The organism is Sporosarcina sp. NCCP-2222, assembly GCF_023168145.1.
Classification (GTDB): domain Bacteria; phylum Bacillota; class Bacilli; order Bacillales_A; family Planococcaceae; genus Sporosarcina.
Genome location: NZ_BQYK01000002.1, coordinates 1 through 45,044 on the forward strand (window position 1 = coordinate 1; position 45,044 = coordinate 45,044).

At 46.0% G+C, this 45,044-nt stretch carries 46 protein-coding genes and 6 tRNA genes; 9 read left to right on the top strand and 43 right to left on the bottom strand.

The window, feature by feature from the left end; all coding sequences use genetic code 11:
- Positions 1-266 precede the first annotated feature (266 nt).
- The 21 genes from NCCP2222_RS03810 to acpS form a co-directional block, all read right to left on the bottom strand.
- Positions 267-340 (bottom strand) — tRNA-Gly (locus NCCP2222_RS03810).
- A gap of 15 nt (positions 341-355) precedes the next feature.
- Positions 356-432: transfer RNA gene (locus NCCP2222_RS03815), tRNA-Arg, on the bottom strand.
- A gap of 20 nt (positions 433-452) precedes the next feature.
- Positions 453-539: transfer RNA gene (locus tag NCCP2222_RS03820), tRNA-Leu, on the bottom strand.
- A 71-nt stretch (positions 540-610) separates the two neighbouring features.
- Positions 611-686 (bottom strand) — tRNA-Lys (locus NCCP2222_RS03825).
- 180 nt (positions 687-866) lie between these two features.
- Positions 867-941: transfer RNA gene (locus NCCP2222_RS03830), tRNA-Gln, on the bottom strand.
- 106 nt (positions 942-1,047) lie between these two features.
- Positions 1,048-1,119 (bottom strand) — tRNA-Glu (locus NCCP2222_RS03835).
- A gap of 261 nt (positions 1,120-1,380) precedes the next feature.
- Positions 1,381-1,842 carry a SprT family protein gene (locus NCCP2222_RS03840; RefSeq protein ID WP_248509806.1) on the bottom strand — a complete coding sequence of 154 codons (462 nt, stop codon included), beginning with the start codon at positions 1,840-1,842 and terminating at the stop codon, positions 1,381-1,383.
- An 11-nt stretch (positions 1,843-1,853) separates the two neighbouring features.
- On the bottom strand, positions 1,854-4,013 hold the full coding sequence (locus NCCP2222_RS03845) for a Tex family protein (protein WP_248509807.1): 2,160 nt from the start codon (positions 4,011-4,013) through the stop codon (positions 1,854-1,856).
- A gap of 481 nt (positions 4,014-4,494) precedes the next feature.
- Positions 4,495-5,103 carry a PP2C family serine/threonine-protein phosphatase gene (locus NCCP2222_RS03850; RefSeq protein WP_248509809.1) on the bottom strand — a complete coding sequence of 203 codons (609 nt, stop codon included), beginning with the start codon at positions 5,101-5,103 and terminating at the stop codon, positions 4,495-4,497.
- Positions 5,103-5,888: an RNA polymerase sigma factor SigB gene (sigB, locus tag NCCP2222_RS03855; RefSeq protein ID WP_248509811.1), complete on the bottom strand. Its 786-nt coding sequence runs from the start codon at positions 5,886-5,888 to the stop codon at positions 5,103-5,105. Before sigB ends, NCCP2222_RS03850 begins: the two co-directional genes overlap by 1 nt.
- The gene (gene rsbW, locus NCCP2222_RS03860) at positions 5,863-6,333 is read right to left on the bottom strand and encodes an anti-sigma B factor RsbW (protein ID WP_238079186.1); all 471 of its coding nucleotides are present in this window, start codon (positions 6,331-6,333) and stop codon (positions 5,863-5,865) included. The genes sigB and rsbW overlap by 26 nt, the downstream gene beginning before the upstream one ends.
- Positions 6,320-6,661, bottom strand: coding sequence for an anti-sigma factor antagonist (locus NCCP2222_RS03865; RefSeq protein ID WP_238079187.1), 342 nt, complete (start codon positions 6,659-6,661; stop codon positions 6,320-6,322). Before NCCP2222_RS03865 ends, rsbW begins: the two co-directional genes overlap by 14 nt.
- Positions 6,662-6,732: 71 nt before the next feature.
- Entirely contained in the window at positions 6,733-7,746 is a 1,014-nt protein-coding gene (locus NCCP2222_RS03870) for a PP2C family protein-serine/threonine phosphatase (RefSeq protein WP_248509812.1), read from the bottom strand.
- A 16-nt stretch (positions 7,747-7,762) separates the two neighbouring features.
- Positions 7,763-8,164: an anti-sigma regulatory factor gene (locus NCCP2222_RS03875; protein WP_248509814.1), complete on the bottom strand. Its 402-nt coding sequence runs from the start codon at positions 8,162-8,164 to the stop codon at positions 7,763-7,765.
- A 2-nt stretch (positions 8,165-8,166) separates the two neighbouring features.
- Positions 8,167-8,529: an STAS domain-containing protein gene (locus NCCP2222_RS03880; RefSeq protein WP_184212248.1), complete on the bottom strand. Its 363-nt coding sequence runs from the start codon at positions 8,527-8,529 to the stop codon at positions 8,167-8,169.
- Positions 8,526-9,356 (bottom strand): RsbT co-antagonist protein RsbRA, encoded by an 831-nt coding sequence (locus NCCP2222_RS03885; protein WP_248509816.1) that lies wholly within the window; start codon positions 9,354-9,356, stop codon positions 8,526-8,528. The genes NCCP2222_RS03880 and NCCP2222_RS03885 overlap by 4 nt, the downstream gene beginning before the upstream one ends.
- A gap of 531 nt (positions 9,357-9,887) precedes the next feature.
- Entirely contained in the window at positions 9,888-10,238 is a 351-nt protein-coding gene (locus NCCP2222_RS03890; RefSeq protein ID WP_207958896.1) for a type II toxin-antitoxin system PemK/MazF family toxin, read from the bottom strand.
- Between the two features lie 4 nt (positions 10,239-10,242).
- Complete coding sequence (locus NCCP2222_RS03895) at positions 10,243-10,533, bottom strand: transcriptional regulator (protein WP_238079191.1); 291 nt, start codon at positions 10,531-10,533, stop codon at positions 10,243-10,245.
- Positions 10,534-10,693: 160 nt separating this feature from the next.
- Positions 10,694-11,806, bottom strand: coding sequence for an alanine racemase (gene alr, locus NCCP2222_RS03900; RefSeq protein WP_248509818.1), 1,113 nt, complete (start codon positions 11,804-11,806; stop codon positions 10,694-10,696).
- Positions 11,807-11,908: 102 nt separating this feature from the next.
- Positions 11,909-12,916: a LolA family protein gene (locus tag NCCP2222_RS03905; protein WP_248509820.1), complete on the bottom strand. Its 1,008-nt coding sequence runs from the start codon at positions 12,914-12,916 to the stop codon at positions 11,909-11,911.
- Positions 12,917-13,045: 129 nt separating this feature from the next.
- The gene (acpS, locus tag NCCP2222_RS03910; protein WP_248509822.1) at positions 13,046-13,399 is read right to left on the bottom strand and encodes a holo-ACP synthase; all 354 of its coding nucleotides are present in this window, start codon (positions 13,397-13,399) and stop codon (positions 13,046-13,048) included.
- A gap of 69 nt (positions 13,400-13,468) precedes the next feature.
- Here acpS and NCCP2222_RS03915 point away from each other — a divergent pair, with 69 nt between their 5' ends.
- The gene (locus NCCP2222_RS03915; protein ID WP_248509824.1) at positions 13,469-14,059 is read left to right on the top strand and encodes a rhomboid family intramembrane serine protease; all 591 of its coding nucleotides are present in this window, start codon (positions 13,469-13,471) and stop codon (positions 14,057-14,059) included.
- A 441-nt stretch (positions 14,060-14,500) separates the two neighbouring features.
- Here the strand turns inward: NCCP2222_RS03915 and NCCP2222_RS03920 are convergent, their stop codons facing one another.
- The 6 genes from NCCP2222_RS03920 to NCCP2222_RS03945 all read right to left on the bottom strand — a co-directional run bounded on the left by NCCP2222_RS03920 (position 14,501) and on the right by NCCP2222_RS03945 (position 21,942).
- Complete coding sequence (locus NCCP2222_RS03920; protein ID WP_248509827.1) at positions 14,501-16,045, bottom strand: PH domain-containing protein; 1,545 nt, start codon at positions 16,043-16,045, stop codon at positions 14,501-14,503.
- Entirely contained in the window at positions 16,038-16,517 is a 480-nt protein-coding gene (locus NCCP2222_RS03925; protein WP_248509828.1) for a PH domain-containing protein, read from the bottom strand. Before NCCP2222_RS03925 ends, NCCP2222_RS03920 begins: the two co-directional genes overlap by 8 nt.
- Positions 16,518-16,963: 446 nt before the next feature.
- On the bottom strand, positions 16,964-18,445 hold the full coding sequence (cshA, locus tag NCCP2222_RS03930; RefSeq protein WP_248509829.1) for a degradosome RNA helicase CshA: 1,482 nt from the start codon (positions 18,443-18,445) through the stop codon (positions 16,964-16,966).
- A gap of 344 nt (positions 18,446-18,789) precedes the next feature.
- The gene (locus tag NCCP2222_RS03935) at positions 18,790-19,494 is read right to left on the bottom strand and encodes an alpha/beta hydrolase (RefSeq protein WP_248509830.1); all 705 of its coding nucleotides are present in this window, start codon (positions 19,492-19,494) and stop codon (positions 18,790-18,792) included.
- Positions 19,491-20,864 (bottom strand): UDP-N-acetylmuramoyl-tripeptide--D-alanyl-D-alanine ligase, encoded by a 1,374-nt coding sequence (locus NCCP2222_RS03940; RefSeq protein WP_248509832.1) that lies wholly within the window; start codon positions 20,862-20,864, stop codon positions 19,491-19,493. Before NCCP2222_RS03940 ends, NCCP2222_RS03935 begins: the two co-directional genes overlap by 4 nt.
- Positions 20,865-20,874: 10 nt before the next feature.
- Entirely contained in the window at positions 20,875-21,942 is a 1,068-nt protein-coding gene (locus tag NCCP2222_RS03945) for a D-alanine--D-alanine ligase (RefSeq protein WP_248509834.1), read from the bottom strand.
- 260 nt (positions 21,943-22,202) lie between these two features.
- Between NCCP2222_RS03945 and NCCP2222_RS03950 the strand changes: the two genes are divergently transcribed.
- Positions 22,203-23,390: an FtsW/RodA/SpoVE family cell cycle protein gene (locus NCCP2222_RS03950; RefSeq protein ID WP_248509836.1), complete on the top strand. Its 1,188-nt coding sequence runs from the start codon at positions 22,203-22,205 to the stop codon at positions 23,388-23,390.
- Between the two features lie 94 nt (positions 23,391-23,484).
- Entirely contained in the window at positions 23,485-24,666 is a 1,182-nt protein-coding gene (locus tag NCCP2222_RS03955; protein WP_238079203.1) for an FtsW/RodA/SpoVE family cell cycle protein, read from the top strand.
- A 95-nt stretch (positions 24,667-24,761) separates the two neighbouring features.
- On the opposite strand, the gene NCCP2222_RS03960 is transcribed toward NCCP2222_RS03955, so the two are convergent.
- A complete protein-coding gene (locus tag NCCP2222_RS03960; RefSeq protein ID WP_184212283.1) occupies positions 24,762-24,905 on the bottom strand; it encodes an Lmo0850 family protein in 144 nt (47 codons plus the stop codon).
- Between the two features lie 326 nt (positions 24,906-25,231).
- Here NCCP2222_RS03960 and NCCP2222_RS03965 point away from each other — a divergent pair, with 326 nt between their 5' ends.
- A complete protein-coding gene (locus tag NCCP2222_RS03965; RefSeq protein ID WP_248509837.1) occupies positions 25,232-26,407 on the top strand; it encodes an MFS transporter in 1,176 nt (391 codons plus the stop codon).
- A gap of 51 nt (positions 26,408-26,458) precedes the next feature.
- On the opposite strand, the gene NCCP2222_RS03970 is transcribed toward NCCP2222_RS03965, so the two are convergent.
- Positions 26,459-27,724 (bottom strand): S41 family peptidase, encoded by a 1,266-nt coding sequence (locus tag NCCP2222_RS03970; RefSeq protein ID WP_248509839.1) that lies wholly within the window; start codon positions 27,722-27,724, stop codon positions 26,459-26,461.
- A gap of 19 nt (positions 27,725-27,743) precedes the next feature.
- Positions 27,744-29,045 (bottom strand): MFS transporter, encoded by a 1,302-nt coding sequence (locus NCCP2222_RS03975; RefSeq protein WP_248509841.1) that lies wholly within the window; start codon positions 29,043-29,045, stop codon positions 27,744-27,746.
- Positions 29,046-29,161: 116 nt separating this feature from the next.
- Here NCCP2222_RS03975 and NCCP2222_RS03980 point away from each other — a divergent pair, with 116 nt between their 5' ends.
- A complete protein-coding gene (locus tag NCCP2222_RS03980; protein WP_248509843.1) occupies positions 29,162-30,391 on the top strand; it encodes a helix-turn-helix domain-containing protein in 1,230 nt (409 codons plus the stop codon).
- Positions 30,392-30,430: 39 nt separating this feature from the next.
- Here the strand turns inward: NCCP2222_RS03980 and NCCP2222_RS03985 are convergent, their stop codons facing one another.
- The gene (locus NCCP2222_RS03985; protein ID WP_282570671.1) at positions 30,431-31,756 is read right to left on the bottom strand and encodes an L-cystine transporter; all 1,326 of its coding nucleotides are present in this window, start codon (positions 31,754-31,756) and stop codon (positions 30,431-30,433) included.
- 247 nt (positions 31,757-32,003) lie between these two features.
- On the opposite strand from NCCP2222_RS03985, the gene cls reads away from it, so the two are divergent.
- Positions 32,004-33,455, top strand: coding sequence for a cardiolipin synthase (gene cls, locus NCCP2222_RS03990; RefSeq protein ID WP_248509846.1), 1,452 nt, complete (start codon positions 32,004-32,006; stop codon positions 33,453-33,455).
- A gap of 45 nt (positions 33,456-33,500) precedes the next feature.
- Here the strand turns inward: cls and NCCP2222_RS03995 are convergent, their stop codons facing one another.
- Positions 33,501-34,487 carry a M15 family metallopeptidase gene (locus NCCP2222_RS03995; RefSeq protein ID WP_248509848.1) on the bottom strand — a complete coding sequence of 329 codons (987 nt, stop codon included), beginning with the start codon at positions 34,485-34,487 and terminating at the stop codon, positions 33,501-33,503.
- Positions 34,488-34,637: 150 nt separating this feature from the next.
- Here NCCP2222_RS03995 and NCCP2222_RS04000 point away from each other — a divergent pair, with 150 nt between their 5' ends.
- The gene (locus tag NCCP2222_RS04000) at positions 34,638-35,789 is read left to right on the top strand and encodes an MFS transporter (protein ID WP_248509850.1); all 1,152 of its coding nucleotides are present in this window, start codon (positions 34,638-34,640) and stop codon (positions 35,787-35,789) included.
- A 53-nt stretch (positions 35,790-35,842) separates the two neighbouring features.
- Here the strand turns inward: NCCP2222_RS04000 and NCCP2222_RS04005 are convergent, their stop codons facing one another.
- The 4 genes from NCCP2222_RS04005 to NCCP2222_RS04020 all read right to left on the bottom strand — a co-directional run bounded on the left by NCCP2222_RS04005 (position 35,843) and on the right by NCCP2222_RS04020 (position 38,031).
- The gene (locus tag NCCP2222_RS04005; protein WP_248509853.1) at positions 35,843-36,088 is read right to left on the bottom strand and encodes a hypothetical protein; all 246 of its coding nucleotides are present in this window, start codon (positions 36,086-36,088) and stop codon (positions 35,843-35,845) included.
- A 50-nt stretch (positions 36,089-36,138) separates the two neighbouring features.
- Positions 36,139-36,927: a membrane protein insertase YidC gene (gene yidC / locus NCCP2222_RS04010; RefSeq protein ID WP_248509854.1), complete on the bottom strand. Its 789-nt coding sequence runs from the start codon at positions 36,925-36,927 to the stop codon at positions 36,139-36,141.
- 183 nt (positions 36,928-37,110) lie between these two features.
- Positions 37,111-37,506, bottom strand: coding sequence for a hypothetical protein (locus tag NCCP2222_RS04015; protein WP_248509855.1), 396 nt, complete (start codon positions 37,504-37,506; stop codon positions 37,111-37,113).
- Positions 37,507-37,575: 69 nt separating this feature from the next.
- Positions 37,576-38,031: a GNAT family N-acetyltransferase gene (locus NCCP2222_RS04020; protein ID WP_248509856.1), complete on the bottom strand. Its 456-nt coding sequence runs from the start codon at positions 38,029-38,031 to the stop codon at positions 37,576-37,578.
- A 122-nt stretch (positions 38,032-38,153) separates the two neighbouring features.
- Here NCCP2222_RS04020 and NCCP2222_RS04025 point away from each other — a divergent pair, with 122 nt between their 5' ends.
- Complete coding sequence (locus NCCP2222_RS04025) at positions 38,154-38,648, top strand: GNAT family N-acetyltransferase (protein ID WP_248509857.1); 495 nt, start codon at positions 38,154-38,156, stop codon at positions 38,646-38,648.
- A gap of 91 nt (positions 38,649-38,739) precedes the next feature.
- Here the strand turns inward: NCCP2222_RS04025 and NCCP2222_RS04030 are convergent, their stop codons facing one another.
- The 5 genes from NCCP2222_RS04030 to mntR all read right to left on the bottom strand — a co-directional run bounded on the left by NCCP2222_RS04030 (position 38,740) and on the right by mntR (position 42,137).
- The gene (locus tag NCCP2222_RS04030) at positions 38,740-39,216 is read right to left on the bottom strand and encodes a DUF4064 domain-containing protein (RefSeq protein WP_248509858.1); all 477 of its coding nucleotides are present in this window, start codon (positions 39,214-39,216) and stop codon (positions 38,740-38,742) included.
- Between the two features lie 343 nt (positions 39,217-39,559).
- Positions 39,560-39,841, bottom strand: a complete 282-nt coding sequence (locus tag NCCP2222_RS04035; RefSeq protein WP_248509859.1) for a GNAT family N-acetyltransferase — start codon at positions 39,839-39,841, stop codon at positions 39,560-39,562.
- 67 nt (positions 39,842-39,908) lie between these two features.
- Entirely contained in the window at positions 39,909-40,745 is an 837-nt protein-coding gene (locus tag NCCP2222_RS04040; protein WP_248510822.1) for a DUF1002 domain-containing protein, read from the bottom strand.
- Positions 40,746-40,850: 105 nt separating this feature from the next.
- On the bottom strand, positions 40,851-41,708 hold the full coding sequence (locus NCCP2222_RS04045; RefSeq protein WP_248509861.1) for a CvfB family protein: 858 nt from the start codon (positions 41,706-41,708) through the stop codon (positions 40,851-40,853).
- Positions 41,709-41,726: 18 nt separating this feature from the next.
- On the bottom strand, positions 41,727-42,137 hold the full coding sequence (mntR, locus tag NCCP2222_RS04050; RefSeq protein WP_238079220.1) for a transcriptional regulator MntR: 411 nt from the start codon (positions 42,135-42,137) through the stop codon (positions 41,727-41,729).
- Positions 42,138-42,270: 133 nt separating this feature from the next.
- On the opposite strand from mntR, the gene NCCP2222_RS04055 reads away from it, so the two are divergent.
- Entirely contained in the window at positions 42,271-42,426 is a 156-nt protein-coding gene (locus NCCP2222_RS04055; protein WP_248509863.1) for a lmo0937 family membrane protein, read from the top strand.
- A 29-nt stretch (positions 42,427-42,455) separates the two neighbouring features.
- On the opposite strand, the gene NCCP2222_RS04060 is transcribed toward NCCP2222_RS04055, so the two are convergent.
- Both NCCP2222_RS04060 and NCCP2222_RS04065 read right to left on the bottom strand, forming a co-directional pair.
- Positions 42,456-43,577 (bottom strand): GNAT family N-acetyltransferase, encoded by a 1,122-nt coding sequence (locus NCCP2222_RS04060; protein WP_248509866.1) that lies wholly within the window; start codon positions 43,575-43,577, stop codon positions 42,456-42,458.
- Between the two features lie 29 nt (positions 43,578-43,606).
- Positions 43,607-45,044 (bottom strand): heavy metal translocating P-type ATPase (locus NCCP2222_RS04065; protein ID WP_248509868.1); only part of this gene is annotated, 1,438 nt, incomplete at its 5' end.

Consider the following 45,044-nt stretch of genomic DNA (forward strand, 5'->3'; position numbering starts at 1 on the left):
CCGCCAGCGTTCGTCCTGAGCCAGGATCAAACTCTCCATAAAAGAGAAATTCGAATAGCTCGAGTTTCTTGCTGGCATCATTTAAGATGTCAATTTTGAATCCAAAGATTCATGTTTGTCTTCTTCCCGACAGGGCCGGGTTCCGACTTTATTGTTGACGTTTTGCTGTTCAGTTTTCAAGGTTCATGTTTGTTGCTTGTTTGCAGCAACTTTTCTAGTTTAACACTTATCTTTCATTAAGTCAAGCATTATTTTAAATTAATTAGTGGAGCGGGTGAAGGGAATCGAACCCTCATCACCAGCTTGGAAGGCTGGGGTTTTACCACTAAACTACACCCGCATATTAAAATGTAAATGGCGCGCCCGACAGGAGTCGAACCCATAACCTTCTGATCCGTAGTCAGACGCTCTATCCAATTGAGCTACGGGCGCATTATTTTTATAGAAAGTATTGGTGCGGTAAAGAGGACTTGAACCTCCACGGGGTTAACCCCCACTAGGCCCTCAACCTAGCGCGTCTGCCATTCCGCCACTACCGCATATTGTTTTCCTGAAGCAAGTTTTATTATACAACTTTCACTCCAAAAGTCAACAACTTTTTTTAAGAGAATGGTGAGCCATGCAGGATTCGAACCTGCGACCCTCTGATTAAAAGTCAGATGCTCTACCGACTGAGCTAATGGCTCGTATAGGATGTTGTTAAGGTACAATTACTTATGTGTTTACACGACTTAAGCTTTGGTATTTCTTGTTGCGTTTAGGTTTTGCTCCAAACACCTTACGGTATTTCTCGTTTTATTTAAGTTTTTGCTCCAAATACCTCTCGGTATTTCTCGCAAATTTTTCAAACGTTCCGTTTGAAAAATTGGCTGGGGTAGCTGGATTCGAACCAACGAATGACGGAGTCAAAGTCCGTTGCCTTACCGCTTGGCTATACCCCATAAATGATACGCCGAGCAACTTGCCAGCTCTACTATATTGCAACAACAAGGAGTAATTATACATCACCCACTCGCCAATTGCAAGTACTTTTTTCAAAAACCAAAGTGACCCCTACGGGATTCGAACCCGTGTTACCGCCGTGAAAGGGCGGTGTCTTAACCGCTTGACCAAGGGGCCATATTTATAATGAAAGGCTGTTGCCTCTTTTGTCTTTTAGTTTGTTTCCCAATCGACTTTTTCTATTATAGATACACTTGAACCATTCGTCAACACTTTTAAGCAACTTTTTTTCGAAACTCTATAGATAGCCTATTCTATCGCTTTTTGCTCGTGTAAAACGAGTGGATTCTACAGCAATGAAGTTATCTCTACATGACTATTCATGAGAAAAGAACCAAGTTCAGCCGGACCTGAAAATCTTGGTCCGGCTGAACTTGGTTACTCCATCTTCTTGATGTACTCGATTTCTCCCCTACATTTTCCACAGCGATATTTCCGCGTATCCATCTTTCGTTTACGCTTATATTCGAGTCGGCATGACGTACATCTGTATATGTGGTGAACTGTCTTTTGAGGTTTTATTTCTTCAAGCTGTTTGCAATAGCGGGGAGATCCCGTTTCAGCCAATAGCTTTTTGAAGTCCTTATCACCGTGTTTGTATCCCTTTCCTTCCCTATGCAAATGATAGTGGCATAGCTCATGTTTAATTACCCCGATCAATTCTTCCACGCCATACTTCTGCAAAACAACAGGGTTAATTTCGATCGAGCTGTCAGACAACTTATAACGACCGCCTGTTGTTCTTAGTCTTCTATTAAATGAAGCCGCATGGGTGAATGGTTTATTGAATACTTCGCTAGACACGTCTTCAATAAGTCTCTGTAATTCATTTTCGTTCATCGGTCTCTCCGTTATTTCCCTGCTGGTGGCAGCATAGTCAGCGCTATTCTACCCTTTGCTTTATCAACCGATTCTACCCATACCGTTACAATATCGCCCGAAGCAACAACATCTAATGGATGCTTTACAAACCCTTTACGCAATTTGGAGATGTGCACGAGTCCATCTTCGGACACCCCAATATCAACAAATGCACCAAAGTCGACGACATTTCGAACGGTCCCCTGCATCTCAAGCCCTTCATGGAGATCATCAATATCCAGCACATCCGCCTTGAGAAGCGGCTGCGGATAATCTTCTCGCGGGTCTCGATTCGGCCGTTGTAATGTTTCGACCACATCCTTTAACGTCACTTCGCCAACTTGCAATTTTTCAGCCAACTGCGATAGAGACAGTGAAGAAAGAGCTTCGACTGCTTCTTTTTGACCGAGCTTGTCCTTGCTGATTCCTGCTTCCTCTAGTATTAACTTCGCCAAATCATAGCTTTCCGGGTGAATGCCGGTCGAATCAAAACGATCTGCCGCTTCCGGAATTCGAAGAAATCCAATTGCCTGCTCATAAGTCTTCGCCCCCAGTCTCGGCACTTTTTTCAACTGGGATCTCTTTGTAAAGCCTCCATCCTCCTCACGCTTCTTGACAATATTTTCAGCAACGGATTTTGATAATCCAGCTACATATTGCAAAAGCGACGGGGAGGCCGTATTCACATTGACACCAACCCGGTTCACGGCTGTTTCGACAACAAATGATAAGGATTCGGAAAGTTTCTTCCTGGCCACATCATGTTGGTACTGTCCCACCCCAATGGATTCCGGATCAATCTTCACTAGCTCGGATAGTGGATCTTGCAGTCTTCTTGCAATTGATACCGCACTTCTCTGCTCGACTTGTAAATCCGGGAACTCTTCCCTCGCCTGGGCAGACGCCGAATAGACACTGGCTCCGGCTTCGTTCACAATTACATAGGAAACAGGAGTGGCTGCTTCTTTAATACATTCCGCAATAAAGTGTTCGGTCTCCCTTGAGGCCGTACCGTTGCCAATCGCAATGATCGTAACCCCGTATTTTTTAATCAATTCAAGTATCATCCGCTTGGATTCCTCTTTTTTGGGTTTCGGCGGATGGGGATAGATGACCGATATTTCGAGCACCTTTCCGGTTTCATTGACAACCGCAAGTTTACATCCGGTTCTAAATGCCGGGTCAACCCCGAGGACGATTCTGCCTTTAAGTGGCGGCTGGAGCAAAAGGCTCTTCAAGTTCTCCGAAAACACATGAATGGCTTGTGCTTCCGCTTTTTCAGTTAGTGATGCCCGAATCTCCCTTTCTACAGAAGGAGCGATCAGCCGTTTAAACGCATCCTCAATCGCCAATTTCACTTGAGCCGCTGCAGGCGAGTGACTCTTTTGAATACGCGCTTTTTCCAACTCTCCAATGATCCGCTCAGCCGGAAACGACACAGAAACACGCAGCAATTCTTCCTTCTCCCCGCGATTCAACGCGAGCACTCGGTGGGGGACTATCTTTTTCAATGGTTCTTCGTATTCGTAATAAATACTGTATACGCCTCGTTCATCGTCAGCATCTTTCTTTAACACGGATGTCATGCTTCCATCCGACCAAGCGAGCTTCCTGACTTTATCACGAAGGGCCGCATCATCCGCAATTCGCTCTGCGATAATATCTCTGGCTCCCGCGAGTGCTTCCTCAGCGGTCGGAATTTCTTTTTCAACGTCAATAAACGGTGTTGCTAACTTCTCAGGAACCTCCGATGAAAACGCAAGCAATGCATCCGCCAATGGCTCCAACCCTTTTTCAATCGCCACCATCGCACGCGTCCGTCGTTTTTGCTTGTATGGCCGATACAAATCTTCCACACGCTGCAAAACACTCGCTTTTTCAATCTCATTTTGCAAGTCGTCCGTCAACTTGCCCTGTTCCTCGATCAAACGGATAACTTCTTCTTTACGTTGTTCCAAGCTTTTTTCATAATGATACGCTTCTTCTATTGTTTTAATTTGAACTTCATCCAACGAACCGGTCGCTTCTTTTCGGTACCGCGCAATGAAGGGAACTGTATTTCCAGATTCCAATAATTCTATGACACTGGCCGTCTGCCGTGAGTTAATTCCCGCACGCTTGGCCGCCTTTTCGATAATTGCAGTTGACATGTCAATCACCCTTTCTTACATAAATGATACCAGAATCAGTTTATCCCTGCTTAGTTCGCCGTTGCTTTTGAGATTACCTTCCATTGATTAAGAATAGTATTGCGGTTATAGGTGCGGGGCATTGGGAAGATAGAAGGAATTTACAGCTGGCTATCAATGGTTTAAAGAAATCCAGTTTACCTGGTGGATGGAAGATAAATTATTCGAGAGGTTTGAAACCACTTTCTAGCATGCTCTTCTGCTAACAAGCATTTCCCTAGAATATATGAGCACTCTCCTACTACTTACGAGTATTTCCTAGACTATACGAGCACTCTTCCACTGCTTACGAGCACTACCTAAGATATACGAGCACTCTTTCTGCTGCTTACAAGCACTGCACCAAACATATAAAGTACCGCTTTGCTCAAAAAAACAATAAAAAACTGCAGAACCGGGATGACCGATTCTGCAGTTCATTATCTTCTATTATTACTTCTGTTCAGCAATCCGAGCGAAGCAGGTCGCCGGCGATGAAAGTGGCGTCATCGCCGATACCGTCTGTCGTCTTTCTTACTCGCTCATACAGTTCGTAGGCATTGACGCTTTCCTGCATGCTGGCTTTTGGGCTTTTCATGACAATGCCATCCGAATGAAGGAAGAACATGTCACCATTCTGGTATTCGTATTTTTGGGTTTTCATCTTTTGCGGGCGGCCGGAAAGGTAGCCCATTACCGGCAACGGGTAAATCATCTTTTGGCCATTATGTAAAATATACAATCGAACATTGCCTACGCAACTATATTCGATTGTACATTCTCTAAAATCCACTTTGACAATTGCCACCGCAGCCCCGCGTTTTTGCACCATGTATTCATTGCAGCGGTTCAGCAATTCGTCCAGGGATTCATGGTGATATTGCTCTAGCACACGAGGAATCACAGCGGCCGATTGACGGGCAACGACACCATTGCCGAGCCCGTCCGCAATAGCACAAATGAAATAATCCTTTTCCGAATGGATGAAGTAGGTATCTCCCGATTCGGTATTGCCATGCTTGGCCGAATTATAAATATAGGCTTCCACATATTCGTTCTTAAAGGTTTCCACTATGAAGCACCACCAGCTGATAATATTGCTTCCTGAAGTTTTTTGATCGCTTTTCGCTGCAGTCTCGAAACGTGCATTTGGGAAATACCGAGCCGTTCACCCGCCTCTTTTTGGCTAAGTTGTTCGATATATGTATACTGGATGATCTGCTTTTCCCGCTCTGACAAGACACTCAGTGCGTTTGCGACAACCAGACGGTGGTCCGTTTTTTCGAATTCTTCGTCCGGTTCTCCAATTATATCGAACAGGGTGACTGTTCCGCCTTCCGAATCCGCTTCGAGCGTATGATCCATCGAAAGTGCTTGATAGCTTCTTCCCATTTCCATCGCTTCCAACACAAGTTCCTCGTCCGTTTCCAAGTAGTCTGCAATTTCACTGACAAGCGGCGATCGTTGCAACTCCGTCGTCAACGCTTCTGCCGCGGCTTTGATTTTCGGTCCGAGTTCCTTGATTCGACGAGGAACATGGACGGCCCATGTCTTGTCACGGAGGAATCGTTTAATTTCCCCGACGATGGTCGGTACTGCAAAGGCTTCAAAGCTGCGACCGAGTTCCGGGTCATATCGGCGAATGGCTCCGAGGAGGCCTAGCATGCCGACTTGGACAATATCTTCATGATACGGTTTGCCGTTAGAATATTTACGAGCAATGGAATGGACGAGACGTTCGTAGTGCAGTACTAGATTTGTTTGCGCCTCTTCGTCATTGTTGTCCTGGAAATTCCGGATCCATTCCAATACTTGCTCCTTCGTATCCGGCTTATGAGCTGGCTGTTCGTTTGACATCTTCTTCGCCCCGCTCTCCGCCGAGATATTTAGTCATAAAGACAGTCACGCCCTCCTCATGATGTAATTTTACTTCATCCATGAGCGTTTCCATCAAGTAAAGGCCCAAACCGCCTTCTCGTAAAAACTCGACTTCGGCAGATTCGTCATACGGCCCGATATGCTTTTTCGTCTCTTCGAAATCAAAGCTTCCGCCATGATCTGCAATCATGATTTCCAGCCGATCTTCGAAAAGAGCACATCCGACGACAACCTCTCCTTCTTCATCCTGATAAGCGTGCTGTACTGCATTGGTAATTGCTTCACTGGACGCAATCTTTAAATCTTCGATGTCGTCATATGTAAATCCTAGACGGCTTGCAATCCCGGAAATCATTAACCGGGCAACGCCGACGTATTGCGCCTTCGCAGGTATCTTAATTTCGATATAATCATATGGTTGCATCGTGATCCTCACTTTCCTTCTTCTCGATGTCAATGATTTCACTCAGGCCTGTTATCTCAAACAGCCGGCTCAAGCGTCGATTTAACCCTGTAATTTTCACATGTCCGCCATTTGCTTTAACAGCTTTGTAGAATCCGACAAATACACCGAGTCCGGTACTATCCATATAATCCACATCAGACAGATCCAATTCCGCCTGCAGGTTCGGTGTTCCTTCCACGGTTGCTAAACGTTCACGGAGTATCGGCGCGGTAAACGCATCAATCTCTCCAATGACTTTAAAATATTGAATACTATCTTGTTCCAACAATTCAACTTGTAAGTTCATTTTCGCACCCCGAATCTTTAATTTCTGCAACATATAGTACTAACTATGTAAATACCCAATATGCAGATACGTTAAACCTCTTCCGGATCTTTTTTGAAAATGACAATAGTAAAATCATCGCCTAATCGATATTCCTGAAGACCGGCAAGTTCGTTGTACAGGTGTTCCGCCATCTTTTGGGCGGATTGGTCCCTTACATCCTTCAGCAGTTGTTGGATTTCACCGATTTCGATGAACCCTTCCTCCGTACGTGTTTCAGTAACTCCGTCTGTCATCATCGCTATAAAGTCGCCCTCTTGCATTTCCACAGTATGCTCTTCATACACAACATCTGTTTTAATTCCGAGGAGCAATCCTTTCGCATCCAATTCCATGAACGTCCCACTTGCAGCGTGATAATAAAGGGCCGGTTCATGGCCTGCAGATGAATAGGAGAATGTAGATGAACAGCCGTCATATTTTCCATAGAACATAGAGATAAACATGGAATTGTCCACACTTTTTTCTACAATCCGGTTAATGACATCGAGTACGGCACGCGGATCGGTATCACCTTGTTCCAGCCCGTCCATCCCGAATTTGATCATGGACATGCAAAGGGCGGCAGGGATCCCTTTGCCCATCACGTCCGCAACCGCAACACTGGCGACATGCTGATTTTCATTGAGGAAATAGACATAATCGCCGTTCATCTGGTGAGCAGGTTGAGAGACCCATCCGACGTCCAATCCTTTCACATTCGGCGTCGACGTCTTCAACAACGTGCCCTGTACTTGCGTTGCGACATTCATTTCCATCTGCATGACTTCCTGTTTACGGATGAGGCTCTGATGCTCCCGCAATGTGAGCCCGTAATGAATCATCATCTCAATGAGGAAGTCCATGGAATCCCATACTTCTTCTTGTAAGTCCGGCAGCAGTTCAAGCAGTGCTGTTTTGTGGATACTTATAACATCTTCCGGCGCTATTTGCTTCTCGATGAACCGCCTGCTGAATTGCTGCCCGACGTATAAATCCTCTTCACTTTGACTGTCGATATATTTCTTCAATATTTCTTTGTACTGCCGACCGACTTCCCGAGGCATCCTTCATCCTCCTATCTTAATGGAGCCATTTCTTTGCGGTTATAGTTGTACCGACGCCCGGTTCAGAAACGACTTTAAAATCGTCCATCAACCTCTTAACGCCCGGCATGCCTGCGCCTAATCCACCTGAAGTGGAATAGCCGTCTTCCATCACCTTCCGGAGATCGCTGATGCCCGGTCCTTCATCCGAGGCGATGATTTTAATTCCAAAGAAACCATTTTCGCTAATTCTTTCAATTTCAATTTTACCTTTGCCAGCGTACAGATAAATATTCCTAGCCAGCTCACTGATTGCTGTCGTAATACGGGCCTGGTCAACAGTGCCGAAACCGGTCTTTTTTGCTTCATTTCGGCCCATTTGCCGTGCAGCAACAATATCCCACTCCGTGTATATATCTACAGAAGACCGATAACTCATGGTCAGGCCTCCAATTCTTTATAAAGTTTGTCCAATCCGTTTTCCAAGTCAAGCGCTGTCATGACATTTTCCATACGGATTCCTAGTTCAATCAATGTAATGGCAACAGCGGGTTGGATTCCGGTTATCACAACTTTTGCTCCCATCAGCCCTGTCATATTGATCACGTCGCCCAGCACTTTTGCAATGAATGAATCGATGAAGTCAATCGGTGTCAAGTCGATGACTACTCCCAGTGCTGACGTTTCATGCATCTTTGTCAGTAAATCTTCTTGAAATTGAATCGCTGTTTGATCATCCAACTCCCATTGGATTGACACGATGAGAACGTCATTCAACTTTAGTATTGGAATTCGGGTTTTCATTCCCCATGCACCTCCACAATTTCTCGGTTTGTCATTGCCAATGCTGCCTGCATCCCTTTTTGCAGCGTACTCTTCGTTGTGAAATCATGTAAGTTAATTCCCAAGGCAACAATAGTCTGAGCTATTTCCGGACGAATGCCGACAAGCATGCACTTTGCTCCGACTAGCCGAACTGCGTCCGCCGCTTGGATGATATGATGGGCAACCATCGTGTCGACGACCGGCACACCTGTAATATCGAGAAGGACAACTTCAGCTCGTTGGCTGACGACCCCTTCCAATAGATTTTCCATAATTAATTTAGCCCGTTCCGTATCGATGGTCCCGACGAGCGGCATAACCGATATCTTGTCGAATACTGGAATAAGGGAAGCGGATAATTCTTGTAAAGCGATCTTTTGTAAGCTGACAGTTCGTTCCCATTCCGTCGAATAGGCGTCGATAATACTTTCTCGAAGCGGGCTGATCCAAGTTGTGAATGTCTCGAGAAAACGGCGTAAATTGCCTTCGTTCATAATGCCTTTCTCTTCCAGTAAATCAAAAACGACAAAAGAGAAATTATCAATTGCCTTATTGACAAATTTGATCGACCAGCCAAACCGGACGACCTTCTCAGTAAAATCATTGAGTTTATCACTATCAATAGAATTCGTTTCCATGATGTTGGATGTCATCAATTCAGCAAATTCCCGGCTTGTCTTTTCCACTAGATTTTCGGGCATGAAGTGGAAAAAGCGCTCTCCTTTTTCCTCTTTCATCCTAGCGATCCAGCACTCGATGATTTCGTCCATGTGTCCATTAATACTTTCTACCATGAGTTTGTTCATGACTCCCTAAATGCCTCCTCGTCAAATATCGTAATATTTCAAGCATTGCTGCCCAGAACGTCCGATTTTTAAAGAAATCAAATAAGCTCCTTATAAGCCCATGATGACGGGCCATTAAGGTGCCATTCATGCGAACTTCGCAATCAAATTGGCTCTTTACAGAATGATGATAGCCGGTCCAGCCGCTGGTTGTCTGTTTGTTTCCAACAGGGACTGCTATATCTGTTGCTCCTTACCTTATTCCAAATTAAATCGAGCAGGTATTTCTTACACATGCGCAGATTCATTCATTTCCTATAACCATTGTAACGAAAAATGGCGAATGAAACACCTTTTACGCAAATAAATTAAAAATAACCCAATTTGAGCCGATAAAGCGGGGACAAATTGGATTTCTGTTTTTGGTGCTGCAGCGATGTTATATGATGATGGCCCGCTCTTAATAAGCATACCAATTTGTTGTAAAAAAATAAAATGGCATTAGTGGACCTTTTACGGCAAAGTCCAATAATGCCATTTTGATTATGTATTCTAAAACTTGATCAACCCGAAGCTGACTTCGAGTGCTTCATCCACTCTTTCCATCAATTGCTCATCCAAGTGGGTGATTTTGTCTGTGAGCCTAGACTTGTCGATTGTGCGAACTTGTTCGAGCAGGATGACCGAATCCCGCTCGAATCCATACCGTTCCGCATCGATTTCAACATGTGTCGGCAATTTTGCTTTTTGGATTTGCGCAGTGATTGCCGCAACAATCACCGTCGGACTGAACCGGTTGCCTATGTCATTTTGAATGACTAGAACCGGTCTCGTACCGCCCTGTTCGGAACCAACGACAGGCGACAGGTCTGCAAAAAAGACGTCTCCACGTTTTATCGCCAAATTTTCATCCTCCGCTAACGAGACGTTCCATCGTATGCTGGGCCTCGAGCTCTGCATGCAAGCATTCTTTTGCAATTTTCAAGTTGATTTGCGACATTTCAACGTACCCTTTCATCATCACTTCGCGGATGGTCTCCGCTTCGTAATCGGTAACGTAGCGTTTTGTCGAAACATATACGAATTCTTCACGCTCCGGCTCCTGATGGACGACCGTATGTTCAATTTCGTTTAACATCTTCTTAGGAATTTTCACGATAACTTCCTTGATGTTCTTTTTCTCTCGCAATACTAGCACCTCCGACAGACCCCGTTCCCTCGATCGATTCTATTCTACTTCATCTTACCATTGAACTTCGACAATGAGAAGACATAGAAGGTATTTTATTGACAAGAATCTTCATAATGAAGTGGAGTTTGTCGAAAGTACGTATAAAATGATCATACCCATTTCCGTCTCAATATATTCTCGGTACCCGCTTGGAAATCGAAACCATAATCTCATAAGGAATGGTGCCAAGCGATTCTGCCCACTCCTCAAACAGGATTTCTTCTTCACCCTGTCTGCCGATGAGCGTCACTTTTTCACCAACCGGGAGCTGTCGCGGCAATCTGACCATGCACTGATCCATGCAAATTGTGCCGACAATCGGCATGCGTTCACCTTGAATCAATACTTCCTGGCCGCGCAGGCCACGGCGCAGACCATCCGCATAACCAATCGGAATCGTGCCGATCCATTCATCTTCGGAAGTCTCGTACGTACCACCATAACTGATCCGGTTTCCTTTTGGCAGCAACTTCACATAGGCTAGTTCCGTTTCAATCGACATCGCCCGTTCCAGCTGGAATGGAAGTTTCGTGCTGGTGTACGGGGACGGAGCCACACCGTACAAACTTATGCCAAACCGAACAGCATCAAGTGCGAAATCCGGGTACAGCAAAGTGGCTGCACTATTAGAAGCGTGAACGAGTCTTGGCTTTATCGGCATCATCCCAGCAATGGCCATGAACGTCTCAAACTGCTCCTCTGTCCTGCAAGAATCTGGTTCGTCCGCGCAAGCAAAATGGGTGAAGATGCCATCAACTTCGAATTGGCCACTTCTCTCCACTTCTTTCAGAAGCGCTTGGAGCCCTTCTTTACTTCGCAGGCCGATTCGGCCCATTCCACTATCCACCTTAATGTGGATTTTCAGCTTGTTCTGATTTTCTTGAAGAATTTCTGCAGCCTGTGCAATCCAGCCCGCATCAGAAACAGTAAGGGTAATATGATCATCCAGCGCCTTGGCAGCGAACGCTGCAGGAGATGGCCCCATGACCAGAATATCTGCCCGGATTCCGCCGTCCCGGAGGCGTACTGCTTCATCAGGCGTGGCAACCGCCACCATGACAGCCCCCGCCTCGATAGCGGCACGAGCTGTTTCAACCTCACCATGGCCATAGCCGTCTGCTTTCACGACGGCTATGACCTCGGTGTTATTTTTTAAATACGCTTTCAAATTCTGCACATTCCGTTTAATCGCTTCAAGTTTGACAGCGGCTACGGTTGGGCGATAATTGGCTTCCTTCACGATGATCCCTCTTTTGTTGTAATGTTTGAAACCATTATCCCCGTTGCGCCGCCGTCTCGTCAAATCAATTCCAGAGTAGCAGAATATAATTGGGGTATTCCTTTATTTTACATTATCTGTCGCCATAGAGGAAGCCACTTCTATAAGTTCTTCTTTCGACAATGTGTTGGATGCAACGAAGAAGGCAACTCCGTTCTGCTCCCAGCGAATTGATGTTTCCGTCAATGCAGCCACTGCGAATCCTAAATCGACAGGATCTCCTTCGATGGAGACAGGCATTTGATTGTCAGGCGCCTTAGCAGGTTCCTGGACCACAACAAACTCTCTCTTGCCACCGCCATACGTCAAGAAGAAACGAGTTCCATCGTCGGTCGACGCGGTTTGTTCACTCAATAATGTTGTATCTTCCCAATTCAAGTTCGGGTAGTACGTTTGCTGATCCGTTTGATCTGTACTTTCATCAGCTTTCGGTTTTTCAGTTCCCTTGTCTTCCTGATCCACTGCGAAATCCGACGGGCGATGCTCGATGCCTAGAGTAATTTTGGAGAACGTAATACGAATCTTCTCTTCTTTATTGGCATCCATGACAGAGACATGTTTTGGCAGCAGTGTCTTTTTATCAATATGAATTTCCTGGGTCGGCAACACTTTTTTGTGATTGTTCCGTGTCGCCGTCTCAAAAACATAAGTCTTATCCTTTTCTGTCATTTTCGCTTCCTTATCCGCCTTGATATCATCGGACAGGGAACCGATTAAATATCCCATACTGTTCTGCGTCGGCCAATCGCTTTGGAATTTATATGTTTTTCCAAGAGACGGCGTGACGACGAATACCCCTTCTTCATTGCGGACGATCATCTGAGAATCCTGTGTTCCGCCTTGCGTGACATTGACCTTGTAGAAATCAGGCTTCGTATGCCAAACCGTTACATCATACAACCGCGGCTCCGCACCTGTTTTAATTTCCATTGTCGCCTGCAACTCATACCCCTTTGCGTCATTCCATTTTCCGCTGAGCTTCTTCATAACATCTTCTTTTGAGGGAGATCCACATGCTGCGAGAAGAACCATGACCATAACCAACATTAAAGCAACTATACGGGTGCGCATACTGTTCATCCTTTCTCATTTCAATCAGGTAGGTCATCTTATGAGGGTGGACGAACAATTATGCGAGCTTGGCTCATTCATTTTTATTTTGATGAAAAAAATTCAATGCAAGCTGTGCCAGCGGCCTGCTTATCCGTGCAAAATAACTTGAGCTGCGGCCACCGTCTTCGTATGGGTGATGGAAACAAAACCATCAGCCAGGCGTCCTTGAAAATAAATCACAGGCTTTCCGCCCGGCTCCGAAAGAATTTCAATATCTTGAAAGCCGCATGTGTGTCCAATGCCCGTTCCATTGGCTTTGGCATATGCCTCCTTTGCAGCAAACCGACCGGCCAAAAATTCAATGCGCCGGTTGCCTCGCAGCTCGCTGTACCTCTCAAGCTCCCGCTTCGTCAACACACGCTCTCGAAACTTAGCCGATCGCTCATTTGCATCCGCAATCCGGGCAAGCTCTACTATATCCAGACCGATACCAGTAATCATCCAGAATCTCTCCCCTTTTCAATATGTAATTACAAACGGTATAATGAATCCTAAGATTGAGGTGAAATCATGTTCATACGCAGAGAAAATTTTTCTCAATATATTCGATTATATCCGGTCGTTTCGTTTTTGATTGCTTTGAATATCGTTATCTATATTGTAACGTCTTTCAATGGCCGACTGTATCTTCTCGGCATCGGATTCAATTACGGAATCGCCGCAGGAGAATGGTGGCGCCTCGTTACACCGATGTTCCTTCATGGCGGGCTTACACATTTGCTGTTCAATATGTTTTCGTTGTTCATCTTCGGTCCCGAATTGGAACGCATTGCAGGCAAAGCCCGTTTCATCACCATTTATTTACTATCTGGCATTTTCGGCAACATTGCAGCGTTCTTCCTTCAAGATCTCGACTATTCCCACGTCGGAGCGAGCGGCGCAATCTTCGGCATCCTTGGTGCATTCGGCGCACTTGTCTATTATACAAAAAACGTACTGCCCCAATTACGCCAGATTATATTGCCAATGATCATCATTAGTGTCGTCATGACCTTTGTGCAACCAAACATCGACATCATCGGCCATCTCACCGGTCTCATCGTTGGCTTCATCATCGGACTCGGCTACTTCCATCCGAAGCGTATCGTCCGCTGGCGATAACCATCTGCCATCTGCTGAACACAGGCAGGTGGTTTTTTTTGTGTTTTTTGGGGAGTGCTACGAAGAGAATACGAGTGGTTGCTGACTTATTCGAGTGGTTCGCAAACATTTACGAGCGGTTGCTGACTTATTCGAGTGGTTCGCGAACATTTACGAGCGGTTGCTGACTTATTCGAGTGGTTCCCGAGTGTATACGAGCGGTTGCTGGATTAAGGACTTGACTCGGTCGCTGACTTATACGAGTGGTTCGCAAATATTTACGAGCGGTCGCTGACTTATACGTGTGGTTCACTAGGTTTACGGTTAACAAATGGCATAGACAGATGAAGAATTCATAAAGTTCATCTTACAATGATCCCATGTTGTGTCGTAGAGCCGCCCGCCAACTGTACATCTACAAAAAAAAGCGGCCCGATACGCACCGGGCCACGTCTTCGTTCTTTATTCGCCTTCCAACGATTCGTCCTTTACGTGAAGCAGCGGCACAGCGTTTTGCACTGTACGCTTCTCGTACCAGCTTAAAATGCGTTCGGCTTCACCTTCTTCCATAAAGTGAATAATGCCGCGGTGCTGCCCCATGCCGGATTTGGCACTGGCCACGATAGTAGCAACCTGTTTCCGTTTGTTGAAGTAGCTTTGTTTCATTTCCAACGATTGAATTCTTCTTTTTGTCATGTAGGCCGTTTGCAGGCTGATGCCGCGGAAACGCATCGTCAGCTGGCTATCATAGATGGCATACGCGCCTGAACGATATTGCCAGAGGCCGAATGCGATGATGGCCGGAATGATAAGCAGCGACAGTAGTCCGTATGGAAAAAAGAAATACGCCAACGCCCCGATCACCGGCAGCATCCATAGAAAATCAATTCGGTAGAAAAATGCTTTTCCTCGCTTCGGAAGTTTGGTTGTCGGTTCCTCAAAATGATAGTTCGGAAAAATGGCTTCTAGACTTTCCTGTACAACGTTTTTCTTTACCAAAGGGAACAGGTTGATCTTCGCTCCATCTCCGACTCCGCCACCCGCACTATGAATGGAAACCGACGCGTAACCGAAAGGCTGGCGCAACGGATTCTGAATAACGCTTACACTTTGCACCCGTTTTAGTGGCACTGTCACTCTCTTTTTCTCAAGCAAGCCCCTCGTGATGACAATATCATCGTCTTCCAAAGTTACGGTAAACCCATAATAGGAGAAGAACGTCATGATGACCGAAAGAATCCAGACACCGACAATTCCGGCAAAAACGATGAGCCCGACAATGAGAACGCCAAATTTTACAAACGAGGCAAATTCATCAAAAATCCACTCATATGGAATGAGTTCCCCGAATTGGGAAAGGAAAATAGCCACCCCGGATAAGATGACGCCTATTCCTCCCGAAGTGGTCGCCAAGATGAACAGATCCTTCGAGGTAAGGGCGAATACTTTTTGTGCTTTTTCTTTTACCGCCTCCACCGTTTCCTCATAAAACGGATCATCATTCACAAGATCCTCCGCCATAGGCTGCTTGCGTTTCCGCTTCGCCTCCGCCATATGCTGTTCGATTTGCCGAGCCGCCTCTTTCGTGATGGCGGTCAATTCTCCCTCCGACTTTTTTAAGGATGAACTGCCGGCGGTTTCTACATTTACTTTCACTAGCTTAAATGGACGGTGAAAAATTCCTTCTGTGTAATCAAGGCTTTGAATCCGCTCGAATGGAATGTATCGCTTTTTACGGACGAATAAGCCTGACTCGATTCGTAATTCATCGTCTTCAAACCAATATTGAAATCGCAGCCACTTGATAAGTCCACTGACTGACAATAGAATAATTAGGCCGCCTAAGATGAGGAACGATAAATAATCGATGTACCAAAGTCCGGTATTCCAATCCCTGCGCCCATTTGCAAATAACAGGACAACAAGCGGGAGAATCGCTTCTTTCGCCGCTTTTAGAGTTTCGATAATTGCAGTAACCCAATGCAATCGATATCGTTGCTCAGACATCGTCTTCCGCCACCCTTGCCAGGACCGAGATCCGATTTCTCAATTCATCCGCTTCTTCCATCTCAAGCGCCGGAATCGAATGATTGGTCGCAGCCGTTGATATGGTAATGACAGCGAGCCCATATTTCTTCAAAATCGGACCTTGTGACGTGTCGACATGTTGCACGCGCACCATAGGAATCAGCGTCCGCTTCACAATAAACAAGCCATGCTGCAACTCAATTTCAGACTCCCTCACTTCGTACCTCCACCGCATCCATCTGATTTTAGGAATCAAATAAATGGAGATATAGGAATCGGCAATGACCACTGCTGCTGCAGCGATATATAACCACGTATACCAATCATTTATGTATACCAATACTCCGAAACCAATTGCCAGCAGCGTCAGAATACTGGTTTGGATAATACCATACAGCCTCCACACCTTCAGGCCTTTTCTCGATATTTGATTAGCAGGTTGTGGTCTCATGAATAAACACCTCATTTCCCTTCTTTCTTATCCTCTTATACGACTCAAGTCAAAAAACGTTTCACCTCTGCATGACGAATTGCCTGGACATTGTGAATGGCTTTTTTTATATTAATTTATACGCTACAAGTCATCGCCACAGATGTATCATTCTCTTGGAATAGGTATCGGTCACTCTTCCAGCTTTATTGATGGTTATCGATTTGAAACAGGTATCAGTCACTTCCCGAGTTTCATCGGTTTTCATCACCCACACCCAACTAATTATCGTTCACTCAGAGTTAGTTAGCAATTACTTCGAAATATCCACCGGCCATCTCCCCGTATGTACCGTTATCCCTCTGTATCACCATACTACTCAAGCTCCATGGTATTAGCCCTTTTAATCCCATAATAACGCAAAAAATCCAGGGGACGTCTAAACGTTCCCTGGATTTTTTCTTTGATTATCTATCGTTTCTTGGTTTTGAAGAACGTTCGCGACGTCCTCCGCCTTCGCGGTTGCCACTTCGACGATTGCCGCCATAGCCACGGCCGCCGCCGAATGAACGGCCGCCGCCACGGCTGCCTTTGTAGCCGCCACGGTCACGGGATTGCGTTTTGCGGGATGGCAATGGACGCTCTTCCGTAATTTTAACCGGCGTATCATCCGGCTCTTTCGTCAACGATTTCAACGCAGCTGCGACAAGGTCATGCGCTTCGAATTTCTCTAGCATTTCGGAAGCCATTTGCTTGTAGTCGCCTAGTTGGTTTTTCTCAACGATTTCTGTCAATTGCTCCATCGCCAAACGTTGTTGGCCGATGAGTGCTTCGTCAGATGTCGGCGGCTGCAATGGTGTCATCCGCTTTTTCGTTGTTTCTTCCACCACACGGAGATAACTCATTTCCCGAGGTGTTACGAATGTGACAGCAACACCGCTTTTTCCTGCGCGTCCTGTACGGCCGATTCGGTGTACATAGCTTTCAGGATCTTGCGGAATGTCAAAGTTGTAAACATGTGTGACACCTGAAATATCAAGTCCACGGGCAGCAACGTCTGTTGCAACGAGGACATCGATTTTATTATCTTTGAATTGGCGAAGAACGGACATCCGTTTCGCTTGCGTCAAGTCGCCATGGATCCCTTCCGCCAAGTAACCGCGAATGCTAAGTGCGTGGGATAGTTCATCGACACGGCGCTTTGTGCGGCCGAATACGATAGCCAGTTCAGGCTGATGCACATTCAATAGACGTGTCAGAACATCAAATTTTTCGCTTTCCTGTGATTTCACGAAAAATTGTTCAATGTTCTCGACTGTCATTTCTTTTGATTTGATTTTAACGATTTCCGGATCCTTCATGAACGTTTCTGCGATTTTGCGAATCGGTCCAGGCATTGTCGCCGAGAACAGAAGCGTCTGGCGTTCAGCCGGTACGTTTTCAAGAATTGTGTTGATGTCTTCGATGAAGCCCATGTTCAACATTTCATCCGCTTCGTCAAGAACAAGTGTCTGCACATTGTTCAATTTCAATGTTCTGCGGTTGATATGGTCCAAAATACGTCCCGGAGTTCCCACAACGATTTGTGGATTATTGCGTAAAGCGCGAATTTGACGCCCGATTTCTTGACCTCCGTACACTGTCAACACACGAGCACGTTTGCCGTAGCCGATTTTGTAGATCTCTTCGGATACTTGGATGGCAAGCTCACGTGTCGGCGCGATGATCAAAGCCTGTACAGAAGGGTCGTTCATATCGATTTTCTCGATAATCGGAATACCAAAAGCAGCAGTCTTACCAGTACCTGTTTGGGCTTGGCCGATGACGTCGCGTCCTTCCATGCCAAATGTGATTGTGCCTTCTTGAATCGGTGTTGCTTCTTCGAACCCCATGCGCTGTAATGATTTCTGCGTGGATTCGCTAATGTTCAAGTCTGAAAATTTTGTCAAACTACTCAATCTCCTTTAGTTTCTTCATTTAGCAATTGGTTACATTTGCAAATGAAAGCGCGGCAAATTCGAGCCTTAACTGATATGGGAACGTTTCCGATATTTTGGTTTCTCTGGAGTGGGCGGAAGTTAAGTCGAACTTCCAGTAAAATCAGAGGCATTCGTTGAAAAGGAAAGCCCGGTCTTTGCCGAGCGGCTTGGCGTCCTGATGAGGGCAGCAAACCGTTTTATTCAAAAAAAAGTACTCTTCGCACAGGAAGAGTCTCATGTAAATGTATCCAATACTCATAGTAGTTTACCACGCGATTGGCTGTTCCGCAATCAATCCGCTTAAAAACCAATAATCAGAAAACGCCTGTATCCTTTTGCATGAACGTGAGAACTTCGGAAAACCAATCCGCCGAATCATCGCTGTAGCAAATATGATGTTTGCCTGACTCCGAAATGATGAGATGCTTTTCGGTGGAGCCCAATGACTGATACAAATGCTCGCCCGTTGCAAATGGGACGATTTCATCCTTCTTCCCTTGGACAATGCATACCGGGGTCGTGATCTGATGATAATAGGGGACGACCATCCGGTTCAGCCGCAAAAATTCGACGGCCGATTGCAGCGGTGTATTGGCCAGCTTATAGTCATACAAGTGATAAAACGTGTTCGGCGAGTGTTTCTTCGTCACCGATTCGGTCAGCATCTTTACGATATCCGCCAGCATCACTTTTGGGCTGATATACTTGGCTGCCGCGCTTAAAAGGACCAATTTGTCCACAGGGTAGCGCAAGCTCAAATACATGGCGATCAAGCCGCCCATGGAGAAGCCAGCGAGGATGACACGATCCGATTCCTTCAGGAGTCGTTTCAGCGCCAGCTCTGCTTCCATCATCCATGCTTCCGCCGAAATGCCGCGCAAATTCGGGGGAAGGCCGTGTCCCGGCAAGGTCGGAACAGAAATATTCCAGTCCGTATGATCCTTCAAATAGTGGATGAATGGGCGGACTTCAAACGGTCCGCCCGTAAATCCATGGATGACGAGCACACCCGTTTTCATTGTTCCAGCAAACTTTCCACAACCCGTTCCAGCTCCATGCCTCTCGAGCCTTTCAACAGAATGATGGAATTCGCATTCATGACCTTCCGCAATGGTTCCGTAATTGATTCATAGTCCGTTTCCGACCATATCAGTTGTCGATTTTCTTTCCCTTGCTTCTGCAACACGTCGTACAGCCACTTCATCCGAGGACCATAGAGACAGATCCCCTTAACGTCTAGTGTTGCTAGATCGTCAGCGAGTAATTCATGGTAAAGACGCTCATCGTCACCAAGTTCCAACATATCGCCCATTACTATCCATTTTTCATTTCGTAAATGAGTTTCCTGCAAGAACCGGATCGCTGCACGCATCGATGTTGGAGCCGCATTGTAGGCGTCATTAATAAACAATGTACCGCTGCTATGCAAAATCGGCTGCATCCTCATATCCGTCAAACGGGCTTGGCGCAGTGCCTCTGCAATCTGATCGTTGGTAAGGCCGAGCTCATGAGCGATGAGGATGGCGGCAAGGGCATTTTTCACTTGATGGGAACCGTAGACCGGAATCGTGAAATTGCCGTTCACGACACCTTCTACAGAGAACTTGCTTCCTTCGTCACCAGAATCCATCGAAACAAGTCGGAATGCCGCCTCTTTTCCCGTCCCGAATGAAACGGTATGGATATCCGACTGAGCGACACGATCCCGGAGAAGCGGCTCATCACCATCATAAAATAGAATGCCGTCTTTACTGAATCCGTCAATGATTTCAAATTTCGCTTTAGCAATTCCTTCCCGAGAGCCGAGATCTTGCAGATGTGCTTCTCCAATATTCGTAATGACCGCGTAATGCGGCTTCGCCACATGAGAAAGGAAAGAGATTTCGCCAAAGCCGCTCATTCCCATCTCCAGCACAGCAACTTCGGTTTCCGGATCAAGAGAGAGAAGTGTCATCGGGAGTCCCAGTTCGTTATTGAAGTTCCCTTCCGTTTTCCGCACTTGGAAATAAGGACTTAGGACGCTGGCAATCAAATCTTTCGTTGACGTTTTCCCGTTCGAACCGGTGACACCGATAATCTTGCACGTCAACTCATCGCGATAGCTTCTCGCCATTTGTTGAAGTGCCAGTTCACCGTCCTCAACAAAGATAAGTGGAATATCAGCGGGTGGATTCGGTTCATCGAGTAGCCATAAAGAAGCAGCCGCGCCCTTTTCGATTGCCTGCTGCACAAATCGATGGCCGTTTACATGTTCTCCCCGAAAGGGTATGAACAGTTCCCCTTTCGAAATCGTACGTGTGTCGATCGATGCGCCTGTTACGACGACATTCTCCATATGCTGTCCTTTTGCACCGAGCCAATTTGCGACATCTGCCAATTGCTTTCTCAATTCACTCGCCTCAATCCATCGTGTATTGTATTTTCTTCTTTTCTTCGTGCCGTTCCCATGCCAAATCGATCAGCCGATCGATGAGCTCTGGATAGGCAAGCCCTGAATGCTGCCAAAGGAGCGGGAACATACTTGTCGGCGTAAAGCCAGGCATCGTATTTACTTCATTGATGATTACTTCATCATCTGCCGTGACGAAAAAGTCTGCACGTACAAGCCCTGCACAGTCGAGCACTTTGAAGGCTCGAATCGCCATTTCCTTCAATTCGCTTTCGACCGCGTCTGTAACTTGCGCAGGGATGACAAGCTCTGTATTGCCATCTTGGTACTTCGCTTCATAATCGTAAAAGGAGGCAACCGGCTTAATTTCACCCAGGACGGAACAAGCAGGCTTATCGTTTCCGAGCACAGCGACCTCGATTTCCCTTGCGACTACGCCTTGCTCCACAATAATCTTACGGTCAAATTTCAGTGCGAACTCTACCGCAGCTACTAGGCTTTCCCGATCTTCCGCTTTGCTGATACCGACGCTCGATCCTAGATTGGCCGGTTTCACGAACATCGGCCATGATAGTTCGGTCTCCATCTTTTCTACAAGCTTCTCTTTCTCCGCCTGCCATTCATTCCGAAGAAAATGAACGTATCCGACTTGTTTTAATCCAGCATGGGCAAATAACTGCTTCATGACGACTTTATCCATACCCGCCGATGACGCAAGCACGCCATTTCCGGCGTATGGAATATTCATCACTTCCAGAAGCCCTTGTACTGTGCCGTCTTCTCCGTTCGTGCCGTGCAATAAAGGCAGGATGATGTCCGGTGTTCCAGCACTGCCGTTCAAAAAGTCATGGATACTGTCAGGTCTTGCTGTCTCCCTGTCCAGCCGCAATTCTTCAATCGTAGCAGCCGGTGCCTGCAACGGTTCTCCCTTCCGCCATTCCCCTTCATACGTGATATAAACCGGAATGACGTCATACTTTCCGAAATCAATTGCATTTGTGACTGCGCGTGCCGTAGACAGTGACACTTCGTGCTCAGCCGATTTCCCGCCATATAATAAACCTAGTCGCTTTTTCATTGAATTCCCTCGCTCGCCGTTAGATTTCATTCTCTCAGTTTACCATGAATTAATTCGCTCATGAACAAATCATTAAAATACTATTCCACAATAGGGACTCTTCTTTATGTCTTTGCAACTTTCAAGGGGGCGTTTCGTCCAAAAGTTTGATATGAATCAAGTAAACGGGTACGCTATACTGATAGATAACCTATTTTTATCAACGATTTTGAATAGTAGGTGTTGATCCGGAAATAGGAATTGTAGAAAAGGTGAATGCAGTGAAGCTCTCAAATAGGCCTGCGGACCGTTTTGATTGGACGCTCGCCTTTATTCTTTTATTATTTTGCATCATTAGTGTGACGGTAATCGCTTCAGCCCAAACATCCGGCCAATACGCCGCGAATTTTTCTCTTCTGCAAGTTCGTTGGTATGTATGCGGTGCTTTGATTGTCGCTATGGCCATGTATTTTGATCCTGATCAATATAAGAAAATTGCTTGGCTCCTTTACGGTTTTGGTGTTTGTCTTCTGGCTTTTCTGATAGTTGCGCCGGGCGGCGAAGGACAGATTGCAGAAGTCCGGATGGGGGCAAAAAGATGGCTCACTTTGCCTGTCATCGGTAGAATCCAGCCTTCCGAATTCATTAAAACTTTTTTCATCTTAGGGATGGCTCGGCTTGTGAGCGCTCATCATGAGAAGAACGAAATACAGACACTCCGATCTGACTTTCTCTTGCTCGGGAAAATCGCCACTGTCCTTATACTGCCGCTTGCTTTTATTGTTAAGCAGCCGGATTTAGGAACATCTCTCGTCTTCATCGCCATCACGGCGGCTATCGTCCTTGTTGCCGGCATCTCGTGGAAGATTCTCCTTCCTTTATTTTCAGCAGGCGCCGCTCTGGGAGCCGGTTTGCTTTGGATGGCTCTATATGCACAAGACTTCATGGAAGAGACACTCGGTTTCTCGCGGTATCAATTCAAGCGGGTGTATTCATGGCTGGACCCTTACTCTTATCCGTCCGATGAAGGGTATAATCTCATTACAGCCATGACCGCGATCGGCTCAGGAGAGATGACGGGCAAAGGCTTTCAAGGACGAGTCGTCTACATTCCCGAGAACCATACCGATTTTATTTTTAGCGTCATCGGCGAGGAATACGGATTCATCGGTGCCAGCCTTGTCATCACCCTGTTCTTCGTTCTGATCTATCATTTGACGAAAGTGGCGCTTGGGCTGAAGGATCTTTTCAGCATCTATGTGTGCACAGGCATCACCGCTATGATTGCCTTTCACGTCATTGAAAATATCGGAATGAACATTCAGCTGTTGCCGATTACAGGGATCCCTCTTCCTTTTATCAGTTATGGGGGCAGTTCCCTGTTCAGCAATATGCTCGCCATCGGCCTGATTTTCAGCATTAAATTCCATCATCGGACGTATATGTTCGATTCAGAAGATGATGTGTGAATCCATTGGAAAAATTTCATTTGCCATTTGTTGAAGAAATTCCTGTATAATAATTTCTTAGGTTTTCTATCCTCTACTAATAAGGTGACTTCATATGAAATTAGATAATCGACCATCGGACCGATTTGATTGGACCTTGGCCTTTATACTTCTATTATTTGGCGTGATTAGCCTCATCGCCATTTCATCCGCTCAGACAACCGGCCAATATAACATCAACTTCATCCCTTCCCAGATCCAATGGTATGCGGTGGGGGCCGTTATTATCGCCTTAACGATGTATTTGGAACCGGAGCAATACAAGAAAGCGGCATGGATCATTTATGGAGGCGGCGTCTTCCTGCTGGCATTATTATATGTCCTGCCAGAGAGTATGGAGCTTGTGGCACGGCGAAATAATGCAAAAAGCTGGTTTCACCTTCCGGGTGTCGGCAGCATCCAGCCTGCCGAATTCATGAAAACGTTCTTCATTATCGGATTGGCCCGGATGATTACGAAGCACCATGAAAAATATTTGGATAAGACGATAAAAAGCGATTTCTTGCTGCTTGGGAAAATTCTCGGCCTTTTGCTCGTTCCATTATTCTTCATCATGAAGCAGCCTGACCTTGGAACAGGTCTCGTATTTTTAGCCATCACGGCTGCGCTTATTGTCGTTGCCGGCATTACATGGCGGATCATCCTCCCGATTTTCGCAGTTGGGGTATCACTCGGAACAGCAATGCTTTGGATGGCGCTGTATGCGCAAGATTTCCTTTTCAAGCTTGGCTTCCAAAAGTATCAGTTCATGCGGATTTATACGTGGCTTGATCCGTATTCCTACGCATCCGATGAGGGCCGCCACTTGATCACATCTCTGAATGCGATCGGATCCGGGGAGATTTTCGGGAAGGGCTATCAAGGCCGGGAAGTGTACGTGCCGGAAAGCCATACCGACTTCATCTTCAGTGTAATCGGCGAGGACTGGGGTTTCATCGGTGCCAGCGTCGTCATCTGTCTTTACTTCTTCCTCATTTATCATATGACGAAGATCACGCTTGAATTAAAAGACCCGTTCAGTACGTATATTTGTGCGGGCATTATTGCCATGATCACCTTCCATGTGTTCGAAAATATCGGAATGACGATTCAGCTATTGCCAATCACGGGTATTCCGCTTCCTTTTATCAGTTACGGCGGAAGCTCGCTCATGGGGAATATGCTCGCAATCGGACTCGTGTTCAGTATGAAGTTCCATCATCGGACATATATGTTCAGTTCGAATGATGATGATTGAGGAACCGGCTGTCTTAGGGCAGCCGGTTTAATCATTTGGAGCTCAAAAAAAGAAGCAGCCTGTTCGAATTATTCTTCGAAGCAGGCTGCTTTCTTTCACTGTGACTGTATATGCGGGTCTTGTATGGGTGGCGCGAGTGCTTTAAGCATATCTAGACGGGACTTCGTCACGGTAGCCGACACACCGAGTTTCGCCAAATTGGAGATGATCTTTTTCAAGTCAACTTTATCTTTAGCCATCTTTCCACCTCGACCTTTCTGCTTACTGTTTTAGACGTGTTTTTCATATGGAAGGTTTCATTGGATGAATGAAAATTGTTCCATTTTATCGTTATCTCCATCATACCACTCCTTGACCCATTTAAATCTTTCAATTATGTTACAATTTTAGGTTTTTTGTAAATGTCTTATACATGGCGCCGATAAAGTCTTCTGTTTTAATTTTTTCCATGTATGCAACCAGTTGGATTGGCGCCCGCCTATAGTAAAGGCGATATTCTTTGTGTACGGATGCGTTCCAGAGTAAAATGACTGTATGAATTGTATGGAAAGCAGGTAGGTTTTTCATGAAAAAGTCCATTGTACTTTTAATGTCTGTTCAATTTTTTGTCTATCTAGGGTTCGGAATCATTATTCCTGTTCTTCCTGAAGTGATTGTCCAGCAGCAGTTGTCCGAAGTCCATGTTGGAGGACTGTTGACCGTTTATTCGCTCGCTTCGTTTTTCACGGCGCCGTTATGGGGTTCCTTATCAGATCGGACTGGCCGGAAGAAACTGATTATGGTCGGGTTGGTCGGATTCAGTTTGAGCTTCTTTCTCTTTGCTTTATTCATTGATAACTTGACCCTCTTGTATGTATCCCGGATTGTCGGCGGTATTTTCTCTGGCGCCCTTTATACGGCGGTCACCGGCTTTGTCGGGGATATGACGACAGAAGAGAACCGAAACCAATATATGGGCTTTCTCGGCATGTCAATCGGGTTAGGTTTCATTTTTGGTCCGGCTCTCGGTGGAGTTCTTGGAGATATTAGCTTGCAGACTCCATTTCTTGCATCTGGCATCCTGACACTCCTCATCCTGATTTATGCCAGTATCATCTTGCAAGAGCCGAAACGCCAAGGCGAGGCAAATAAACGCGCGCTTCTGCCAAGAGGTGGGCTTGTGCTATGGCAATACCGGATTCGCAATCTGTTTCTGCTGTCGTTCATGGTTACGCTAATATTGGCTGGCATTGAATCCACATTCCAGTTGTTCCAGATTTCTAAAATCGATATTACGCCGAAGCAAGTGGGCTACCTGTTCATGGCGAGCGGTTTTGTCGACGCGGCCATCCAAGGCGGGGTTGTACGTCGGGTGAAAAATGGCAGCGAGGCGAAGTGGATTTTAGGTGCGCAAGTTGTTACTGCGATTGGGCTGCTCATGATTCCGTTTACCTCCAGCTTGTTCTGGGCCGGTTTTTCGCTCAGCGTATTCACGGCAGGGAATGCTTTATCACGTACCGTGCTCGTTTCCTTAACTTCCAAGGAATCCGGTGGCAAATACGGCACGGCAGCAGGCATGACCTATTCAATGGATAATATGGGGCGAATCATTGCACCGATCCTGTTTGCATGGTTGCTCACCCGCATGAATGGGGATATTTATTATATTTCCGCGGGTCTCGCCATCCTCTCGATTGTTTGGATTGTTCTATTCCGAAAATCAACCAAGTCGCTGCGTTCCATCGAAGCAACAACAAATTAAAGACAGACCGCCGGCATCCAGCCAGGCGGTCTTTGTTATTCCGAATGAAAATCAATACTCAACCGCACACTTTAACATGGCCAATGCCTGCTCCAAGTCCGGGTCACCTGAAATATGTTCCGGTGTCCAGGGGATATGAATGTGCGGCGTGATGCCGACACCCGTCATCCCCTCTCCTTTATCGATCCGGGACAGCCGGGAGGTCGGATACATCAGTGTGTAACCGTCCCAGCTAGCAGATGCGAGATTTGCATAATCGTTTAGCCCGAGTGTCGCCCGGCCAATGACAGTTACTTTACTCGATTTTTTGACATGTTCCACGAAGGAATCCCCAGCACTGCCGCATGTATTGTCAGTGAGTACAATAATCTCCTTAGGATTTTTCAAGCCTTTGACGTATGTGTCCTCTACTGCGTCACCAAAATCAAACTCGACGAAACCTTTTCCCCGATTCTGTGTCCATTCCGATCTAAACATTTGTAAAACCTGCTGGAAACGTTCATCTTCCACGTTGGCCAATTCGTTATCGAGGTCCTGAACAACTCGGTCACAGCTCGCTTCCGTACAATTAAATATCATCGTTTCATCGGAATCGCCAAACTCCAATCCCTCTTCGGGCACCAAATACGGTAGTAGCGGGAAATAGCTCGCGTCACTTCCCCCGTTGTTGACCCTAACATCGATAATCCATTGTTCAGCCGTTTCCAACAGGTCCTTATTCTCTTCCACCAACTTAGCGATCGCATCTGGATTGGCGAAATCCGTCATCGTCAGCAACACTGGCCCCTCCTCCAGCTGGGTAAGTGAATATTCCGGAACAAACGGCTTTTTTTCGAACAGCTGAAAGTCAATATGCTGTTGATTCCCTTCCAGATCCTCCACAATTCCTTCTTCATATTGCAATAGAATCGGCGCCCAGTTCTCGCGCTCCGCATGGTTCTCAGTTAGCAGACGATGATGCTTCTCCCGTAATTCGGGAATGCTCATTCCCCCTGCGGAAATCAAACGCATGCCTGGCACTAGCCTGTCATCTGAATCTACTTTTGTAATATAGAGCTTATCTTCATAACGCCTGACACTGAATCCTCGGTTTTTCGGTTTCTCTACCTGTTCCCCATCCACTATCATATAAATGTGTTTATCTTTGAAATCAAGCAAGTAATCATTCACCAGCTCGAGAAATTCCTTCGATGAAAGGTTGGGATTCTGCTTCACCTTTCCCAAAAAGACCTCCGGTGTATCCCATCCCTTTTTATCCAAACAGCCCGCATAATCATAGTGCATAATGTGTACGATCTCTTCTGCAATTTTTAACAATTCCCCATTCCCCCTTAAATTACTGTTCTGTTGCTACCTTTGCTTTCACCTTTTGCTTTTCCGCAAGCTCTGGATGCGCTTTCCGAACGACAGAAGGACGCGCCATGAATAGAACAATCCCGATTAATAAAGCACCGGTAACGATCAATATCCATTCAGCCGGCAGGACATCATAAAGGAACCCGTAGATGACGACACCAAGCGGCATAAGTGCCATAGCCATCGTTTCAAGTATCGCGAACACCCGTCCCTTAAAATCATCGTCGATAATCTTTTGAAACATGACTTGCATTGGCGTATTGACTATCATAATAGTGGCCCCGCAAGTGAAAATAACGGCCACATAAAAGGCGAAGTACACATTCGGCTGCATGGACACGAGTAAAGGAAGTGTCATGAACATCAGCAGGAATCCAAATACTAAAATTCCCCTCTTCGACACGATCAATGGATATTTCACTTCTTTTCTCACCGAGAAATAAAGCGATACGAGAAGCATGCCAATGGCAAATGATCCTTCCACCACGCCGAAGCGTGTAGAAGGCATCTTCAACCCTTCTATCAAGATATAGGAAAGGCCGACTTGATACGCACCAATAAGGAAATTGATGAACAAGGAGATCCAAATAATCGTCAAAAGAACCTGCTGCTGGCGTACATAATAAATCCCGGCTTTCATACTTTGCCACATCGACTCTTTTTGCTCTTCTTCCGTCTTTTCCTTTCGATTTGAGAAGAGTTTAAAATTCATTGTGGATTCCAAAAGAACAGCCAGTAAGGAGGCTGACATGTAAACGATCAAGAAAGTATTCATCGATACGGTTCCGTACATAATTCCCCCGATTGCCGGCCCCCCGATTGCTGCGAAGGATATTGACATCTGGTTCAAAGCCATCGCTCGTTGAATTCGGTTTTCGTCAATCAAACCCGTAATGGACGAACTGAATGCAACACCCGAAAACGCAGATGCCAATGATAAAACAACAGTCGTTGTATAAATAGCAAGCAATGACAGACCCGATGTCAAACTGACAGTCAGCAATCCCCCAATCGCGAGTGTAGAAGCAATTTGCGCCACAATGACAATCGTCTTCCTCGAATATTTATCCGCTGCGTAACCTGCAAATGGCGCTATTAACGTACGCGGCAATATACTGCAAATAAGATTCATCGCAAAATTCGTTGCAGAGCCTGTCAATTGCAAAATGTAAAAGCTGACAGCAAAAGCATACACATGTGCTCCAAACGAAGAGATTAATTTACTAATTGTAAAGGTCCACATGTGATAAGTAGCACGTTTCAGTTTCATTGCGTGATCCATTTCCTAACACCCCATTTTGAAAAAGTTTAATTTCATTAAACAAAGCATATCATGCTCCCTCTTCCCTTTCAAGCAAAAGTTTAATATAATTAAACAATATGAATTAGAAATTGGAGGTGTGCCTGATCGAAACACTCGGAGAACGAATACGCATATTGCGCAAACAGCGTAAAATGACATTAGAAGCATTGGCTGGCGATCAGCTGACGAAGGGCATGCTCAGTTTGATTGAAAACAATAAGGCGAACCCTTCAATGGATAGCCTGTCTTATATTGCTTCACGTCTAGAAGTGGATGTTGCTGTGTTATTGGAAGAAGGTAATGTAGAGGAATTAAGAAGTATAATTGAAAAGGCAGACGCTCTTTATCACGTGCCTTATGATGAAGTAACGAATGAGCACAAGCAGATTATTAACCTAATTGAACCTGTTTTGCCAAAGTTGACAAAGAACTATGAATCTGCTCGACTGTTGGATTTGTATGGCCGAGCTCTTTATTTTGAAGACGACGAGAGCTGGCATACCTATACGGACCGTGCAGCGAATATTTTTGAGGATTTACATATTATATACCGCCGAGCAGCCGTTGGAATTTTCCGTGCCATGGCAAAATTTGCTCTGCCTGATTATACCGGAGCTTTGGCTACCATGCTGGAAGAACGTAACTTTATCGAGTCGACACACGCCTATATTGAACCAATGACCCGCATCGACTTAGACTATCACGAAGCGGTCTTGCATTTTGCCGTCGGCGATTCGGAAACTGCAACGAAAGTGATGGAACAGGCCATAAATTATTCCAAAGAGCAGCAAGTCTTTTATAAGGTGGACCATTTGTATCGACTCGCTGCCATTCAGGCGCTCATGTCATACGATGAAAAGAAGATGGAAGACTATCGCAATAAGTTGATCCATTACTCGAAGTTCATTGATGACGAGGAACCGCTGGACTTTACGCGCTTCTTAGACATCCATCGGCTGACATCCTATTGTCATGATTACGAGCAAGCACTTCGTCTCATGGAGAAATACTCGGCATCCTTGCACGCCGAAGATGGGTTTAGTCCATATGTCTATTTGGAAACAGGTAAAGCTTTATATGGAGTTGGCCGCTATGAGGAAGCCATTGAGTCGCTTCTACAGGTGAATGTGATGAAATACATTAAACACCCGATCGATTTATCACTTTTCTACGAAGGCGAGGCGTATTTAGCAAAGAGCTATGCTGCCATAGGCGATAGTGAAAAAGCAAAAGAGTGGGCGCAACGTGCATGGGATCACATTTCTGTATTGCCCGATTCTCCCTATAAAAAATCCGTACACCAAACATATGAGCAATTGACGTAAAAAATCCGCAGTCGGCCTAGTGCCTTCTGCGGATTTTTATTATGCTTCGATTGGTTGATTATCCAGTGATTCATTATACGTTTCTTTATCCAGTTCTCCCGTCACTTTCGCCGTCGTCACGCCTGCCGTCATGGCCCCGCTGACGTTGAGCGCTGTACGTCCCATATCGATAAGTGGCTCAACGGAAATCAACAACCCAGCCAGTGCCACTGGCAAGTTCAATGCCGATAATACGAGGATCGCGGCAAATGTTGCACCGCCACCTACACCTGCCACACCGAACGAGCTGATGGCGACAATGGCAACCAATGTGAGCAAGAACATCGGTTCTAAAGGATTTTGTCCGACAGTCGGTGCAATCATGACAGCAAGCATCGCTGGATAGATGCCCGCACAGCCGTTTTGCCCAATAGAAAGACCGAATGAACCTGCAAAGTTTGCAATTCCATCCGGCACGCCTAGCCGGTTGGTTTGCGTTTTAATCGTAAGTGGTAATGTACCAGCACTCGATCTTGATGAAAATGCGAAGAGCAATGTCTCCGAAACTTTCTTCACATACGTGATTGGGTTAAGGCCGGAAAGCGTCATAATGAGCAAGTGAATACCGAACATAACGATTAGCGCAACATAAGAAGCAATAACGAATTTACCGAGATTGTAGATGGCGCCAAAATCAGATGTCGCCACCGTTCGGGCGATAATCGCCAAAATACCATATGGAGTCAAGCGGAGAACGATCCGCACAACACCCATAATTAAAGAGTAGACCGCATCAATTCCTTTTTTCACAAGCGTTGCGTTTTCTTCGTCTCGTCGAACGAGTGCCAAGTAAGCAAAGCCGAGGAATGCGGCAAAAATGACGACGCCGATTGTGGAAGTCGGACGCGCGCCCGTTAAATCCTGGAACGGATTAGCTGGCAATAAATCAATGATTTGTTCCGGTAAGGCACGATCTGCAACAGTAGCAGACGTTTCTTCAATGGAAGCACCGCGGGTAGCTTCAGCTTCGCCCTGCACGATATCCGATGCGTCAAGGCCAAAAACTAGTGAAGCGGAAATACCGATGATGGCGGCAATGGCCGTGGTACCGACGAGCATGCCTAAAATAGTCGCTGCTGTTTTACCAAAGTTCTTTCCAATTGTCACTTTCGTAAAGGCGCCGAGTATTGAAATGAAAACAAGTGGCATAACAATCATTTGCAGCAATTTCACATAGCCGGTTCCAATGATATTAAACCAAGGCATGGAAGCCTTTAGAATGGCCGAGTCCGTCCCGTATGCCAGATGCAAAATGAGACCATAAAGAATTCCAAGCCCCAATCCGGTAAATACCCGTTTTGAAAACGAAACCTTTTTCTGATGCATACGATATAGAATACCGACGAGCAGAAGCAAACCGATAATATTAACTAAAAGTAATAGGGTATCCAACTTCTTTTCCTCCTAAACAACGAATGATAAAAAATACTATAAACCTCTAAAACCAATCAGTCAAGTAGGTTTTAGTGTGGCGCAGTGGAAAAGTTGTCATGTCCATTGATTCCTAGCCTTCTTATTCCACCATTTTAAGGTATACTGTGTCATAGGGATTTCTATAGAAAGGGGGACGCATATGGCTCAATTGATCAGTATTAGTGTGACGGCGATCTTGATCCTGAACATATTCCTGGCGATCGCTCTTATCTTCTTAGAGAGGCGGGATCCAACAGCAACATGGGCATGGCTTCTCGTATTATTTTTCATACCTTTTTTCGGATTCTTCATCTACCTGCTTCTCGGTCGGCAGTTGAGGGAAAGACAGCTATTCCGCTGGGAAGATCGAAATAAGATCGGCATCGACCAGTTGATCAACTATCAAATTGAGGCAATCGAGAAAGATACATTCGATTTCCGGCTGGATGATACAGCCCACTACAAAGACATGATCTATTTGCATTTGTGCAATAATCATGCCGTCTTGACCCAAGACAATGACGTTCAGATTTTTAATGACGGCGCCGTAAAATTCGAATCACTCATCAAGGATCTGGAAGCCGCGAAAGACCATATTCATTTTCAATATTATATTTTACGATTGGATACGCTCGGAAAACGGATAATGGATATTCTAATCCGAAAAGCGAAACAAGGCGTGAAGGTCCGTGTCCTGTTCGACGATATCGGTTCGCGTGGACTGCACGTGCGTCATTTGAAATCGCTCGTCGAGGCAGGCGGAGAAGTGGCTGCATTTTTCCCTGCCGTTCTGCCGCTCATCAATCCTCGATTAAACTACCGAAACCACCGGAAGATTGTCGTCATCGACGGCCGCATCGGTTATGTAGGCGGATTTAATGTGGGGGATGAATACCTCGGATTAAACAAGCGTTTCGGCTATTGGCGCGACACCCATCTCCGAATTGAGGGAAGTGCCGTCCATCCATTGCAGACCCGTTTCATTTTGGACTGGAACCAGGCGTCCGAGAAGCATAATATCATTTATGATGAACGCTTATTCCCAGCCATTCCTCGGAAAGGTTCTGTCGGGCTGCAGATCGTCTCGAGCGGACCGGACGCGGAATGGGAGCAAATTAAAGACGGCTATTTGAAGATGATTTTTCTGGCGAAAGATTATATCTACATCCAGACACCGTACTTCATTCCAGATGTCAGCTTTCTTGACGCCTTGCGGATCGCCTGCCTGTCAGGTGTCGATGTCAGGATCATGATTCCAAACAAGCCAGATCATATGTTTGTATACTGGGCCACTTATTCCAATGTAGGCAAACTGTTGAAAGCCGGCGCCAAAGTTTACATTTACGAGAACGGCTTCATCCATTCGAAACAAATTGTAGTGGATGATGAACTGTCGACGGTCGGCACAGCAAATATCGATGTCCGCAGCTTCAAGCTGAACTTTGAGATTAACGCATTTATTTACGATCGAGAAAAATCACATGAGTTGGCAGAGCTGTTTGAACAGGATATGCAATTATCTACAGAATTAACGTACGACATGTATTTGAAGCGATCCCGCGGCATCAAAATTAAAGAATCGGTGTCCCGATTGCTGTCACCGATTTTATAATCAAAAGACCTCCTTGCGCATTATCGCAAGGAGGTCTTTTCCGTGTTATTTAATTCCTAAATATTCTTCCAACGTGATGTTTCGGTTGTAAATATCTGTTGCGATGTCCTTTCCCACATAACGGAAGTGCCATGCTTCATGCATATAGCCGGTAATAGCTTCTTTTCCTTTTGGATAACGCAAGATGAAGCCATAGCGGTGCGCATTATCGGCAACCCATTTGCCAGCCACGGTTTCCCCAAATGAGGAGGACGCCCAGTGGCTTTGGTTATTCTCTTCCCCGATATCAAACGCCAAACCGGTCTGATGCTCGGAGTAGCCGGGACGCGCACTATAGCGGTCAGCCGCCGCTTTGCCATCTTTTTTCACATAACGGTCGTAAAGAGACACTTGATAATCATAGGAGCGGTATGTGCTGAAAGCCGTCAAATTAATATTGGACAGTTTCGCTTCAGCGGCCATTTCATCGAATGCAGCTCTCGCATCCTTGCTTTCTCCTGGTGCGTATGTGCTCGGCAGCGGGTACTTTTTATTGGCAATCAAAATGCCATTAATGTACGTCGGTTTGTCTGGGAGCGTTTGCCCTGTGATATATCCGTTATCATCTGTCACAGTAGGTTTTTTCGTTGTATTCGGCTTTGTATTCGGCTTCGTTTCCGGCTTGCTCTCCGTTTTTGGCGTCTCTTTCTTCTCCGGCTTTGCCGGTACAGCTGGTTCTGCAGGCTGTTCCTTTGGTTGTTCCGGTTCTTCCGGCATCACTTCCTCCGGCTCCCCTGCTTCTTCTTCGTCTTTCGGTTCTTCCTCGGTCACCCCTGGCTCCTCAGCCGGTTCTTCTTCCGATTGCAGTGAATCTTCCTGTACTGACTCGGGTGCTTCTTCCTGTTTCACACCGATTTGCTCCAGGCTTTTTTCAATATCCCAGTCGTTTATTCCAATCCAGACAACGACAGCCGTCATTAAGATGGCTGTTAAAGTCAGCGTAATCGTCAATGGCAGTTTAGACTTATTTTTATGTTTTGCTCTACGGTTCATTAATCGTTTGCCTTCCTTCTGTAGCGATAACTATGTAAAATCTAAGTAAGGTGAGGTTCACCTCTTCTAGTCTATCATCATTTCTCTCAGCTGTGTGAGCCTCGTTCTATTTTTTTATTACAGTTACATCGGATTGCGAGGATCTTTTCTATGAATCAACGATGGCTTTCCATGAGCTTTCTAGTCTTCTTTTTCACATGGGGCATCTTTTTACCTTATTGGACCGGTTGGCTGACTATTGAAAAAGGATTAAGCGTCCCAGCCGCCAGCGCCATCATGGGGGCCGGCATGATTGCACGCTCCTTTTCGACCTTTTTCATCTTCCCTTACTTAACAAGAAGGTTGTCATACATACGCGTCATTAAGTGGACCACGGTTATTGCTTTGTTGCTCACCCTGTTATACATACCTGATTCGTCATACGTACCGCTGCTCATAATTACCGTACTGTTCAGCGCAGTGTATCCGATGATTTTACCCGCAGTGGAAAGCGGAGCTTCCGTTCTTATGCAGCATGAACGGATTCATTATGGGAAAAGCCGGTCGTTCGGATCGATCGGCTATACGATTGCCCTCTTAATGGTCGGTGCAGCGACCGCCATATGGAGCGAGCGCGCCATCTTATTTTTAATGATCGGCGGTCTCATCGCAATGGTTCTTTTCTTTATGCGGACCGGTCCTGCCGTATTGGATGCACAGCCAAAACGAGTCGCAGTAAGGCAACCAGATGCCGGCCTCGGTGCCCTCTTCAAGACATCCGGCTTTTTGCCCGTTATCATCCTGGCCATTCTGTTGCAAGGCGCCCACGCCTCTTACTACAATTATGGATTCATCTTTTTGGATGATCTTGGCGTCAACGGCTTTTTTATCGGCATCATCTTGAATATTGCAGTACTTTTTGAAATTCTTTTCTTTACAAGAGCGGATCGCTTGCTGGAGAACGTTAAGGTATCCAATATGTTCATTCTGGCAGCCATCGGTTCATCTGCGCGTTGGCTGCTCATTTACCTGTTTCCGACAACAGCCGTATTTATCGGAACTCAAGTGCTCCACTCACTTTCTTTTGGGGTGGCGCATTATGCATTTATCCAGTTTTTATCGAAAAGGCTGCCGCATACTCAAATTGCCACGGCCCAAGGATTGTACGCAGCCGTCGCCATGAGTCTCAGTACAGCGCTTCTCACTTTCCCGGCAGGCGTGTTGTACGACATGTCGCCAGGCGCCGCCTTCCTCGGAATGATGGTTTGTTCCGTACCTGCTCTGGCTATAGCATGGGCCAACCGAAAACAGTTGGATCGCTGACAAAGAAAAAGGACGTTCTCATTGGAATTCGGTTCCAAGAGAGCGCCCTTTTTTTATGTGATGATCAATGCGAGAATAACGAAGAAAGCAAGTCCAAAAACGATAGCCAGCCAACGCATCCATCTGGACTCTTTCTCCAGCCCCTGTTGTTTGAAGGACACCGCCCGGTAAGCGTTTGTCATGGCAAACAACGCCATCATCGATAAGATGGCAAAATCAAGATTCAGTTTTATGATAAAAAATAGGGACGTTAAGGCAGCGATGGCAATTCCGATTCCCAATACCCGTTTAGCGTTCAATTTCCATCCCTCCAAAAAGGCTGGAGATTGCTCTCCAGCCCAGTTTCAACTTATTTCTTTTCTTCTACTGCAGCACCTGGCGTGACTTCTTTGTAATAGAACTTGCGGCCCAAGTAAGTTTGGAACACAAGCAAAAGTCCACCGATTGTCCAGTAAAGCGGCAATGCTGCCATTGCTTTGAATGAAATGAACATAATCATGATTGGTGACATGTAAATGAACAATTTCATTTGTTGTTTCTGCTGCTCTGGCATTGTCCAGAGAGATACGCGTGCCTGTACGAAATAAACGGCACCTGCGATAAACATCATGATCAAATCGGGTTGACCGAGCTGGAACCAGAGGAACTGGTGATCCTTTACTTCTGGCGGAGCGTAAAGGATGGCAAAATACAAGCCCATGATAATTGGCATCTGGATGATCAGCGGCAGGCAGCCCATATTTAATGGATTGACGCCATGCTTCGAGTAAAGACCCATCATCTCTTGCTGCAGTTTCATCTGCTCGTCCTTGTCCTGCTTTTCACGAGCTACTTTTAGGCGCTTTTGAATATCTTCCATTTCCGGACGAAGCGCATCCATCTTCACTTTCATCTCCTGCTGGGACTTATAGTTTCTAAGCATCAGCGGCATAAGGATCAGACGGACACCAACCGTTATGAGCACGATGGCAAGGCCATAGCTGCCATTGAATGTTTCTCCTAAGTAATGCAGGAGCCACTCCATCGGTTTAACAAAAATATTATAAAACGTGCCTTCCTGTTTTTGTACCCCGGCACAGCCACTCAGAAAAACGGCGGCTGTCGTTAATATTGTGAATAGACCAATTCTTTTTTTCAATAGATTCACCTTCACTAATTTAAGCTACAGAAAATTATACAGGAAAACCGCCCTCAATACCAATGAATCTTCCCTGCCGTTTCGGAAATCATGGTTCCTTATCTTGTGCATTCCCTCTCTGGCAAGGTTTATCTCGTCCGTATCCAAAAAAAATACGCCCCCTTTTACGGGAAGCGTACTTTGTTATTCATCCTTTTTTGTATCAGACGAATTGGTATCGTCTTGATTATCTGTTTTTGAATCCGTGTCAGTCAAATTGGCTGTCTGCTTTTTCCGGTAGAGGCCATCCTCTTCGGATTCTTTAGATTTATCTTCTACTTCTTGGTTATAGTAATGGACACTCGTCTGCGAGCCCTCACTCACCATTTTATTATCCTGCAAATCATACGGATCCGAATGGCCAGGTTTTGTCACATCGGACCGGTTCAATTTTTGGGTATTAATAAACGACTCCACTTTCGTCTTCATATTATTAAAGGCGACTTGGGCTTTATCCCGATTTTCTTTTTTACTGAAATACGCATATGCACCTGCTGCGATAGTCGCTAGCAATAAACCATTTCCACGTTTTCGTGCCATGCCGATCACTCCTCATCTTTAATCGTTATACTATAGAATTAGTATACCCTATTCCAAGCATTTAAAAACTTATGAGTCTTCTCCGGCTGTCCAGACCATATCGACATGCGGAATGCCATCTTCATCGTAAGGCTCCGATATGGCTGTAAATCCGTGGCCTTCGTAGAAGTCTTTCAAATGAAATTGCGCTTGCAGCCGGATTTGCTCAGGCTCCCATTCCGATACAGACCGTACCAGGGCTTTTTTCATTAATTCGTGTCCGAGTCCTGTTCCCCGCCGATCCGACCGGACGATGACTCTCCCGATGGCAGGCACCTCATACTTTACGCCCGGCGGGAGCAAGCGTGCGTAGGCGGCAATGCCGAGAGAATCCCTACCAATAATATGGATCGCCTCGTCATCCAGTCCATCGAGCTCCGGATATGCGCAGCATTGTTCAACGACAAACACATCCACTCGAAGTCGCAGTATATCGTAAACTTCCCTTCCATCCATCTGGCCAAGTATTTGGCAGTTCCACTCCATATCCTCACTCTTCCTTCCTATCATGACTAATAAGAAATATTTATTTCATTATGATTACAAGCATAGTTTCTGAATCTATTATTTGTTATGATAGCAGAAAGGATTGCTGAGGTGACAGTGACATGATTCGACCGATGAAGGCCGAAGATATCGGCCATGTACAGCAAATAGCACGCATTACATGGAATGAAACGTATCAAGGGATCATTCCGGAAGACATTCAAATGAACTTCCTTTCCCGCACCTATTCTCATGCCATGTTGCAAAAACGCATGGAAAAGACTTGTGTCCTTATTGCCGAATGCGAAGGTGTACCAATCGGATTCCTCAATTATACGAAAGAGGATGAAGATGGTGATTCTGAATTAACAGCGATGTACATACTTCCTGATTACCAGCAAACAGGTTATGGCAAACAACTGATGGAGTATGCCCTCCATTCACTGCGCACGGCAAAGCAGCTGTTTGTTTACGTCGACGGCCGTAACGAAACGGCCCGGGCTTTCTATGAGAAACAAGGCTTTGAACTGCTCGATGAATTTGATGAGTATTTCGAAGGTTTCCCAGTCGTAACCGCCCAATATGTTTACTATATACATGAGCCGATTCTTGTATAATCGGATTCTGCGCCTCTCCTTTCCGGGAGAGGCGTTTTTATTGTCATAAGTCCAAAAAACGCTTTCCCCCTTTTTGGAGGAAAGCGTCGTCTTATATTGGCCGCATTGTATCGGAGTTTTCGTTGTACGTCGAATCCAAAATTGGCTCATCTTGAAGCGGCGGCTTCTTTGTGAAGCAAAGGATGCCGGCCACATAGAGTAAGATCGACGCAAGTGAAACGACACCGCCTAAAACGCCGGCGATAATGAACATAATTCCAGCCAATTTTGCGTTTTTGTTGTTCCAAATATTGACGATCCCGATAATATTCAGCACGAGACTGATCAGTAAAGCGATGATAATCAGCCAGATAACACCTCCGAGAATATCGAAAACATTGAAGAACATTTCCACGTCTTGTTCTGTAAAGGTCGGATCACTGAGAAGCTCCATTCTCATTTCACTTCTGAACGTCGGATCGCTCGTAATTAATTTTAGGATGCCAACGCCGAAGAATGACGCTACAGTCCCAATGGCTGTCAGGACAACCGCAATAATAGATAATACCTTTTCCGCTGTGCGATTCATGATTCCACTTCCTTCTTATAAAGTTTATGCACACCAATTATACGTCATCCAACGCTGGAAGTTTCGCTTTTTTTATTTTTAGGGTAGAACGTTTCATATTTTTAGAGAAAGGGTATAAAACAACTAGTAGAAAAATCACCTTTTGAAGCGAAAGGAGAGCATGGAAATGGGTAAAAACATACCATTCACTCAGACGGACATGCTTTATACCGTCGCAGGGGCATCCATCTTGACGAGTATTGTGTACGTCGTCACACTGGCTTGGGGATTATGATGCAGTCACTTTTGGCATATCGGACATAGAAAAAGGCGATTCCGTTATAAAGGAACCGCCTTTTTTTGATTATGCTTTTACATCATCGTATTCTTTATACCTTTCAAAGGCAGTGACGACATAGGAGCAGACCGCTTCCATCCGGTACTCATGTTCACGTGCATATTCCGCGGCACGATCAAGCAGTTTTTTCGCTACGCCTTGCCCACGCAACTCCTGGGAAACAAATGTATGATCCATTACCATGACATCTCCGAGCATGGTCCATGTTATTTCCGCCTGCATCTTACCATCTTTCTTCAGTTGAAAAGCAAATGCATCTCCGCCTAATTCCGCGAGTTCAAAACTCATCATACCACTCCTTTTCACTAGTGTACTGATGGAAAGAAAACGTTGTCAAACAATTATTACTACAATTTTATTGGAACCATGATTTAATTGAATCAAATAAATCAGTGAAGAATTGCTTCACTTTATCCCAAAAACCGGGATCGATGTCACCCAGTTTTTCTTTGATCGTTGCGGCCATATCATTCAACTGCTCAGATAATTTATTGAAATCGATATCCAAATTTCGAATTCGGTCCATCAGATCAATGAGCAGCTGACGGTCCGCGTCGCTCAATTCAATGTTCAACTTTTTCAATTGCTCATTGACGATCTTTTCAACCTCTTCTTTGGTAGCCGGTTTGTTTTCGGCAATTTGCTTTTTAATTTCCGTCAACAATTCCGCGACTTTATCCTCATCGATGCCATTACCTGAAAACTTTGTTGCCAGGCTCAGTTCATCATTCGCAACGTCCGTCCGTTCCGTATCCAGTTTTTCTCCTGATACCTCATACGCTTTATAAATCCCGACAAGCGCCGAATGGCCGGTTACCGCTTTTGGTGCCGCCACTTCTACGACCGCATCCTCGATGCCCGCAGTCAGCATGGCCGTTGCATACATATCAGACGTCACTTGCGTAATATTACCTGGCGTGACAATGGAAATCTGCAACCCTTTCCCTGCATCTTTCCGGGTAATTTTAGCCGAGGAATACATACGCGCCTTCGGATCGCCGTCTTTAATATATTTCACCAGATCGGAACCATCGACGAGGATTTCTTCGACTTCTGCCTCTTCGTCAACCTTCAGGCTCTTCTTGACGCTTTCTTTTTCAGCGTCGGACAGGTTGGCGCCATAAACGACGACCGGAACCCCTAATTTTTCATCCACCACTTTTTCAGCCTGTACGGAAGATGTAAAGAACATTCCGCAAAATAGTAAACTTGCCGCCATGATCGCTGTTAATCGTTTCATAGACCAGTGCCCCTCCTTATCTATCGATTAGTACGATATGGATATAAAAAAGTTCCCTTACTTCAAATGGGTCCATCCATCTTCTTGGCTGACCCGCCGTTCTTTCATTAATTTCCCGAGTGCCCGTTTAAAAGCGGCTTTGCTCATGCCGAACATTTCTTGGATTTCTTCTGGGGTTGATTTATCCCCGAACGGCATTTTCCCGCCGACCTCGTTTAGATAATCCAAGATGGCCTGTCCGTCATCGCCTAGCCGGTCTTGTTTACGCGGCAATAACGAGCCGTTCAATGTGCCGTCATCCCGGACGCCAATAATGCGGACATCCACTTCTTCACCGAGACGCGGCTCGTGTTCCCGCTCCGTCTGATGGATGAAAATCCGGTAAAGCTCCGGTTGGCTTAAGAGGAACGATCCGACAGGCAGCAAGCGGTATGCCCTCGCCTTCAGGTTTTGATTGCGAAGCGATTCCGGCGCATCGGCAATCAATTCCTGGACCCGTTCTTCCGTTGCCAGTCTGCCAAAAATGGTGCCGCCTAGATCCGTGCGCAGTGTCATGAATAATTCGTCATTCACTTGTGGCCAAAGCGATTTAAGCCGTGGCAGATCTGCCCGGTTAATAAGCACTTCAAAGGAAGAGCCGATATCGACATATGCGCCTTCATTCGCGTCCAAACGGATGACACGGGCCCAGCCGAACGTGTCGCACGTCATGTTCGGTATACTTGCCGTCGCCGCCAGCTCTCCGCGCCGATTTTTATACAGAAAGACATCAATCTGATCGCCTGGCTCAATAGGCGCCTCCACTTCGGATGCGTTCAGCATGATCTCTGTATCTTTCCCGTCCAGCACCCAGCGGGACCCTTCGCTCCGCAGCACTGTTAGCGCAGTAATATAACCTGATTGTAATTGTTCCAAATGTATCCGTTCCTTCCGTCAAGTGGATTGCTTCTCTTTCATTTTGCGGACAAACTCTTCATCTTCCTCCATCGCCTCGACCAGATCTGTAATTCGATCCATCGCATTCCAGCTCAGATGATGTTCAATCCCTTCCACATCTCTGTAGATATTCTCTTCATCAACACCGATGAGCCTCAGAAACTGTTCCAGCAATTCGTGGCGGTGAACCAGTTTCTTGCCGAACTTCATTCCTTTCTCTGTTAGCTCCAGCCCTCTGTATCGCTCATATACAAGATACCCTTCCCGGTCCAGGCGCTGTGCCATTTTAGTTACAGACGAAGGAAGTACGGCCAGTGCTTCGGCGACATCTGAAACACGCGCTTCTCCTCGTGCTTCATATTGCAAATAAATCTGCTCGATATAATCTTCCATACTAGGTGTTGCCACTCTGTCACCCCCTATGCTATGTACCTTTCCCTTCCTGCCGATGATTGAACCGCCGCTGACGACTTTGTCGCCCTGTTTACATTTTCGTCTATCGGGGTAAATTCAAAATACCAACTCAAAGGAGTGAAAAATTATGGGTAAAGTATTATGGTTTATCATCGTACTCTTACTAGCTTTCTGGATCATCGGTTTTGCAATGAAGATCGGCGGAGGGCTAATTCATCTATTACTTCTCATTGCCGGAATCATCTTTGTCATTCAACTTTTGACCGGACGACGATCAGTGTAGCGGAAAGGATGCCTATATAGGCATCCTTTTCATTTTGAATCTATTTCTATTTTCGCATAGATGCACGTATTCCGTAACTGTTTTCCATCTGCAGACAATGAATCTTGGTGCAGGAGACCTTCCAGCTGGTAACCTGCCCGCTCGGCAACCGCCCGGCTTCTTACATTTTCTTCATCACAGCGAATTTCCACCCGGTTGGCCCCGAGCTCCTCAAATGCAAAACGGGTAATCCGTTTCACCGCTTCGGTCATATAACCGTGCCCTTCGTATCTTGAATCCATCCAATAGCCGATTTCAAACTTTGGAATTTCCCAATTGATCCGATGCAAACCCGAAGAACCAATGAATTCACCTGTTTCTTTCGAAAACAGATGAAGGCGTAAATCCTCTCTCGTTATGAAATCCGCAATCGACTTTCGCAAGCTTTCTTCTACTGTCGCTAGTTCTGGCATGGACTGGGCCCAAATCATCCATTCCCGCAAGGCAGGCAATGAGTTGCGCTGCGCATTCCATACATCCAGTGCATCTCCCATATCGGGCATCCGGATAATCAGCCGTTCCGATTCGAAACGATCCGGAAAACTCGGAATGCGTTTCACACCAAATTTCTTACTGAATTGCTCATCCTCCCACTGGACGGGCGTCGTCGTGCCCGCAAGGAAATCCTCGCGAGTCATTCCATATGTCACGGCATCATAATAGGAATTCTCTTTGGGCGAAAACCAAGCGTTCCGCAAATGGGCCTCTTTGACGAACCCAGCCCGTTCGAACGTCTTCCGCATCGCCAAGTTATCCTGTCTTGTATGCCCCTCCAACCGGATTTTATCTTCAGGAAGTCCAAATACGTATTCCGTCACAAGCCGCAACGCTTTTGGGCCGTACCCGAATCCACGGTATCGATCCGCAATCCGCAGATCAAAAAGCGGTATTTCATCCTGCAAATCATAAATCTTAACGATTCCGACTATATCCTCGGTGTCATTCTCGACCCAGAATGTTTTCACCTCATCGGATTCATAGCCGCCCTCTTCGATCGTTTTCTCAATCAAATCCCGTTCCAAATGTGCATTGCCATGAAATGGCCATGTATTCGTCGTCAAAAAGTGAATCAGCTGCTCCTGTTCCTCGATCGTCCATTCTCTCAATTGCATAGCCTATCCCTCCGTCTCTCCGCCGCTCCTTACTTTTGGATTCGCATCAATCGCAAGGAATTCAATACAACGAGCAACGTTGCACCCATATCTGCGAATATGGCGATCCACAACGTCAACCATCCTGGAATGATCAACAGCAGCGCTACAATTTTTAAGCCTAATGCAAACATAATATTTTCTTTGATAATCTGCAATGTTTTTCGGCTTAATTTCATCGTATATGGCAATTGATTCAAATCATCCGCCATTAAGGCGATGTCTGCCGTTTCCAGAGCCGCATCCGTTCCGGCCCCTCCCATCGCAATGCCGATGGATGATGCGGCAAGCGCAGGCGCGTCATTGATGCCGTCACCGACCATGGCAACACGTCCATAACGGCTTTTTAATTCTTTGATGGCAGTAAGTTTATCCTCAGGCATTAAACTAGCCCGGACATCCGTCACTCCAACAGCTTGGGCAATGGCCTGAGCAGTCGTTTCATGGTCGCCGGTCAGCATAACAGTGTGGCGGATTCCTACAGATTTTAACCGTTCTAATACGTTCTGGCTCTCTTGTCGGACAGGATCCGCAACAGCAATCAATGCTCGGAAGCTTCCAGACGCAGCACACGCCATGACTGATTTCCCTTCAGTTTGAAGTGTTCTTGCACGCTCCAGCAAATCCTGCGGGACTTCTGCGAGCTCCGAAATCCATTGGAGACTGCCAATATGAATCGTCTCCCCCGAAACATCGGCATACGCTCCTTTGCCTGTCACCGATTGAAAATTCTCCACTTCGGCAGGCTGCGCCCCTTCTGCTTTTGCATACTGGACGATTGCCTTTGCCAGCGGATGCTGTGACATGGACTCCACCGCTGCAATTTTGCCTAGAAGTGCAAGCGTATCGACAGAGGCTGCCGCCACAAAATCCGTCACCTCCGGATAACCTTTCGTCAGTGTTCCGGTTTTATCAAAAGCGATGGCGTCCAAACGTCCCATCTCTTCTAAATGAACGCCGCCTTTAATTAATACTCCTTTACGCGCGGCATTGCCGATCGCTGTGACAATGGCAACAGGCGTTGAGACAACGAGAGCGCATGGACAGCCGACAACGAGCACTGCCAGGCCTTGATAGATCCACTGGTGCCACTCACCGCCGAAAAACGGAGGGACAATGGCAACAAGGAATGCAATTAAAATAATGATCGGCGTGTAGTATTTAGCAAATTTGTCTACAAACTTCTGGGATGGCGCTTTCTCTGCCTGCGCATCTTCCACCAGGTGAATAATCTTGGCTATGGTTGTATCATGGACAAGCTTTGTCACCTTGATTTCTAGTGCACCCTCTTCATTCAACGTTCCAGCGAACACCTCATCATCCAATTCCTTCATCACAGGAACGGATTCTCCTGTGATCGCAGCCTGGTTCACAGTAGACTTCCCTGAAACGACAAGGCCATCCATCGCAATCTTCTGGCCAGGCTTG

Coding starts and splice junctions, on each gene's coding strand:
- NCCP2222_RS03840 (WP_248509806.1), bottom strand. CDS start 1,842: ATGAACGAAAATGAATTACAGAGACTTATTGAAGACGTGTCTAGCGAA.
- NCCP2222_RS03845 (WP_248509807.1), bottom strand. CDS start 4,013: ATGTCAACTGCAATTATCGAAAAGGCGGCCAAGCGTGCGGGAATTAAC.
- sigB (WP_248509811.1), bottom strand. CDS start 5,888: ATGTCAAACGAACAGCCAGCTCATAAGCCGGATACGAAGGAGCAAGTA.
- rsbW (WP_238079186.1), bottom strand. CDS start 6,333: ATGCAACCATATGATTATATCGAAATTAAGATACCTGCGAAGGCGCAA.
- NCCP2222_RS03865 (WP_238079187.1), bottom strand. CDS start 6,661: ATGAACTTACAAGTTGAATTGTTGGAACAAGATAGTATTCAATATTTT.
- NCCP2222_RS03870 (WP_248509812.1), bottom strand. CDS start 7,746: ATGCCTCGGGAAGTCGGTCGGCAGTACAAAGAAATATTGAAGAAATAT.
- NCCP2222_RS03875 (WP_248509814.1), bottom strand. CDS start 8,164: ATGAGTTATCGGTCTTCTGTAGATATATACACGGAGTGGGATATTGTT.
- NCCP2222_RS03880 (WP_184212248.1), bottom strand. CDS start 8,529: ATGAAAACCCGAATTCCAATACTAAAGTTGAATGACGTTCTCATCGTG.
- NCCP2222_RS03885 (WP_248509816.1), bottom strand. CDS start 9,356: ATGAACAAACTCATGGTAGAAAGTATTAATGGACACATGGACGAAATC.
- NCCP2222_RS03905 (WP_248509820.1), bottom strand. CDS start 12,916: ATGCGCACCCGTATAGTTGCTTTAATGTTGGTTATGGTCATGGTTCTT.
- acpS (WP_248509822.1), bottom strand. CDS start 13,399: ATGATTACTGGTATCGGTCTGGATATAGTAGAGCTTGCCCGGATTGCG.
- NCCP2222_RS03915 (WP_248509824.1), top strand. CDS start 13,469: ATGTTCATACGCAGAGAAAATTTTTCTCAATATATTCGATTATATCCG.
- NCCP2222_RS03920 (WP_248509827.1), bottom strand. CDS start 16,045: ATGTCTGAGCAACGATATCGATTGCATTGGGTTACTGCAATTATCGAA.
- NCCP2222_RS03925 (WP_248509828.1), bottom strand. CDS start 16,517: ATGAGACCACAACCTGCTAATCAAATATCGAGAAAAGGCCTGAAGGTG.
- NCCP2222_RS03935 (WP_248509830.1), bottom strand. CDS start 19,494: ATGAAAACGGGTGTGCTCGTCATCCATGGATTTACGGGCGGACCGTTT.
- NCCP2222_RS03945 (WP_248509834.1), bottom strand. CDS start 21,942: ATGAAAAAGCGACTAGGTTTATTATATGGCGGGAAATCGGCTGAGCAC.
- NCCP2222_RS03955 (WP_238079203.1), top strand. CDS start 23,485: ATGAAATTAGATAATCGACCATCGGACCGATTTGATTGGACCTTGGCC.
- NCCP2222_RS03960 (WP_184212283.1), bottom strand. CDS start 24,905: ATGGCTAAAGATAAAGTTGACTTGAAAAAGATCATCTCCAATTTGGCG.
- NCCP2222_RS03965 (WP_248509837.1), top strand. CDS start 25,232: ATGAAAAAGTCCATTGTACTTTTAATGTCTGTTCAATTTTTTGTCTAT.
- NCCP2222_RS03975 (WP_248509841.1), bottom strand. CDS start 29,045: ATGGATCACGCAATGAAACTGAAACGTGCTACTTATCACATGTGGACC.
- NCCP2222_RS03985 (WP_282570671.1), bottom strand. CDS start 31,756: ATGCATCAGAAAAAGGTTTCGTTTTCAAAACGGGTATTTACCGGATTG.
- cls (WP_248509846.1), top strand. CDS start 32,004: ATGGCTCAATTGATCAGTATTAGTGTGACGGCGATCTTGATCCTGAAC.
- NCCP2222_RS03995 (WP_248509848.1), bottom strand. CDS start 34,487: ATGAACCGTAGAGCAAAACATAAAAATAAGTCTAAACTGCCATTGACG.
- NCCP2222_RS04000 (WP_248509850.1), top strand. CDS start 34,638: ATGAATCAACGATGGCTTTCCATGAGCTTTCTAGTCTTCTTTTTCACA.
- NCCP2222_RS04015 (WP_248509855.1), bottom strand. CDS start 37,506: ATGGCACGAAAACGTGGAAATGGTTTATTGCTAGCGACTATCGCAGCA.
- NCCP2222_RS04020 (WP_248509856.1), bottom strand. CDS start 38,031: ATGGAGTGGAACTGCCAAATACTTGGCCAGATGGATGGAAGGGAAGTT.
- NCCP2222_RS04025 (WP_248509857.1), top strand. CDS start 38,154: ATGATTCGACCGATGAAGGCCGAAGATATCGGCCATGTACAGCAAATA.
- NCCP2222_RS04030 (WP_248509858.1), bottom strand. CDS start 39,216: ATGAATCGCACAGCGGAAAAGGTATTATCTATTATTGCGGTTGTCCTG.
- NCCP2222_RS04035 (WP_248509859.1), bottom strand. CDS start 39,841: ATGAGTTTTGAACTCGCGGAATTAGGCGGAGATGCATTTGCTTTTCAA.
- NCCP2222_RS04040 (WP_248510822.1), bottom strand. CDS start 40,745: ATGTTCTTTACATCTTCCGTACAGGCTGAAAAAGTGGTGGATGAAAAA.
- NCCP2222_RS04055 (WP_248509863.1), top strand. CDS start 42,271: ATGGGTAAAGTATTATGGTTTATCATCGTACTCTTACTAGCTTTCTGG.
- NCCP2222_RS04060 (WP_248509866.1), bottom strand. CDS start 43,577: ATGCAATTGAGAGAATGGACGATCGAGGAACAGGAGCAGCTGATTCAC.